The following is a 56694-nucleotide window of genomic DNA, read 5'->3' as shown; positions in this document are numbered from 1 at the left end:
GTCCAGTCCTGGGCGATGGTGCCGCCCCAGTGGCCGGCCACGTTGGTGACCAGGGCGTGGCCGTCGCCGATGCGGGCGGTGCCGCGTTCGCAGACCACCTCGGCCTGCACCTGGTAGCCGAAGCCGCAGTTGACGAAGATCTCCACGTCGGAGAGCGCGCCGCCGTCGGTCTCCAGGACGACGAACTGCGGGTCGGCCAGTCCCACGGGGGCGCCCTCCGACGGAGTGGGGCGCAGCACCGTCACGGCGGTGATCTCGTGGCCGAGGAGCCAGCGGGTGGCGTCGACCTCGTGGGCGACGGAGTCGCTGATCAGCATGGAGCTGGTGAAGAAGGACGGGCCGGCCACGTTGCGGTGGCGGTTGTGCAGCATCAGCGGGCGGCCCAGCCGGCCGGTCCCCAGCAGGGCCTTCAGCTGCACGTACTCGGCGTCGTAGCGGCGCATGAAGCCGACCTGGACCCTGCGGTGGCCGAGGGCCTGTTCGGCTTCCATGACGCGCAGCGCGGAGGCCGCGTCGGGGGTGAGCGGCTTCTCGCACAGGACGGGCAGATCGTGCTCGAACGCGGCGAGCACGGCGGCCTCGTGGGCCGGCCCGGGGGAGGCGACGAGTACGGCGTCGACGTCGGCCGCCGCCATCGCGGCGGCCGGGTCGGTGTGGGCGGTGCAGCCGTCGACGCCCGCGGCGACGGTCCGGGCCCGTCCGGCGTCGATGTCCACGACGGCGGTGACCCGCGCGCCGCTGACGACCCGGTCGATACGGCGTACGTGGTCGGCGCCCATACGGCCGGCGCCGATGACGGCGATGCGCAGTGGCCCGGACCGGTTCATGTCCTGCCTCCTCCCCCGCCGGGGCGTCAGGCGCCGCAGGAGCGGAGGAACGTGCGGGTGCGGACGGCGATCGGCAGCGGCTTGTCCGGCTCGCAGGGGTACATGTCCTGCTCGACGATGGCGAACAGGTCCACGCCCAGCTTCTGCGCGGCCGTGAGCACCGGGCCCAGTTCGGGGACGCCGGCGGGCGGTTCGCACATCACCCCGCGCTGCACGGCCGGCCCGAACGGGACCTCGTTCCTGACGACGTCGGCGAGGATCTCCGGGTCGACCTGCTTGAGGTGGAGGTAGCCGATGCGCTCGCCGTAGGTCTCGATCAGCTTGACGCTGTCGCCGCCGCAGTAGGCGTAGTGACCGGTGTCCAGGCAGAGGTTGACCAGGCCTGAGTCGGTCGAGTCGAGGAAGCGCTCGACGTGCTCCTCGGTGTCGATGTGGGTGTCGGCGTGCGGGTGGACGACGATGTCCAGGCCGTAGGTGTCCCGCACCTCCCGGCCGAGGCGTTCCATGCCCTTGGCCAGGTGGCCCCACTGCTCGGTGGTGAGCTCCGGGGCTTCGAGGATCTCGGCGGTCCTGTCGTCACGCCAGAAGGACGGGATGACGACGAGGTGCTTCGCGCCCATGTCCCGGGTGAGCGCGGCGACCCGGCTGACCTGCTCCCAGGTGGCGTCCCATTCGGACGGGCCGCGGTGCAGTCCGCAGAAGATGGTGCCGGCGGAGACCTTCAGGTCACGCTTCCTCACCTCGTCGCCGAGGCGCGCCGGGTCGGTGGGGAGGTAGCCGTAGGGGCCGAGTTCGATCCAGGAGTAGCCGGCCTCGGCGACCTCGTCGAGGAAGCGCTGCCAGGGCACCTGTTGCGGGTCGTCGGGGAACCAGACGCCCCAGGAGTCGGGGGCGGATCCGACCCGGATACGGTCGAGCGCGACTGCCATGTCAGGACTTTCCTTCCGGAGTTGCGGCTGCGGAGACCCGGAGGGCGCCCTCCTCGGGGAGTTCCTCGGTGTCGACGCCGCCGACCTGCGCCAGTTCGTGCTTGAGGGCGGCCAGTTCGGCGCCGCCGGCCATGTGGTTGGTCAGCTCCTCGAGGCCGACCTCGCTGCGGCCGGCGCTGAGTTCCATGGTGCCCAGGCGCAGCACGCTGAAGTGGTCGCCGACCATGTAGGCGTGGTGCGGGTTGTGGGTGATGAAGATGACGCCGAGGCCGCGGTCGCGGGCCGTCGCGATGTACTTCAGGACCACGCCGGACTGCTTGACGCCGAGGGCGGCGGTCGGCTCGTCCAGGATCAGCACCCGCGCGCCGAAGTAGACGGCGCGGGCGATGGCGACGCACTGGCGCTGGCCGCCGGAGAGCGTGCCGATGGGCTGTTCCAGGTCGTCCAGGACGATGCCCATGTTGCGCAGTTCCTCGTCCGCGGTCCGCTTCATCCGGTCGATGTCGAGGTGGCGGACGGGCCAGGGCCCCTTGGTCATCTCGGAGCCGAGGAAGAAGTTCCGCCACACCGGCATCAGGGGGACGACCGCGAGGTCCTGGTAGACGGTGGCGATGCCCTTGTCGAGGGCCTCGCGCGGGGTGGAGAACCGCACGGGCTCGCCGTCGACGAGGAACTCGCCCTCGGTGTGCTGGTGCAGCCCGGAGATGATCTTGATCAGGGTGGACTTGCCGGCGCCGTTGTCGCCGAGGACGCAGGTCACCTTGGAGGCGTGGACGGCGAGGTCGACGCCGTGCAGGGCACGGATGTTGCCGTAGGACTTGCCGGCGGAGCGGAGTTCGATCAGGGGGCGGTCGCCGCCGGGCTCGGTGTCCTCGCGGACGGAGCCGCGGATGCCGGTGGTCTTGTCGGTCATCGGGGTCACCTCCGGGTCGCCGTGCGCTGGACCCACAGATTGATGAGGACGGCGCCGAGGAGCATCACGCCGAGGAAGGCCTTGAACCAGTCGGGGTTCCAGCCGGCGTAGACGATGCCCTGCTGCACCATGCCGAACATGAAGGCGCCGAAGACCGGGCCGATCGCGGAGCCGTGCCCGCCGGTCAGCAGACAGCCGCCGATGACCGCCGCGGCGATGTAGATGAGCTCCTGGCCCACGCCCTCGCCGGACTGCACGGTGTTGAAGGAGAACAGGTTGTGCATGCCGACGAACCAGGCGCCGAGGCCGACCAGCATGAACAGGGAGATCTTGGTGAAGGTGACGGGGACGCCGACCGCGCGGGCGCTGTCCTTGTTGCCGCCGACGGCGAAGATCCAGTTGCCGTACCTGGTGCGCAGCAGCACCCAGGTGGCGAGGGCGGCGAAGGCGAGCCACCACACCACGGTGATCTTCACTTGGACGCCGGCGACGTCGAAGCCGGAGGCGAAGAGCGCCTTGGCCTGGTCGAAGCCGTCCATGTCGCTGATGCTGTCGGTGGCGACGTTGCCGGTGACCAGCTTGGTCACCGCCAGGTTCACGCCCTGCAGGATCAGGAAGGTACCGAGGGTGACCAGGAAGCTGGGCAGCCCGGTCCTGACCAGCATCCAGCCGTTGAGCGCGCCGATCCCCAGAGAGACCGCCAGGGCGACGATCACGCCCATCCACACGTTCAGGGTGAGCTGGTAGCTGAGCATGCTCGCGGTCAGTGCCGAGGTCACGACGGCGACACCGGCCGAGAGGTCGAACTCACCGCCGATCATCAGCAGGGCCACGGGCAGCGCCATGATCCCGATGACCGACGACTGGTACAGGATGTTCGCCAGGGAACTGCCGTCCCGCACCGGCGGCGCGGCGAACAGGAAGAACACCACGACGGCCACGGCGCCGAGGAACACGCCGACCTCGGGCCGGGCGAGCAGACGCAGTGCCGGCGGGCGCCGCACGGTGCGGCCGTCGCTCTGTTCCGGGCCGGGAGCCGGCGGTGGGGCCACCGCCGGCTCAGCCTGTCGGGCCATGCTCATCACCGAGTGCCCTTCACGGCGTACTCGGAGACCACGTCGACGTTGGACTCGTCGACGAACGCCGGGCCGGTCAGCACCGGCTGCTCACCGCCGCCGCTGTAGTTGCCGTTGTTCCTGTAGAGCCACAGGCCGTCGACGGCGAGGTAGCCCTGCAGGTAGGGCTGCTGGTCCACGGCGAACTGGATGTCGCCGGCCTCGATCGCCTTGGTCAGCTCCTTGTTGAGGTCGAAGGTGGCGACCTTCGCCTCGCTGCCCGCGTCGCCCACCGACTGCACCGCGGTCGGCGCGAAGGGCGCGCCGAGGGTGACGACGTAGTCGATGGAGGGGTCCTGCTTCAGCTTCGCGGTGATCGTCGACTTCACCGACGGCATGTCGGTGCCGTTGACGTTGAGGATCTGGGTCTCGCCCTCGAAGACCTCCTCCACCCCGTCGCACCGCTGGGTCAGGCCGACGTTGCCCTGCTCGTGGACGACGCAGACGGCGTTCTTCGCGCCGACCTCGTTCAGCTTCTTGCCGAACGCCTCGCCCGCCACGGACTCGTCCTGGCCGAAGAACTCCAGCAGGCCGAGGTCCTTCCAGTCGCTCAGTCCGGAGTTGAGGCCGACGACGGGGATACCGGCCGCGTTCGCCTTGGCCACGGCCTCCTTGAGCGCGTCCGGCTTGGCGAGGGTGACCGCGATGCCGTCGACCTTCTGGTCGATCGCGTTCTGCACCAGGGTGGCCTGGTTGCCGGCGTTCGGGTCGGCGGAGTAGACGAGATCGATGTTGTCCTTGGCCGCGGCGGCCTCGGCGCCCTTGCGCACGATGTCCCAGAAGGTGTCGCCGGGCGCCTGGTGGGTGACCAGGGCCACCTTCATGCGGGGCGTGTTCGCCTTGCCCGCGGAAGCGTCCGCCCCGCCCTCCTCGGACTCCTTGCCACCGGAACCGCTGGAGCAGCCGGCGAGGGTCAGGGCGGTTGCCGCCGCGACCGCGACGAACGGCGCGGTCCTGCGGGGGCGGGTGTGCGAAGAGCGGTCCATCTGTCCTGCACCTCACTGTGCTGCGCGGGGAAAGGGCGGAAGTCCGAGAATCCGGCGCCCGGCGCCTCGGAAGTCCGGGGGTGTGCCATGGAACACGGCGGTCATACTGGGACGCGATCCAATCCCCAGAACCGCTCACTGTCAATACTTTGTTAAGACATCATTTCACTAACTGGTCAGAATGTAAGTACAAACTATTGACATTGCCGCCTTCCGAGACCTACACCTGTGAGGCGGCAGGTCCCCGGAATCCACGCCCCGCCGTGACAGGGCGCCTCGGGACCCGCACCCCAGCAGTTCGAGGAGCGTCGCTCAATGGCCGTCCCACCACAGTATTTCGACCTGATCACCATGGGTCGCATCGGGGTCGATCTTTATCCACTGGAGACCGGCGTTGCGCTGACGCGCGAGGAGACGTTCGGGAAATTCCGGGGCGGATCGGCCGCGAATGCCGCGGTGGCGGCCGCCCCGACGGGTCGTTCCGCAGCGGTCGTCACCCGCACCGGCGAGGACCCTTTCGGCGCCTTTCCGCACGAGGCGCTCAAGGAGTCCGGCGTGGACGACCGACGGGCCACGCCGGCCCCCGCGCGTCCCGCCCCGCTCACGTTCTGCGAGACCTTCCCGCCGGACGACTTCCCGCTGTACTTCTCCCGCCGCCCCAAGGCCTCCGGCCTGGAGATCCGTGCCGAAGAACCGGATCCGGCCGCCGTCCGCGCGGCCGGGATCTTCCGGATCACCGGCGCCGGCCTGAGCGAGGAAGCCAGCCGCTCGGCCACCCTCGCCGCCCCAAAGGCCCGTGCCCGCCGCGGAGCCGCCGTCTTCGCCCCGGACCGGCACCCGGTGTTCCGGCGGGACCCGGACCGGGCCCTCCCGTACCACCGCGAGGCGCTGCGGCACGCCACGGTCGCCGTCGGCAACCTCGACGGGTACGAGATCGCCACCGGGGTGCGCGAGCCGGGTCCTGTGCCGAGGCACGGCCGGCGGCCGGGGCGGAACCGGCCGTGGTCGAGCAGGGCCCCGAGGGCGTGCTCGCCGTGCACCGCGACGGCACCCGGGCCGAGGTGTCCCCGGTGCCGGTCGGGGTGGTCAACGGCCTCGGCGCCGACGACGCCTTCGGCGGGTCGCTCTGCCACGGTCCGCTCTCCGACCGGGATCTGGAGCGGACCATGCGCCACGCCGACGCCGCGGGAGCCGTCGTCGCCTCCCGCCTCGCCTGTTCGTCCGCCATACCGACCGAGCCGGAGGTCGCGGACCTCCTCGCGCGGGCCGTCCCGCCGGACGCGGCGGGCCTGCCGAGCCAGTCCCGAACGGAGCCCTTCCTTGAACCTCACCATCCCCGACCTCACCGCGGTCCGGGCCCGCAATCCGGAGGCCGTCGCCGAGGCCGCCGCCCGCCGGGCACGGCGCCCGCTGATCGGCGACAGCGGCCGGCTGATGATCGTGGCCGCCGACCACCCCGCCCGGGGCGCACTCGGCATCGGTGACCGCCGGCTGGCCATGGCGAACCGCGCCGACCTGTTGGACCGTCTCTGCACCGCGCTGTCCCGGCCGGGCGTCGACGGAGTGCTGGCCACCGCCGACATCCTGGAGGATCTGCTGCTCCTCGGGGTGCTGGAGGACAAGGTCGTCATGGGCTCGATGAACCGGGGCGGCCTGGCCGGCGCCTCCTTCGAGATGGACGACCGCTTCACCGGCCACCGCGCGGAGGACATCGCCCGGCTGGGCTTCGACGCGGGCAAGCTGCTGGTCCGCATCGACTACGACGACCCGGGCTCGCTGGCCACCCTGGAGTCCGCCGCCCGCGCCGTGGACGCCATGGCCGAACGCCGGCTGCCGGTGTTCGTGGAGCCGTTCATCTCGCGCCGGGGCGGGGACGGCCGGATCCGCAACGACCTGTCCGCCGAGGCGGTCACCCGCTCCATCGCCATCGCCTCCGGTCTGGGCGGCACCTCCGCCTACACCTGGCTGAAGCTCCCGGTCACCGACGACGTCGACACCATGCCGGAGGTGCTGGAGGCCTCGACGCTGCCCGTCGTCCTGCTCGGCGGCGAGGTCGGCGACCAGGAGGCGGCGTACGAGCGGTGGGGCAAGGCGCTGCGGCTGCCCACCGTGATGGGGATGGTCGTCGGCCGCTCGCTGCTCTACCCGGCCGAGGGCAGTGTGGAGACGGCGGTCGACACGGCCGTCGGCCTGTTGTGAGAAGCCCGTTCGAAGACGGAGGCACGGCATGACACATCACCTTCCCGCGGGCAGCGCCCTCGCCGGCCCCTACGCCGTCGACGTGAGCCCGCAGACCGCCGGCTGGGGGTACTCCGGCCTGCGCGTCCTTCAGCTGCCGCCCGGTGGCTCGCACACCTTCGACACCGGTGACAGCGAGTGGATCGTGCTGCCGCTGAGCGGCGGCTGCACGGTCGGCGTCGACGACGACTTCGGCCACGACACCTTCGAACTCGCCGGCCGCACCAGTGTGTTCGACGGCGTCACCGACTTCGCCTACGTCCCGCGCGACGCCCGCGCGACCGTCGCCTCGGCGGACGGCGGACGGTTCGCGCTCACCGGCGCCCGCTGCACCCGCCGGCTGCCCGCCCGCTACGGAGCCGCCCCGGACGTGCCCGTGGAGCTGCGCGGCACCGGCAGCTGCTCCCGGCAGGTCAACAACTTCGGCGCGGCGGGCGTCTTCGAGTGCGACAAGCTGATCGCGGTCGAGGTGCTCACCCCGGGCGGCAACTGGTCGTCCTTCCCGCCGCACAAGCACGACGAGCACCGGCCCGGCGAGGAGTCCGTGCTGGAGGAGATCTACTACTTCGAGTTCGCCGGCCACGACGGCACCCCCGGCCTCGGCTACCAGCGGGTCTCCCCCTCCGGTCCGGGCCGCGACACGGACGTGCTGGCCGAGGTGCGCGACGGGGACGTCGTCCTCGTCCCGGACGGCTGGCACGGCCCGTCCATGGCCGTGCCCGGCCACCACATGTACTACCTCAACGTCATGGCCGGCCCCGGGGCCGAGCGCGCCTGGCTGATCTGCGACCACCCCGACCACGCCTGGGTCCGCGACACCTGGCCGGACCAGGCCGTCGACCCCCGGCTCCCCCTCTGCACCGCACCGGAGAGGTCCGTATGAGCGCCGCCACCCGCCGACTGACGACCGCCCAGGCGCTGGTGCGGTTCCTGTCCGCCCAGTACACCGAACGCGACGGCGTGCGCCGCCGGCTGATCGCGGGCACCTGGGGCATCTTCGGCCACGGCAACGTGGCCGGCGTCGGGCAGGCGCTCGTCGAGTACGCCGGGACCATGCCGTACCACCAGGGCCGCAACGAGCAGGCGATGGTGCACGCCGCCGTCGGGTACGCCCGTCAGCTGAACCGGCTGTCGGCGCAGGCGGTGACGACCTCCATCGGCCCCGGCGCCACGAACCTCGTCACCGGTGCCGCCCTCGCCACCGTCAACCGGCTGCCGGTGCTCCTGCTGCCCGGCGACTACTTCGCCTCGCACGTCGCCGACCCGCTGCTCCAGCAGCTGGAGCACCCGGTCGAGGCCGATGTGTCGGTCAACGACACCCTCCGCCCGGTGTCGCGGTACTTCGACCGCGTCGCCCGCCCCGAGGCCCTGATCCCCTCCGCGCTCAACGCGATGCGGGTCCTCGCCGATCCGGCCGAGACCGGCGCGGTGACGCTGGCCCTCCCCCAGGACGTGCAGGCGGAGGCGTACGACTGGCCGGAGGAGTTCTTCGCCGAGCGCGTCTGGTCCGTACGCCGTCCCGCCCCGGACCCGGTGGAGCTGGCGGCGGCCGTGGCGGCCGTACGGGCGGCGCGGCGGCCACTGGTCGTCGCGGGCGGTGGCGTCCACCACAGCGAGGCCGAGGAGGCGCTGAAGGCGTTCGTGGACGCCACCGGCGTCCCGGTCGCCTCCACCCAGGCCGGCAAGGGCTCCCTGCGCCACGACCACCCGGCCGACCTCGGCGGCATCGGTCACACCGGCACGTCGGTGAGCGACGGACTCGCCCGCACCGCCGACCTGGTGATCGGCGTCGGCACCCGCTACTCCGACTTCACCACCGCCTCCGGCACCCTCTTCCAGAACCCGGACGTGCGCTTCCTCAACGTCAACATCACCGGCTTCGACGCCCACAAGCTGGCGGCGCGCACCCTGGTCTGCGACGCGCGCACGGGTCTGGAGCAGCTGGCCGGGGCGCTGGCCGGGCACCGCGTGGAGCCGTCGTACGAGGCGGAGTACCGGGCCGGGAAGGAGCGCTGGGAGCGTGTCGTCGAGAGCGCCTACCGCGCGGACGACGACACGGCCGTACCGACGCAGACGCAGGTGCTCGGCGCGCTCGACGCGGTCGTCGGCGACGAGGACGTGGTGATCAACGCGGCCGGTTCGCTCCCCGGCGACCTGCACAAGCTGTGGCGTTCGCGCAGCCCCCGCCAGTACCACCTGGAGTACGGCTACTCCTGCATGGGCTACGAGATCCCGGCCGCGCTCGGCGTGCAGCAGGCCGCGCCCGGCACCCCGGTGTGGGCGCTGGTCGGCGACGGCACCTATCTGATGAACCCGACGGAGATCGTCACCGCCGTCCAGGAGAACCTCCCGGTCAAGCTGGTCCTGGTCCAGAACCACGGGTACGCCTCCATCGGCGGACTGTCGGAGTCGGTGGGCGCCGAACGCTTCGGCACCGCCTACCGCCACCGGGCCGGCGACGGCGCCTTCACCGGCCCCCCGCTGCCCGTGGACCTCGCCGCGAACGCGGCCAGCCTCGGCATGGAGGTGCTGCGCGCCAGGACCGTGCGGGAGCTGCGGAGCGCGCTGGCCGAGGCACGCGCCTGTGACCGTCCGGCGTGCGTGTACGTCGAGACCGACCCCGCTCCCACCGCTCCCCCGGCCGAGGCCTGGTGGGACGTACCGGTGGCCGAGGTGTCCGCCCGCGAGGCGGCCGTGCGGGCCCGCGCACGGTACGACTCCGAGGTCGCCGGCCGCCGCCGGCACCTGTGAACCCGCCCGCGCCGCTGCAGGAAGGCACGTCCATGGCGAAGACCGGTGCCCCCGCACGTACCGCGACCGTACCCGCGCTCAGCACCCTGGACTTCGCCCTGGACCGGGGCAGTCCGGTGCCGCTGTACCACCAGCTCGCGCAGCAGCTGCAGACGGCGACCGAGCAGGGCGTCCTCGCCCCGGCGACCTGCTGGGCAACGAGGTCGACCTGTCCGTGCGGCTCGGCCTGTCCCGCCCCACCGTCCGCCAGGCCATCCAGTCCCTCGTCGACAAGGGACTCCTGGTCCGGCGGCGCGGGGTGGGCACACAGGTGGTGCACAGCAAGGTCAGGCGCCCCCTGAAGCTGAGCAGTCTCCACGACGACCTGGAGGCGGCCGGGCAGGAACCGACCACCCAGGTGGTCCGCAACGAGACGGTCCCCGCGCCCCCGGACGTGGCGGCCGCCCTGCAACTGGCCGAGGGCGGCGAGGTGGTCCTGCTGGAACGCCTGCGCCGCACCCACGGCCGGCCGGTCGCCCTGCTGTGCAACTACCTCCCGTCGGGCCTGCTCGACCTCGACGACGCCCGCCTGGAGTCGACCGGCCTGTACCGGATGATGCGCTCGGCCGGCATCACCCTGCGCAGCGCCCGCCAGACCGTCGGCGCCCGCGCGGCCACCGCTCAGGAGGCCGGCCGGCTGGACGAGCGGGAGGGTGCCGCCCTGCTCACCATGGAGCGCACGGCCTACGACGGCACCGGCCGGCCGGTGGAGTACGGCACCCACGTCTACCGTGCGTCGCGGTACTCGTTCGACTTCCAGCTGCTGGTCAGACCGTGAGGCGGGGTCGTTCAGCGGGCCGCGTCCAGCCGGGCCCGCTGCTCCTGCGACAGTTCCGGGTCCACCGCGGCCAGGTTCTCCTCCGACTGCGCGAGTGACGAGACCCCGGCCGGCGGGAGGATCGGCGGCTCATGGCCGATCTGCCGGGCGAGCACGACCTGGCCCGGCGTCGCCCCGGTCTCCCGGGCGACCTCGCGCAGCGCGGCGGGGCCGCCCGGGTGGTCGTAGTCGCCGGGCAGGCGTTCGGGGCGGCTGCAGGCGCCCTTCAGGAGTGTCCCCTCCCGTTCGATCCCCGTCGTCGGGGCGCGGACCGGAAGCCTTCCGCTCGGAGAGCTCTCCGAGTGGAGCCTGTCCGCGGCCCGTCGGGCCGGCTGCAACCGATCCGCCCCGCGATTCGTCCTGGACGACGAGTCGCGCGGACGGGAGACCAGGTGAGGGAAGCAGCAACAACGTCCGGAGGTGTCCGGCGCCGGTGGGTGCGGACGCAGGGGCGCATACCCGCCGCTCTCGCGGCGCTGACGGCCGGGCTGCTGGTGTTCCACCGGGCGGTGGCCGGCTCGGTGGGGCGCGTGGGCAGTCTGCTGGAGACGTTCCTGCCGTGGCTGGGCCTGGTGATCGTCGTGCTGTTCGGCCTGGCCCTGCTGCGCCGTTCGGCCACCGCACTGGTGGCGCTGCTGCTGCCGACGGCGGCCTGGACACACCTCTTCGGCGGACTGCTCCTGCCTGCCGAGGAGTCCGGCCCGCACGACCTGGTCGTGGTGCAGCACAACGTCAGCGACGAGAACACCGACCCGGCGGGCACGGCCCGCGCGCTGGCCGACGCCGGGCCGGATCTGATCGCCCTGCAGGAGCTGGTGCCCCCCGCAGTGCAGGTCTACGAGAAGACGCTCGCCCCGGACTACCCGCACCACGCGGTCCGGGGCACCGTCGGGCTGTGGTCGAAGCATCCGCTCACCGACGCCCGGCTCCTGGACATCGCACCGCGGGGCATCACGGAGCCCTGGAGTCGCGGGCTGCGGACGGCGGTCCACACGCCGCACGGCGAGATCGCGGCGTACGTCGCGCACCTGCCCTCGGTCCGTGTGGGGGCGAGCGGCCTCATGTCCTCCCGGCGCGACGAGAGCGCCGGTCTGCTGGGCGAGGCGGTCGCCGCCGAGCAGCTGAGAACGGTGATCCTGCTGGGCGACCTCAACGGCACGGTCGAGGACCACGGGCTGGCCCCGCTCACCTCGCGGATGGACGTGGCCCGGCGCGGCTTCGCCCTCAGCTTCCCCGCCGCCTTCCCGCTGGTCCGGATCGACCAGGTCATGGCCCGCTCGGCGACCGTCGCCCACATCCGCACCCTGTCCGCCACCGGCAGCGACCACCTGCCGGTCACCGCGCACATCACACTGCGTTGAGGAGGTGCCCCCTCAGGACCGGGTCCTGTGCGGTGAGGCGAGGTGGCTGCGGAGATCGTGTTCGCGGCGGACGTCGAGCCGACGGTGGCGGACAGCCGTGGCAGCAGGAAGGCCGGTGCGGCCAGGGTCGCACCGGCGGCGATGGCCACAGCACCCCCCGAAGCCGGAGGGCGGGTCGCCGGGATCCTGCCGCGCCGGTTGCCCGCGCGGCCGGTGACCACGTCGCCGCGGACCGGTTCCGGCCGGGAGGCCACCGGCGTCGGCGTCCTTCGCCCGGTGTCACCCGCCTGACGGACATCCGGTCGCTTCGCCGAAGTCCTCCGTGCCCGGCCGCCATTCCCCGCCACATGGCACGGAGGAGTGACCGTCGTGGCGACGGCGCGTGCACATGTGGCTGTTCGTGTTGCTCGCCCTGGTCCGCTTCGGCATCGTCGCGCTGTCCCTGACCCGGGGAGCTTCCCGGGGAAGTAAGGTGGCCGGCCTTCTCGGGGCCCTGCTGGTAGCGGCCGGACTCGCCGTACCGGTGGCGGACTTCCCACGCGGCCGCGCGGAGCCGCCGCCCGGACCTGCCGGCCTCGCGGACGACCTCGCCGGAATCCTGCGGGACCAGTGGCTCACGGAAGCCGCGTCGCGCGGGCTGCGCAACCTCCGTGTACTGCCGCTGGAGTGGTCGGCGACCGAACGCGACGTCAGTGACCGGCTGGACGCCCTGGTGCCCTCCGGGCCGTCGCGTGACGGTGCCGCACGGTCCGCCGCCGGCCGGGTGCCGGGAACCCGGCGGGCCGGACCGGGGCAGCCGGCCAGGGCCGTCCGGCTGCGCCTGGACGGACGGTTCGACGAGGCAGCGGACCGGCTCCCGGCTGCACTCCCTGCGGCTCCCGGCTGCACTCCCTGCGGCTCCCGGGTGGGTGAGCGGTGGGCCGCTAGAGCCTGACCGGCTGGTTCGAGGACCGGGCGACCACTCGCGGTCGAGCATCGCGTGGACCACGGAGCCCCTCCAGCGGCCCGCTTCGAAGACGTGCTCGCGGAGGATGCCCTCCTCGACCATGCCGGCGGCCGCCGTGGTCCTGGCCGACGCCTCGTCGAGTGGCGGGCGCGCGCTCCGGATCCGGTGCAGGTCGGGATCCTCGAACCCGAGGCCGAGGAGCGCGCGCCATCTCCACGCCGTACCCCACGCCCCAAGCACCCGGGCGCAGCGCGAAGCCCATGAGTGATGTACCGGCCAGGCCGCCGCACCGCCCAGGCACCCCGCGGCGGTCGGGGACGGTGTGGGACCGCGGGGTGCCGGGTCAGATCTGCTTCTCGCCGCCGTCGATGTACAGGTTGGCCCCGAGGACGAAGCTGCTCTGCCCGGACGCCAGGAAGGCCACCGCATGGGCGACCTCCTCCGGGTGGCCGATCCGGCCGAGCGGCACGCCGGCGGCGAACTGCTCCTTGCCGACCGGTGCGTCCCTGGTGATCGCGTCGACTCCGGGCGTGTCGATGGAGCCCGGGGAGATCGCGTTGACGCGGATGCCGCGGTCCTTGAGTTCGTTGGCCCAGGTCCGGGCGAAGGACCGGACGGCCGCCTTGGAGGCGGCGTACGCGCCGAACGCGGCGACCCCGTCGTCGGCGCGGACCGAGGAGTTCAGGATCACCGACGCGCCGTCGTTGAGCAGGGGCAGCGCCTTCTGCACGGTGAACAGCGTGCCCCGCACGTTGACGCCGAAGATCTGGTCGACGTGCTGCTCGGTGGTCTGCTCCAGGGTCGCGAAGGACGCGCTCCCCGCGTTGGCGAAGAGCACGTCCAGGCCGCGGCCCCGGGCTCGGACCGCGTCGTACAGGCGGTCCAGGTCGGCGAGGTCGGAGATGTCACCCACCACCGCAGTCGCCCTCGCCGCGCCGACGGCCTCCACGGCCTCGTCCAGCGCGGCCTTGCGCCGCCCGGTGATGAACACGTGCGCGCCCCCGGCCGCCAGTCGTACGGCGGCGGCGAGACCGATGCCGGTGCTGCCTCCGGTGACGACGGCGGTCTTGCCCTCGAACTGTCCCACGGGTGTGACCTCCTCATTTTTTAGTATCGATCGGTACCGAAGAGGACCGTAGCACCTCCGGACCGATCGGTACAGAAGAGGTATGATCGACGGCATGGAGACGCGACGGAAGGCACCGGTCGGCCGCCCGAGGGGGTTCGACGCCGACGAGGCCCTCGAACGCGCGATGCGGGTCTTCTGGGAGCAGGGCTACGAGGGCGCCAGTCTCACCGACCTGACCAGGGCCATGGGCATCACCCGCACCAGCATGTACGCGGCCTTCGGCAACAAGGAGGACCTGTTCCGCAAGGCCCTGGAGCGCTACACGCAGGGCCCCGCCTCGTACGCGGCCCGGGCGGTGCGCGAGCCGACCGCCCGGCAGGTGGCCACCGCGTTCCTGAACGGCTCGGTGCGGGCCACCACACGCCCCGGCTGCCCCGCCGGATGTCTGGGCGTCCAGGGCTCCCTCGCCGCCGGCGAACCGGGGCGCAACGCCCGGGACGCCCTCGTGGTCTGGCGCGACGAGGGCGTCGTCCTTCTCCGCGACCGGCTCCGGCGCGCCCGCGACGACGGGGACCTGCCCGCCGGTGCCGACCCGGACGTCCTCGCCCGGTACCTCATGACGGTGGCGAACGGCATCGCCGTCCAGGCCGTCGGCGGCGTCCCACGGGAGGATCTGCAGCGGGTGGCCGACATGGCCCTGCTGGGCTGGCCGTCCTCCTGACAACCGCGGGAAGGGCCGGCCGGCGCGTCAGGCGAGGCCGCGTCAGCCGCCGTTGAGCAGGTCGAAGGCCCTGTTGACGACCTCTTCGGCGTCCTCGTGCCCGCGGGCGGCGTGGGGTGCCGCGAGGGCGGGGCGGGTGGGGGCGGTGCAGGCGGCGGCGTCCGCGGGGCGGGCAAGCGGGCCCGCAAGGTTCCCGTCGTCGAGGAGATCCGCCCCCTCGTCGCTCAGCGCGTCCTGTCCGCCGGCCCGAATCCCGATGCCCGCCTGTTCGCCGGCCCGCGCGGCGGACGCGTCTCCACCGCCGTCCTGCGCGACGCTACACACTGGGACGACGTGGTCACCAAGCTCGGCTACGAACACCTGCGCCGCCACGACCTCCGGCACACCGGACTGACCTGGTTCGCCGATGCCGGAGTCCAGGTACACGTCCTCCGCAGGATCACCGGACACGGCTCCCTGACCACCGCTCAGCGACACCCGCACCCCGACGTGCACAGGATCGCGGCCGCCGGGGCGGCGCTCTTCGCACACGTGAGCGTGCTGCACGCACCACGCTCACTGCCGAGCCCGATCGTCGTGACCCGCTGACCTCGGTCAAGGGCGCCAGTCCCCGCCTGGTCCCCAAGAATGGTCAAGGGCCGGTTTCGGATGCCTCCGAAACCGGCCCTTGACCTGCGACTTTCTCCAGTCGGGACGACAGGATTTGAACCTGCGACCCCTTGACCCCCAGTCAAGTGCGCTACCAAGCTGCGCCACGTCCCGATGCGATCGCGTGGGGTGGATCCGCGTGATCGCGTGGACAGCACTTTACCCCACGTTTTCGGGGCGACCCGAATCGGACCGGGCGCGGGACAATCGGTGTATGGGCAGCACGGAGAGCACATCCTCGGGCCGGACGGCCGCCGCGCGGGACCGGGACGGTGAGGGGCGGGCGCGCAACGCCCGGCCGCGGGACGGGCTCGGACGGCCCCTGCCGCACGGCGCACCGGGAGTGCCCCGACAGCCCGAGGGGGTCGTGCGGCGGCCGGAGGAGAGCGTCGCGGAGGCGCAGCGGCTGCTGGACGAGGGGAAGCCGTTCCACGCCCACGAGGTGTTCGAGGACGCCTGGAAGTCGGGGCCGCAGGAGGAGCGCGAGCTGTGGCGAGGGCTGGCCCAGCTCGCCGTGGGGCTCACCCACGCCGCGCGCGGGAACGCCACCGGCGGGGCGCGGCTGCTGCGACGCGGGGCCGGCGCGGCGGAGGCGTGGGCTGCGGCGGGGGGCGGGCGTCGGCCGCACGGGATCGACCTCTGCGGTGTGATCGCCTGGGCCCGGGAGCTGGCCGCCGAGGTGGAGGCGGGCGCTCCGGTGGACGCGGGGGCACGGGCGCCCCGGCTGCGGGGGGCCTCCTCCTGACGGAGGGGCAGGGTGCGGTGCACGCGCTGTCAGCGGCGTGCGGCAGACTCGGGGGCGTGCGAGAGATTCATGTCATCGGTATCGGCGCGGGCGACCCCGACCAGCTGACCCTGCAGGCGGTCAAGGCACTGCGGAGCACGGACGTGTTCTTCATCCTGGACAAGGGCGAGACGAAGGCGGATCTGACCCGGCTGCGCCGCGACATGCTCGACGCGCACATACCGGAGGGCGCCTACCGCATCGTCGAGGCGCGTGACCCGGAGCGGGACCGGACGGCCGGAGGTTCGGCCTACTCCCCCGCCGTCGGGGACTGGCGCAGTGCCCGCGCGGACCTCTACGAGCGGATGATCTCCGAGGAGCTGGGGGAGGACCGGACCGGGGCGTTCCTGGTGTGGGGGGATCCGGCGCTGTACGACAGCACGATCGGCGTCCTGGAGGAGGTCCTGGAGCGCGGCCGCGTCGTCTTCGACTACGACGTCGTGCCGGGCATCAGCAGCGTGTCGGCGCTCGTCGCCCGGCACCGGACCGGGCTCAACCGGGTCGCCCGCCCGGTGCAGATCACCACGGGGCGGCGGCTCGCCGAGGGGTTCCCTGAGGGCGTGGACGACGTGGTGGTGATGCTCGACGCCCATCAGGCCTTCCGCGCGTACGCCGACCAGGACGTCGACATCTACTGGGGCGCCTACATCGGCACGCCGGACGAGATCCTCGTCTCCGGGCCGCTGGCCGAGGCGGCCCCCCGTATCGAGCGGCTCCGCGCGGAGGCCCGGGAACGCAAGGGCTGGATCATGGACACGTATCTGCTGCGCCGCAGACCGGCCGAGGGCTGAGCGTCCGGTCCGGTGCGTCCCCGCCGCCGCGCCGCCGTCACGGGTGGCCGGCCGGCGCAGGGCCCCGGGACGCCCTCGGCGGCGGTCGCGCCGCACGGCGGAAGCGGGCGGTGCACGACGACGGCCCGGAGGTCCGGGCCGCGGGCCGCGGTGAGGCGACGGTCGGCCGCGCGGCCGGGCACGGGGCGAGCCGTCCGGCTCAAGGCCCCGGGACGCCCTCGGCGGCGGTCGCACCGCACGGCGGAAGCGGGCGGTGCACGACGACGGCCCGGAGGTCCGGGCCGCGGGCCGCGGTGAGGCGACGGTCGGCCGCGCGGCCGGGCACGGGGCGAGCCGTCCGGCTCAAGGCCGGGCCAGGGTGTCCAGCCGGCGCAGGACCGTCGGTACGTCCTCGACCGCCGTGACGCCGTCCGGCAGCGGCGGGCGCCGGACGACGACGACCGGGAGACCGAGGTCGCGGGCCGCGGTGAGTTTGGCGGCGGTCGCCGCGCCGCCGCTGTCCTTGGTCACCAGGACGTCGACGCGGTGCTCGCGCAGCAGGGCCGTCTCGTCGGCCACGGTGAAGGGGCCGCGGGCCAGCAGCACGTGCGTGTGCGGCGGCACGGGCGACTCGGGGGGCTCGACCGCCCGGACGACGAAGCGCAGGTCCGTCAGGTGGGCGAAGACCGCGAGACCGAGGCGGCCGGTGGTGAGGAGGACCCGGTGCCCGAGCCGGGGCAGCAGGTCGGCCGCCGCGTCCAGTGACGGGACCGGGTGCCAGCGGTCGCCGGGGCCCGGCTGCCAGCCGGGGCGGCGCAGTACCACCAGGGGCAGTCCGGTCTCGGACGCGGCCCGTGCCGCGTTCGCCGTGATCGCCTGCGCGAAGGGGTGCGTGGCGTCGACCACCGCGTCCACGCGCTGCTCGCGCAGCCAGTCCGCCAGCCCCTGCGCGCCGCCGAAACCTCCGACGCGCAGCTCGCCCGCGACCGCGCCCGGCCGTCTCACGCGTCCGGCGAGGGAGGTGGTCACCCGGGTTCCGGGGCGGGCGGACAGCTCGCCGGCCAGTGCGCGTGCCTCGGTGGTACCGCCGAGGACCAGGACGTGGGGGGACATGGCGCCGAGGGTACGGGGCCGGGACGCCGTGCCCGGCACCGGCCCACCGAAGATCGGCATCCGGCCGCACACACGTACGTGCACGCCCTACGATGACGCCGGGTGACTGGAGGAAGCATGGCCGTGGACTGGAGCGGGCGGGGCTATCACGCCCAGCGATGGGCGGCGCGGGGGGCGTTGGCCGCCGCCGCGCTCGCGGTGGCGACGCCCCTTGTCTACGGTGGGCTGCGCGGTCTGCTGCTGCTGGTGTGCGGGGTCGCGGGACTGGGGCTCAGCGCGGCCGCCGTGTGGTGGACGCTGACCCTGCGGGGCCCGCTGCGGTGGGTGTCCGCGCTGGTCGCCGTGTGTGTGCCGGCCGGTCTGATCGCCCTGTTCGCGGTGACGCTGTTCTGGGCGCTGCTGGTGTCCCTGTCCCTGTGGGGGCTGGCGGTGTGGAGCGGCAGGTTCGCGCTGCGGGGCACGGGCGGCGGACAGGTGCGGGAGCGGCGGCTGCCGCCGCCCCGGAAGCCGGTGCTGATCATGAATCCCCGGTCGGGCGGCGGCAAGGTGGGCCGGTTCCGGCTGCGGGAGAAGGCGGAGCGCCTGGGCGCCCGGGTGGTGCTGCTCGAACCCGGCAGGCAGCACGACGTCACCGCGCTGGCCCGGGCCGCCGTCGCGGACGGCGCGGACCTGCTGGGCGCGGCCGGTGGCGACGGCACGCAGGCGCTGGTGGCTGCCGTGGCCGCCGAGCACGACATCCCGTTCCTCGTCATCAGCGCCGGGACGCGCAATCACTTCGCCCTGGACCTCGGCCTGGACCGCGGCGACCCGGCCGCCTGTCTCGACGCACTCACGGACGGCGTCGAACTCCGCGTCGACCTGGGTTTCGCGGGTGAGCAGCCGTTCGTGAACAACGCCTCCTTCGGCGCGTACGCGGCGATCGTGCAGAGCCCCGCCTACCGCGACGACAAGATCGGCACCAGCCTGGAGATGCTGCCCGACCTGCTCACCGGTCAGCAGGGGACCCGGCTGGTCGCCCGCGCGGGGGACACGACGCTCGTCGCGCCGCAGGCCGTGCTGGTCAGCAACAACCCCTACCGCACCGGCGATCCCTTCGGGCTCGGCCGGCGGGAACGGCTCGACTCCGCCGCGCTCGGCGTCCTCGGGGTGAAGCTGGAGGGCGCCATCAGCGCCGCCGCCCTGCTGCTGAACCCCGAACCGAGCGGGCTGACCATCGTGACCGCCACCGAGGTCGTCATCGAGGCGGACCGCGCGGAGATCGAGGCCGGGGTCGACGGGGAGGCCATGATGCTGCCGACCCCCGTCCACTGCCGCATCGCGCCCGGCGCACTGCGCGTCCGGGTCCCGCGCAGGCGGCCCGGTGTCACGCAGGCCCCGCCGCGACTGGACTGGCGACGGCTGCGCAAGCTGGCTGCGACGGTCGGCCGTACCGCCGCGCCGAGCCGGCTGCACCACTTCCCCGAGACACCCCACGGGCCCCAGCGGCCGACCGGGCCCCGCTCAGGGTGCCAGTAGCTGTACCCCGCCCACCACCGTCGCCACGATCACCAGCCGTTCGAACAACCGCTGGTCGATCCTGCTCACCGCCCACTTGCCGAGGAACGCGCCGGGTACCACGAACAGCACGAGTGCCGCGTCGAGGAGCAGCGAGTCGGCGTCGATCAGGCCGAGACCGGCGCTGAAGGGCAGCTTGGAGGTGTTGACGATCAGGAAGAAGAAGGCCGAGGTGCCCAGGAAGCCGAGTTTCCGGAAGCCCGCGGAGAGCAGGTACAGCGACATCACCGGGCCGCCCGCGTTGGCGACCATGGTGGTGAAGCCGCCGAGGACCCCGTAGGAGCGGGCCTTGGCACGGCCCGCCCGGGTGGTGACCCCGCGGGGCTCCCGGTCCACGTCGGCCGTCCGCCGTCGCCACACCGTCACCCCGGCCATCAGCAGCAGGATCGCCCCGATGGAGCTCCGTACGATCCCGTCGTCGGCCCACACCAGGAACAGGGTCCCGACGACGACGCCCGCCGCGACCGCCGGGAACAGCCGCCACAGCGTGGGCCAGTGGGCGTGCCGGCGGTAGGTGAGGACGGCGAGCACGTCCCCGGCGATCAGGATGGGCAGCAGGACTCCGGTGGAGGCCTTGGCGGGCAGCACGGCGGCGAAGACGGCGAGGCTGACCGTGTTGGCCCCGCTGACGGCGGTCTTGGAGAAGCCGACGAGCAGGGCCGCGAAGGCGAGCGCGGCGAATTCCCAGCCGTTGAGGTGCCAGAGCGTCATCATGTTCATCGCAAGAACAGATGCTATGGGCAGGCAAACGACGCCTGCGAGGACCGTCTCGCCTGATGGCTCCCCGGGGCGGTGGTCAGTGCCTCTCGACCAGGACCGCGCTCCCCTGCCCCACGCCCACGCACATGGTCGCCAGGCCGCGTCCGGCTCCGGTGCGGCGCATGCGGTGGAGCAGGGTGGTGAGGATGCGGGCGCCGGAGCACCCCAGGGGGTGGCCCAGGGCGATCGCGCCGCCGCTGGGGTTGACCAGGTCGGGGTCGATGCCGAGCTGGTCGACGCAGGCCAGGGCCTGTGCCGCGAACGCCTCGTTGAACTCGGCCTCCTGGAGGTCGCCGACCGCCCAGCCGGCGCGGGCGAGCACCTTGCGCGTGGCGGGGACCGGGCCGATGCCCATGACGTCCGGGTGGACGCCGGCGGAGGCACCGGCGACGTAGCGGCCGAGCGACTCCAGACCCAGTTCGTTCAGGGCCTCCTCGCTGACCAGGATCAGGCCGGCGGCGCCGTCGTTCATCGGGGAGGCGTTGCCCGCGGTGACCGAGCCGCCCGCGCGGAACACCGGCTTCAGCCGGGCCAGCTTCTCGAGGGAGGTGTCCTCGCGGACGCACTCGTCGGTGTCGACGACCACCCCGTCCGGGCGGGTCACGGACAGGAGTTCGTCGTCGAAGTGGCCACTCTTCCGGGCCTCGGCGGCGCGCTGGTGGCTGCGCAGCGCGAACTCGTCCTGCCGTTCGCGCGCGATGCCGTACCGGGCGGCGACCTCCTCGGCCGTCTCGCCCATGGCCAGCACACCGTGGAGCTCCCTCATCGCGGGGTTGACCAGCCGCCAGCCGAGGCGGGTGTCCGCGGTCTCCATCCGGTGCGGGAGCGCCTCGTCGGGGCGGGGCAGGACGAAGGGGGCACGGCTCATCGACTCGGAGCCACCGGCGACGACGATGTCGGCCTCGCCGGCCGCGATGGTGCGGGCGGCGGTGGTGACGGCCTCCAGTCCGGAGGCGCACAGCCGGTTGACCGTGGCGCCCGGGACGGAATCGGGGAGCCCGGCGAGCAGCACGGCCATGCGGGCGACGTTGCGGTTGTCCTCGCCGGCCTGGTTGGCGGCGCCCCAGTAGACCTCGTCGACGCGGGCCGGGTCCAGCGCGGGCACGTCGGCGACCAGGCCGCGGATCACGGCGGCGGCGAGGTCGTCGGGCCGTACGGGAGAGAGGGCTCCGCGCAGTTTGCCGATGGGGGTGCGGCGGGCGGCCGCGAAGTGGACGGGGCGCACGACAGGACTCCTGACCGATGCCGATGGCTGTGCTGTGGGATCGGCGACTACTCTTAATTAGCACCGCTAGTTTTGGACTATAGACCGCGGAACGGCCCCTGGGAAGATCCCGCGGCCGCCTCCCGCCCCCACGGCCGGGGCCGTGTTTGCGCCGGAGGGCCGCGGGCACCCGCGCGTTCATGAAGTGGTCGCGGAGCGCGGCCCGCGCGGAAGGGGGACCCGGAAGTGTCCCTCCCGTCGGATCGACGCGGCCGGCGCCGCGGGCCCTCATCGCCGCCGAGCGTGTTCGCGCACGGCGGCGGGTGACCCCGCGGCGCCCCGGCTCCGCGCTCGACAGCGGTGCCGCCCCGGGCGTCCGGAGCGGCACCGGCGAGGGCGGGCACGAGGCACCGCTCCGCGGGACCACGGACGATTCGAGAAGGAGGAACAGCACCCCATGACCGTTGTGAGGAGCACCCTGCCCGACGAGGCCCGCCGGGTTTCCTGCGAGGCCCTCCAGGACACCCTGGTGGACCTGCTCGGGCTGTCACTGATCGGGAAGCAGGCGCACTGGAACGTCGTGGGCCCGCGGTTCCGCTCCGTCCACCTCCAGCTGGACGAGGTGGTGTCCGCCGCACGCACCCACGCCGACACGGTGGCGGAACGGGCCGCGGCGCTCGGTGTGCCGCCGGACGGCCGCCCCGAGACCATCGCCAAGGTCTTCTCGCTGCCGGCCCCGAAGGAGGGCTGGCTGCGCGACTCGGAGGCCGTGGAGGTGATGACGGAGGCGCTCGGCGCGGCCGTCACGCGCCTGCGCGAGCGCATCGACGCCACCGAGAAGGCGGACCTGGTCACCCAGGACCTGCTGATCTCGATCACCGCGGACCTGGAGAAGCAGCGCTGGATGTTCGAGGCGGAGAACTTCCCGGGCGAATCCTGACCGCCCGGCACCGGAGAACGCACGCATGTCCGGAGAACGCACGTATGTGAGGGGCACATCATGAGCGACGCCCTCGAGACGGACGCGCTGTGGGACGACTTCCACCGCGTGGTGAACATGACCTCGGCGGAACTGGCGGCCTGGCTGCGGGTGAGCGACGCCGACGAGACCACCGAGCCGCTGCCGGACCAGGCGGGCAGCGAGACGGGGCAGCACGTCCTCGCCATCCTCCGCAAACGCCGCACCGACCTCACCGAGGACGACCTGCGGGTGATGGCGGAGGTCGTGGACACCATCACGGCGCAGACGGACCCGGAGAACGAGCCCGCGGCCGAGGACGCACCCCGTCGGCATCGTCTGATGACCCTCGGCCACGATCCGCTCAAGCCGTAGTCGCCGTGGCCGGCCGGGACGAGCGGGTGATGCGCGCCCTGGTCGACGCGTACGGCCGGACGTACGCGGAGGAGGCCGGCATCGGACTGAAGGACGCCCCGCAGCCGCTGTACCGGCGCTGGTGCCGGCCCAGCTGCTCAGCGCCCGGATCAAGGCGTCGATCGCCGTGGCCTCCGCCCGTGCCCTGCACGAGGCGGGGCTGCGCGATCCCCACCGCATGGCCGGGGCGGCCCGGCAGGAACGGGTGGAGGCGCTCGGCCGGGGCGGCTACCGGCGCTACGGCGAGCGCACCGCGACCCGACTGAGGGACGGAGCCCACCTGTTGACCGAACGCTGGGGCGGCGACCTGCGCAGGCTCCGCAAGGAGACGGACGGCGACGTCACCGAGCTACGCCGCCTGCTGCAGGAGTTCCCCGGCGTCGGTCCGGTCGGCGCCGACATCTTCCTGTGCGAGGTCCAGCGCGTCTGGCCGGAGACGGCGCCGCGGCTGGACGCCAAGGCCCCGCAGGGCGCGCGACGACTGGAACTGCCGCAGAACCCGGGCAGGCTCCCCGGCCTCGCGGAACACACCGAACCGGCCGTCCTGGCGGCGGCGTTGGTCCGCGCGGCGATCGACAGACATGTGGCCGAGGACGTGCTCGGCCGGGCCGGATCCGCGTGCCCTCGCGTCAACAGGGCTCTTCCACTCCCCCATTCACGGGATAACGTGATCACCAAGCGGCACAATGGCCGCGGCGGCCCGGACGTGGCCGTACGGGCGAGGGAGAGGGAGAGACCGTGAGTGAGAGCCACACCCCGCCGAGCGGCTCGGCGAGGCTGAACACCGGTGTGGCGCACAACGCGCGCGTGTGGAACTACTGGATCGGCGGCAAGGACAACTACGACGTCGACCAACGGGTCGGCGACCACGTCGCCTCGATCAACCCGGTCGTCCGTGACATCGCCCGCGCGGACCGGGACTTCCTGGGCCGGGCGGTGACGTACCTGACCGCCGAGCGCGGCGTGCGGCAGTTCCTCGACATCGGCACCGGCCTGCCGACGGCCGACAACACCCATGAGATCGCGCAGCGGATCGCGCCGGACGCGCGGATCGTCTACGTCGACAACGACCCGATCGTCCTCGTCCACGCCCGCACGCTGCTGACCGGCACGCGCGAGGGCGCCACCGCCTACATCGACGCCGACGTGCACGACCCGGACGCCATACTCGAACGCGCCGCCGGGACCCTGGACGTCACGCGGCCCGTCGCGGTGATGATGCTGGGGATCCTCAACTTCGTGCTCGACACCGACAAGGCCCGGGAGATCGTCCGCCGGATCATGGCGGCGGTGCCCTCCGGAAGCTTCCTGGTCCTCACGCACCCCACCTACGACCCCGAGGTCGGCGGCGAACTGCAGGTCCCGGCCATGGAGTTCTGGAACGAGAACGCCACTCCCCCGATCACCGCCCGGAGCGCCGCTGACATCACCGCCTTCTTCGAGGGACTGGACCTGGTCGAGCCCGGTCTGGTGTCCTGCTCGCAGTGGCGCGCCACGTCCGGCACCGCCGCGGTGCCGCAGTACGGCGCGGTGGCCGTGAAGCCCTGACCGCTGAAAGTATGATCAAGTAATGTCTGACATGACCGAAACCACGCCGGGCTGGCTGTCCTCCGACGACCTGGAGATGGCACGCGCCCAGATGCCGATCCTGTACGTCGAGGCCGTGCCCGTGCGCGTCGACGACAGCGGTGAAGTCACCAGCGTCGGTCTGCTGCTGCGCATCGGGCCCGACGGGACGGTCAGCCGGACTCTGGTCTCCGGCCGGGTGCTGCACCACGAACGGGTCCGGGACGCCCTGCTGCGCCACCTGGAGAAGGACCTCGGCCCGGTGGCGCTGCCGCGCGTCCCGGCGTCGCTGCAGCCGTTCACGGTCGCGGAGTACTTCCCCACGCAGGGCATCACCCCCTTCCACGACCCCCGTCAGCACGCGGTTTCGCTGGCGTACATCGTGCCGGTGACGGGTGACTGCCGGCCCCGGCAGGACGCCCTCGACCTGGTGTGGTTCAGCCCGCAGGAGGCCCTGTCGCAGGCGGTGCAGAGCGAGATGCCGGGTGGTCACGGGGTGCTGCTGAAGCAGGCGCTGGCCCACGCGGGCTGTGTGATCTGACGTCGGCTAACCCCCTGCATGGGTGAGGTTGGCGCCGGTCGACGGGTCGAAGACATGGGCCTTGCCCATGTCGACCCGCAGCTCGACGGGGGTGCCCTCGCGCGCCCGGGTGGCGGCGTTCAGCCGGGCCACGACCTGCTGGCCTCCTCCGGCCCCGGTGTCGCGCGCGCCCGAGTCCGTGGCGAGTTCCTCCAGTTCGGCGGCGGTCACCGGCCCGCCCTCCGCACTGAAGTAGACGTACGCGTCGGAGCCCAGCGACTCCAGCACGTCCACGGTGGCGGTGACGACGGGGCCACCCGTCCCGTGCGCCAGGCTCGCGTCCTCGAAGGCCTCGGGGCGCAGTCCGACGATCACCTCGCGCGGCGCGTCCCGCCGTTCCAGCACCTGGCGCACGCGGTCGTCGAGCGGCAGGCCGCCCAGCGGGGTGCGCAGGAGGCCGCCGGACAGGGAGGCGTTGAGGAAGTTCATCGCCGGGGAGCCGATGAAGCCCGCGACGAACAGGTTGCGCGGCATGTCGTAGAGCTGGGCGGGGGTGCCGACCTGCTGGACCAGGCCCTGCCGCATCACCACGACCCGGTCGCCGAGCGTCATCGCCTCGGTCTGGTCGTGGGTGACGTACACGGTGGTGGTTCCCAGACGGCGCTGCAGCCGGGAGATCTGGGTACGCATCTGCACCCGGAGCTTGGCGTCCAGGTTGGACAGCGGCTCGTCCATGAGGAACGCCTTGGGGTCACGGACGATCGCCCGCCCCATCGCCACCCGCTGGCGCTGTCCCCCCGAGAGGTTGGCGGGCTTGCGGTCCAGGAACTCGCTCAGGTCGAGGACCCGGGCGGCCTCCTCGACCTTGCTGTCGATGGTGGCCTTGTCCACCTTCGCCAGCCGCAGCGGGAAGCCCATGTTCTCCCGCACGCTCATGTGCGGGTACAGGGCGTAGCTCTGGAACACCATGGCGACGTCGCGCTCCTTGGGGGCGAGGTCGTTCACGACCCGCCCGCCGATGCGCAGGGTGCCCTCGGTGATGTCCTCGAGCCCGGCGATCATGTTCAGGGTGGTCGACTTGCCGCAGCCTGACGGGCCGACCAGGATCACGAACTCGCCGTCGGCGATGTCGAGGTCCACGTCCCGCACGGCGAGGGATCCGTCCGGATAACGCTTGGTGACTCCCTCTAGGACGATCTCGGCCATGGGTGGCCCCTCCTTGCCTTCACGCTCATCCCTTGACCGCCCCGGAGGTCAGTCCGGCGACGATCCGCCGCTGGAAGAGCAGGACGAAGATGATGATCGGGACGGTGATCACCACGGCGGCGGCGGCGATCGACCCGGTGGGCTGCTGGAACTGCGAGCTGCCCGTGAAGAACGCGATCGCGGCGGGGACCGTGCGCGCGGACTCGGTGGAGGTCAGCGAGATCGCGAACAGGAAGTCGTTCCAGCAGAAGATGAACACGAGGATGGCCGTGGTGAACACGCCCGGTGCGGCCAGCGGTACGATGACCAGCCGGAAGGCCTGCGCGGGGGTGGCCCCGTCCACCTTGGCGGCCTTCTCCAGGTCCCAGGGGATCTCCCGGAAGAACGCCGACAGGGTGTAGATCGCCAGCGGCAGCGAGAAGGTCATGTACGGGATGATCAGCCCGAGCCAGGTGTCGAAGATCCCGATGATCCGCTCGATGTTGAACAGCGGGGACACCAGGGAGATCGGCGGGAACATGGCGATGAGGAGCGACATCCCGATCAGCAGCCGCTTGCCGGGGAACCGCAGCCGGGCCACCGCGTAGGCGGCCATGGTGCCGAGGATCACCGCGATCACGGTGGCGATCAGGGCGATGCCGATCGAGTTGACCAGCGCCCGGGTGAACTCGGAGGTCTCGAAGATGCCCCGGTAGTTCTCCCAGGTCCAGTCCCTCGGAATGTAGTTACCGTCGGTGAGGGTGCCGGGGTCCTTGAACGACAGTGCGGCGATCCACCACACCGGGAACAGGGCGTACAGCACCACCACGACGTTGACGACGCCCCATCGGACGGCGTGCGGCGTGCCCGCGGCGGCCATCAGCGCTTCACCTCCGCGCCCGGTGCGGCGGCGCCGAACAGCTTGACGAAGGTGAAGGCGATGATCCCGACGCAGAGGAAGATCAGGACCGAGATCGCCGACCCGATGCCCAGGTTCAGCGCGGTGAACAGGTTGTCGTAGCCGAGGATCGACAGGGAGGCGGTGCCCTGGGCGCCCGAGGTCAGGACGTAGATGTTGTCGAAGATCCGGAACGCGTCCAGAGTGCGGAAGAGCAGCGCGACCAGGATGGCCGGTTTCATCAGCGGCAGCATGACCTTGGTGAACCGCTGCCAGGGGGTGGCGCCGTCGACCATGGCCGCCTTGAGGGTCTCCTCCGGGACGAGGGCGAGGCCGGCCAGCAGGAGCAGCGCCATGAACGGGGTGGTCTTCCACACCTCGGCGAGGACGATCAGCCACAGTGCGGGCCACTGCTCGGTGAGCGGGGCGGCGCCGCTGGGCAGCAGCTCGGCGAGGTAGCCGAGTTCGGGGGTCCAGGCGTACTGCCAGGAGAAGGCGGCGACGACGGTGACGATGCCGTACGGGACGAGGACCGCGGTGCGCACCGTGCCGCGCAGGAAGAGGGTGCGGTGCATCACCAGGGCGAGGCCCATGCCGAGGACGAGCTCGATGGCCACGGACACGGTGGTCAGGAACACCGTGACCCAGAAGGCGTCCCACCAGAAAGGGGAGGACAGCACCGCGCCGTAGTTGCTCAGGCCCACGAACTCGGCCCGTGCGGGGAAGCGCAGGTCGTAGCGCTGGAGGGACAGGTAGACCGCGTAGCCGATGGGGTAGGCGGTCACGGCGGTCATGACGAGGACGGCCGGTGCGCACAGCAGCCAGCCCAGGCGGCGCTCCTGCCTGGCGCCGGCGGAGAGGGCCCTCCTGCCCTTCTCCTTGCCCCCGGTGGGCTCCGCCATCGTGCTCACGGGATCACACCCTCGGATCGCAGGGCCTGGTCGATCTGTTCCCCGATGGTGTCGACCGCGCTCTCGGGCTTGATCTCCGACGGCGGGGACAGGGTGTGGGAGACGGCGATCGACACGTTCTGGTAGGCGGGGGTGAGCGGCCGCACGCTCGCCGATTCCAGGGCGGACAGCACCTCCTGGGAGAAGGGGTACTCCTTCGTGAAGGCGGGCTCGTCGTACAGGGTGCGCAGGGTGGGCGGCAGTCCGCCCTCGAGCGCGGCGGTGAGCTGGTTCTCCCGGTTCCGCAGGCACAGGGCCGCCTCGAAGGCCAGGTCGGGGTGGCGGGAGTAGGAGCTGACGGCGAGGTCGATGCCGCCGATGGTGGGGCGGGCGGGGCGGTCGGCGTCGACGCGGGGGTAGGGCGCCCAGCGGAAGTTCTCGAACAACCGCGGGTTGTTCGTCCTCATCGACGGATAGACGAACGGGTAGTTGAGCTCGAAGGCCGCCACGCCCGACTCCATGGCCAGGCGGTTCTGGTCCTCCATCTGGTTGGGCAGGGAGGGGTCGGCGGCCGGGGAGTTCGCGAGTTCCCGCATGATCGAGGCGGCCCGCACGGCGGGCGGGCCGAGGGAGGGCTCGGTGGCGCTCGGGTTGAGGATGGTGCCGCCCGCGCTGTTGACCAGCGAGTTGAACCAGACGGTGAGGCCCTCGTACTGGGCGCCCTGGATCTCCACGTAGTGCGGTCTGCCCTGCCGGGCGAGGCCGCGGGACATGTCCAGCATCTCGGACCAGGTCTTCGGCGGGGTGGGCACCAGGTCCTCGCGGTACCACAGGAGCTGGGTGTTGGTGTTGTACGGGACGGCGTACAGCCTGCCCTCCCAGGTGGCCGTCTGCAGGGGGACGCGGAGCGTGCCCTCGGTGGCCCGGCGCTTCGGCTCGCCGGTCCACTCCCGGATCCAGCGGGCCTCGGCGAACTCCGCGGCCCAGGTGACGTCCAGGCCCAGGATGTCGAGGGAGTCGTCCTCGGCGGCGAGCCTGCGCACCAGCTGCTGGCGCTGGCCGTCGGCGGCCCGGGGCAGTTTGTTGTAGCTGATGCGGTAGCGGCCGCCGGACGCCCGGCTGCAGCGGTCGGCGGCTTTCTGCAGGGCGCCGGAGTCGTCGGGGAAGTTGTACCAGTTGAGGGTGGTCCGGGAGGTGTCCTCGTCGTCGCCGCAGGCGGCGAGCGTCGATGCCAGCAGGGTCAGCGCGACCAGCGCCCGCGTCCGTCGTGGCCCTCCGGTACGTCCGCGCCTCGCGTGCACGCGCTCCCCACCTCGCTTCCCGGATCGCGGCGCGGGTGTCCGTTCCCGCGGCGGTGCCTACCCGGCGAACGTTAAACAGGACATACGCCCACATCAAGGACATTCGCCCATGATTCGCTCATGGTGCTCGGCGCGCGGGCGCCGGTTCGGCCACCCGACGATCTCGGCGCGGGACGGCCTTCTCGCCGCGAGCGGCGGCAGCCCGCGTTCCCGGGCGGCGAGCGCCTCCGGGGACGCCGGGGCCCGATGGCTTCTCCGGCCTGCGCGTGGGAAAACGACGAAGAGGCCGTCTCGGGAATCCCCGACACGGCCTCCGACCTGCTGCTCGACAAGTCGGGACGACAGGATTTGAACCTGCGACCCCTTGACCCCCAGTCAAGTGCGCTACCAAGCTGCGCCACGTCCCGTTGCCCGTTTGACCTGGGGATTCCCCGGTCCGAACGCGCACGGAAACCATACCGCACTCCAGGGGGTGATCGCGCACCCGTTTACGGCCACGGCTCCTCTCCGGCGTGCGCACCCGCAGGCGGCAGGCCCAGCCCGGGGTGCGCCTCGAGGAGCCGGGGCAGGGCCGCCTGGCGCCAGGAGTCGGCGAGGATGTCGCGCAGCTCGCCCTCACCCTCCAGGGCGGCGAGGCGGACCCTGACCCAGGCGAACTGCGCCTCGTGGTCGGCGATCCAGAACTTCTCCGGTTCGGCGAGGGCCAGTTCGTCGCGCTCCTCCTTGGGGCAGCGCACGGCGACGGAGGTCTCGTCCTCGGGCAGGGTGGCGAACATCCTCCCCGCGACCCGGAACGTGGGCATGCTCCAGGCGACCTTCTCCGTGGTGTCCGGCAGGGACAGGGCGATCCGTCGTACGTCTTCGGCATCCGGCATGGCAGGCACCGTAGCGGTCGGCACTGACACTCAGCCGGCGCCGGCCGGTGCGGGGCCCGCTCCCGGACGCTTGTAGTAGATCGTCGTCGGCCGCAGCACCCCGCCGGGGTCCGCCGCGTAGTCGGGGACGGCGCCGACGGGGGTCCAGCCGGAGGAGCGGTAGAGGTGCTCGGCCGGGCTGCCGGTCTCGGTGTCCAGGTGCAGCAGGGTGACGCCCCGCGCGACGGCCGCCTCCTCCGCGACGGTCAGCAGTCGCCGGCCGAGGCCCCGGCCGCGGGCCGCGCGGTGCACCATGAGCTTCACCAGTTCCGCACGGTGGGTGCTGTTGGGCTTGTCGGGGAGGGCGAGGCTCACGGTGCCCAGCACCCCTCCGGGTTCCTCGTGCGCCACCCACACCGCGAGCCGGCCGGCGGCGACGGCCGCGGACCGTTCCCGCCACCAGGCGGCCGCCTCCCCGCGGTCGAGCGGGGCGAGGAAGCCGACGGAGGCGCCGCCGTCCACCGTGTCGGCCAGCAGCTCGGCCAGCCCCTCGAGCCGGTCCTGGAGCCGGGCGGCGTCCAGGCTCTCGATGTTCACGGCCGCACCACCGCCAGTACGTAGCGCACGTCCTCGGGGCCGGGACAGCGGAACCGGGTGGGCCCCCAGACGCGGAGCCTGAGGCAGTCGCCGTCCCCGAGACGGTGCTCGACGTCCCGGGCCGTCACGGCGAGAATCCCTTCCAGGACCCAGATGTGCTGTTCCAGGCCGGGTACCGGCGGCCGGTCGTAGGCGATGTCCGCACCGGCGCCGAGCCGGCCCTCGACGAGCTCGCCGCGCAGCCCGCCGTGCGGCGGGGACACGGACCGGCGGACGAAACCGGAGGCCCTGTCCTGCCACACCGGCTGGTCGGCGGCCCGCACCACCGGCGCGGGCTCCGCCTCGATCTCGCTGAGCAGCTGGGACATGGTCCGCCCGTAGACGGCGCACAGCCGGTTGAGCAGGGAGGCGGTGGGACTGGTCTCCGCCCGCTCGGCCCTGGACAGGGTGGACCGGCTGATCCCACTGCGCTCCGCCAGCTCTCCGAGGGACCAGCCGTGCTCGCCCCTGAGCTCGGCCAGTCGCGTGCCGAGCCGGGCGTCGACGGGGTCCGGAACCGGCCCACCCTCTCGATGTTTCACATCCGGTACGATATCCCATATCAGGGAAGAGGGTGGAGCCGGGGGCGGATCACCGGACGGGGCCGTCCGAATGGGACCGGGCGGTTCGGGCGAGGTTGTTGTACAGCCGCCTCAGATGCTTGGCCACGGGGCACTGCATGCCGTCCGCCCTGCATTGACGGCAGCTCCGGAGGTGCTGTTCGTAATCCTGACGGGCCTGCTCGAGACGGTCGCACGACGGCTGCATTCGACTTCCTGACGGGTCGTCCGGGCACCACGGATCACGGGCGCCACAAGGGGGTGGGGGGCCACCTCAAACGGTTGCCTGAGGCGCACACATAAACTTTGATCTTGTTACTTGCAGTACGGCAAGCCGGGCCGACGGGCGGCGGCCCCGCAGGGGTTGCACAGCCGGGCGCCGTGGCGCTCCCCGCACAGCGGCCGCGCCGGTGAGCACGCCGGCCGGCAGCAGCGCCGAGCCGGTCAGCCGCCGGGTCGCCAGGTCTGCGGCGATCACCGGGGGCGTCCCGCCCATCCGTCGGGCAGGGCCCTCGGCCCGGCGGCCGGGGTCACGCGGCCCGTCGGCTGCCGGGCCGCCATCGCGCCGCGAGTCCCGTACCGGCACCGGGCGGGACCGGGCGGCTGTGCCCGGGCGGCACCCCGAGCGCGGCGGTGGTGTCGCCGCCCGGCACGGACATCGTCAGCCGCCGCGCGCACCGGGAGGACCGGGAGCAGGGCCGGCAGTTCGAGCGCCGCGACGCGGGCGCCGGTCCAGTCGCGAACGTCGAGGGAGCCGGTCGTCCGACCCGCCGCCCGGGCCGCCACGCCGATGTCCGCGCGGACGCGTCGAGCGCCGCGCACGCTCCGATGCCGACGAGGACCGGCAGGCAGCCGCGCACGCCACGCCGACGGGTCGGCGGGGGCGCGACGGGCGCGCCGGCCCCGGTCTGCGCGGCGCCCGTGTCGAGGACGTGATCACGGCCAGTGCCCCGGCCGAAGCGTCGTCGCCGAGGCGTCGCCGCCGAAGCCGATGGTGTCAGGGCCGGCGAGCGGGTCGCGGACCGGCGACCGGAGCACCGTGCCCGCCGCGCCCGTCCCGAAGCCGACCAGCGCGGCCGTCAGGGCGCGCGGCAGGCGCAGACCGAGTGTCACGAGGTCGGTGCCCGGCGGCCCCTCCCCGAGGAGGACGAATCGGCTGCGCTCCCCGGCCCCGGCCTCAAGGCGGACTTCACGGTCACGTCGTCCGCGGGTCCTGCCTCGTTGCGCACGGCGGGCACCCACCCGGGCGCCGGCTTCCTCGGCACCGGCCTGCTGCCGGTGTTCGCCGAGCACGGCCGTCCCGGCCCCGCCTACGAACCGCTGCTCCAGGACATCTCGCCCTCCTGGCTCGGCCCCCTCGACAAGGAGGCGACCACCCTCGGGGAGGAGGGGGACGGCGTCGGCGCCGAGGGGCGCCCCCAGGATGCCCTACAACCACTGCGGTAAGGACGCCGTCCTCTCCTTCCTCCGCCGGCACGTCGCCGGCACCCGGCTCCCGCGGCACCCGGACGCGGGAGCCGCGGGACACCGGCGGTTCGTGATCGGCCCGCGCTCCGGCAGCGGCCTGACGTCGGCGTCGGCGCGGCACATCTGCCCGTGCGACGCCATCCGCTCGGCATGGCGGCTCGACGGCAGCGCCCTGCGACCGACCGTGGACGTCCCGCCGGGCGTCGAGGCCGAGATCCGCCTGCCCGGTGGAACACGGGCACGCACACGTGCACGACACGGGGGGAGTGACCGGGAGGCGGTGGTGGCGCCGGTCCCGAGCCCGGCCGCGAGCCGGGCGGCGAGGCATCAAGGCGTCGAGGGCACGTCGTCGTCGAAGGCCGCTCGGACCCGCCGGGGCCGGCCCCGGCTCTTCCGTGCCGGCGGGGGCCGAAGCCGTGCCGCACTCCGGGAGGGCCGGCACGGGTGGGGATCACACGGTCGACCGGGGCGCGGAGCGGCGTGCCATGAGGTGCTCGATCAGGGTGAGCAGGACGTCCCTGCCGTCGGTCCGTTCACGTGCGTCGCACATCACCAGGGGAACCTGCGGGTCCAGGTCCAGGGCCGTGCGGACTTCCTGGGGCGTGCGGTCCCGGACGTTGTGGAAGCAGTTGACCGCGACGACGAACGGGACACCGCGGCTTTCGAAGAAGTCGATGGAGGCGAAGCTGACCTCCAGACGGCGGGTGTCGACCAGTACCACTGCTCCCAGGGCCCCGAGCACCAGGTCGTTCCACATGAACCAGAAGCGTTCCTGGCCGGGGGTCCCGAACAGGTAGACCACGAGTTCGTCGCTGACGGTGATGCGCCCGAAGTCCAGGGCGACGGTGGTGGTGGTCTTGGCTTCGATGCCGACCAGGTCGTCCACGCCGGCACTGGCCCGGGTCAGATACTCCTCGGTGTGCAGGGGGGCGACCTCGCTGACCGCACCGACCAGGGTGGTCTTGCCCACGCCGAAGCCACCGGCGATCAGGATCTTCACGGCCTGGGCCGTCTGTGCCGGATCAGAGCCCGCGGAGCCCATCTCTCACCGCCTCAAGGATCGTCATGTCGGGGTGGGTGCCGTTGTGCGCGAAGGCCAGGGGCGGCCGGGCCCGTACCCGGCCGGCGTCGATCAGGTCGCCGATGAGGATCTTGGTCACCGACACCGGCAGGTCCAGCTCGGCGGCGATCTCGGCCACCGCGACCGGCCTGCGCGCGCACAGGCGCAGGACGGTGCGGTGTTCCGGCTGCAGTACGGGCCGGCCGGCCGCGGTGTCCGTACCGGGCGTGGTCCGTACCGTGATCAGAGTGATCAGGGTCAGGTCGTCGCGGCCGGCGGTGGTGCGGCCGCCGGTGATGGTGTAGGGGCGGACCAGCGGTTCGTCCGCATCGTCCTCCAGGTCCTCCGCCCAGTGCCTCATGCGCCGGCCCCGGGGCCGGCGGGCGGGGACGGGTCGGACGGCGGGGTACGTTCGTCGGTGCCCAGCTTCTGGCCCACCTGCTGGACCAGGGTGTGCATGGCGACCGCCATCACTTCGGCGTCGACCTCCTGGGAGGCGACCACGGCCAGGTGGGTACCCCGCCCGGCCGCGGTGACGAACAGCCACAGGTCCGCCATCTCGACGATGACCTGGTGGACCGGACCCCCCTGGAAGAGCTGTCCGACGCCACGGGCCAGGCTCTGCTGACCGGTGGCGATCGCGGCCAGGCGCTCGGCGTCGGAGCGCTCGACGGTCTTCGAGCGGCTGATCACCATACCGTCGTCGGACAGCACGACGGCGTGCCGGGCGCCGGCGACCTGGTCGACCAGTCCGTCGAGGAGCCAGTCCAGGTCTGCGTCGGTGGCGGTGGTTCGCTGAGTCATCCTCGGTCTTCCCTCGTGGGCGGTTCGGACTGGTCGGTGCCGGGCGCGGACGGCCGCGCGCCGGCGCGGTTCTTGCGGGACTGCCGCTGGAAGGCGCCGATGGTGGCGCCGGAGCGGGTCGGGGCGCTGGACGGGGTCTGGGGGTCCGGGGCGTCCTGCGGAGCCGGCGCACGCAGTTCGGCCACCAGGTTGGCCTGACGCGTCCGGCGGGGCAGGGGCACGGGTCCGGTCCGCGGGGCCGGCGGCCCCGTAGGGGCCGGCGCCGGTGCGGCGACGTCGGCCATCGCCTGTCCCCGCGACCGTACCGGCAGGTCGTCCGAGCCGTCCGCGGGACGGGGACCGGCGTGCCGGCGGGGCGGGGGAAGGGGGGTGCCGGCGTCCTCCGGCGTCGGGCCGCCGGCCGCGTCCGGCACCGATCGGGGCCGCTCGGCCACCAGGTCCTGCGGGACGAGGACGATGACGCGGGTGCCGCCGAACGCCGAGGGCCTCAGCTCCACCTGCAGGCCCAGGCCCGCCGACAGTCGGGCCACCACGTACAGGCCCAGGCGCACGTCGTCGGCGCGAGTCATCACGTCCATCTGCGGGGGCGCCTGCATCAGGGCGTTGACGGCCTCGTACTGCTCGGCCGCCATGCCCAGTCCGCGGTCCTCCATCTCCACCACGACACCCCGGCTGACCGGCGCCGCCTTGACCTCGACCGGAGCCGGCGGCTTGGAGAACGCGGTCGCGTTCTCCATCAGTTCGGCCAGGATGTGGATCAACGGCCCCACCGCCCGCTCGGAGATCCACGGCCGGCCCTCGACGTCGATCTCGATGCGCCGGTAGTCCTGGACCTCGCCCTGTGCGGCGCGCAGGACGTCCAGCAGCGGCACCGGTTTGCGCCAGCGGCGCCGGGGCTGGCCGCCCGCGAGGATCACCAGGTTCTCCTCGTAGCGGCGCAGTCGGGCGGTGAGGTGGTCCAGGTCGAACAGGTCTTCCAGCAGTCGCGGGTCCTCGTGCCGGCGCTCCAGCTCGTCCAGCTTCTTCAGCTGCAGGCCGATCAGGAGCTGGGTGCGGCGCGCGATGCGCTGCAGCAGCCGCTCGAAGCCGCGGTGCTGCTCCGCCTGGCGCACCGCGGTGTGCACTGCGGTGCGGCCGGCCAGGTTCAGCGCCCGGCTCAGCTCACCGAACTCGTCCGCGGCCGGGGACAGTTCCGGGACTTCGGCGTCCACGTCCACGTTCTCGCCCTGCACGAGCCGGGCGACCACCTGCGGCAGCCGCTGCCCCAGGTCCTGCGCCTGGCCGTGCACGGCGAGGACGCGCCGACGCAGGAGCGTGGTCAGCCGCCAGGTCATCAGCACGACCATGACGACGGCGAACAGGCCGAGGGCCGCGATGGAGTACAGGTACAGCTTCAGCTGCTGTACGCCGGCGGCGCCGGCGGCGTTGGAGACCTGGCTGTGCACGCCGATGAGTTCCTCGAGACGGGCGATCGAAGCGTCCGCGGAGGCCCGCCACTCCCTGGCGCGGGCCGGGGACAGCTCGACGCCTCCACCGCCGGAGGCCTGCAGCCGCTCCTCCAGCTCGGCCCGCGCCCGCCATTCCTCGCTCCTGGTCATCGCCGTGTAGAGCCGGGTCTCCTCGGCGTTGAGGTTCGGTGCCACACGCGACTCGAGCAGGTACTCGTGGGTGCCGACGGCGTCGGTGACCAGGTCGCGATCCTCGTCGGACAGCCTGCCCGAAGGCCAGCTCCGAGCCAGCACCGCGTCCTCGCGATTGATCATGTCCACGGCCCCGTTCAGGTCGAACAGGACCTGCGACAGTCCGGTCACCTCACCGTCGGCGCCGCGGGAGATCGCCGCGAAGACCTCGGTGCCGGCCTCGACGGCCTCGGTGTAGTAGGTGAACGCCCGCTCCTCGTCGGCGGTCCCGGCGTCCACCGCCCGGCGCTCCTGCGCGAGCCTGCCGGTCACCCGCACGGTCCGGGAGATCGCGGCGGCCAGACCCTGCTGGCCGTCGCTGGTGTCCGCGGAGGCCAGCGGCTCGAAGGCGCGCAGGGCCCGGTCGGTGGCCGCGCGCTGCCCTACCAGGGCGGTCCGGGGCGCCTCGGGCGCGGCCAGCGCCTCCTGGGTCAGCCGCCGTTCCCGCTGCAGGGCGTTGAACAGGGCCGCGTTGCGCGGGCCCACAGTCGTCTTCAGGTCGTGCTGGGCGGCCTGCACCCGGTACTCGCTGCCCAATTCGTACGTGGCCAGGCCCCACAGCCCGACCAGTGCCGCGCTCGGCACGAGCAGCAGCACCAGCAGCATCGTGCGCAGCGGCAGGCGCCGCTCGTCGGCCGTCCGCGTCCGCTCGTCCGTCGCGCCCCTGTGCCGACGGCCGGCCCACGCGCCGTTCCTTCCGCGCAGCCCGTCCCTGTTCGATCCGCTCACCCGCCGGACACCCTCCTCGTCACCGGTCGGCCGCACCTGTGACGAGAACGCGCCAGACAGTAGCGGTTGATGGCTTGATATTAGCCATACAGCGCGCGAAGACCGAAAACGCATTCGACGGCGCGGGCGAGCGCGGCCCGCGGAAACGGACCTGTCGCCACGTAACGGAAGGTTTGATTCCGGTTTTGCCGTCACCACGACCGTGACCGGCCGGCCCCGCAGGTGCCGCCGGACCGCTCGCACCGGCCGCGTGCGGCTGCGCCGAAGCTCTGGACTTGCCCGGAAGACGCTTCGGGCCACCAGCGGGCGGGGCAACCTGCGGACAACCGGTGCGCAGGCCCGGCGGAAGGGGGACGTCATGGGGATCGCGTTCGTGTGGGTGGGCGGGTGCGTACTGGTACTCGTCACAGGGATCACCTGGATGGTGCGCCGGGCCCGGGACGATCTGGGCATGCGGGCTACCGCGCACGGCCCGGGCGCCGGGCCCTGCCGTGGAACGCGGCCGGCCGGGACCGGCACCACGCACGGCGGAGCGTCGGCGCATGACGCCGGCAGCACGCTCCGCCAACCGTCCTGGTGGGAGGCGGGTGCGGGCGGAAGCTCGCCGAGCGGCTGCTCCAGCGGTTCCGCGTCCTGCGGGAGCGGCTCCTCGTCCTGCGGCAGTTCCTGCTGACCCGGGAGGCACGTGCGACGTAGACCACTGGGGCCCAGGCCGCCACGTACGTGAAATCCGCGACCCAGCAGCGGTTCGGTGCAGCGACGACGACGTCACGGTCCACCCGGTCCGGTGCCCGCTCGGCCCGCCGGTCCGGGATCGTGGTGATGACCCCCTTGCCGCGGACGGCGCCGGCGGTGCCCGGCTCGCGCGTCAGCCGTTCGACGGTGCAGCAGGCCACCGCATGTTCCTGCCGGTTCAGCTCCCGCCAGATCTTCCTCGCCCCGTAGACACGGTGGCTGGGGGTGCGAACCTGGCGGATCGGCTCCTTGGGTTCCGCGTCCCGCACGACACGGGCAGACGGAGCGGCCAGACGTTTCTTGTGGGCGTAACAGGTGGAAGGGACGATCTTGCGGTCGTGCCCGGTGAGGGTTCTGCAGATCGGCTCGACGCCGCCGAATCGGCCTTGGTGCTCGTCGATGAAGGCTACGCGCGTGTGTGTGGCCGGTCGAGCTCGGCCGCGAAGGAACGCACCGCCGTCTTCAGGATCCCGTCCACCCGCTTCAGCCCGGCGTTCCCCTTCTTCAACGCCCTGAGCTGGACGGACTCCTCCGTCGTCGTCCCCGGACGCGTCCCCGCGTCGATCTCGTGCTGCTTCACCCTGTTCCGCAGCGTCTCGCGGGAGCCGATGCCGAGCTTGTCCGTGACCGCCCGCAGAGCGGCCTTCTCGTTCGGGTGGTCGCCACGCACCCCGGCGACCATGCGCACCGCACGACGGCGCAACTCAGGCGGGCAACGGGAAGGTCGTGCCATGACTCGATCCCTTCATGAAATCGAGTCTCCATTCGAACCGGGGCGGTTCAGTACATCCTGCAGCCCGCCGGATGATCCGCCTGCCCACCGCGCAGGTGAGACCTGAACGAGTGACGAGATCAGGAGAGGCCGGATTCCTGGCTGGAGTCGGCAGGCCCGGGGGGATGGGCGCGCAGTGAGCCGGGGTGGGCCTTGGCGGTCGGGTCGCGCCTGGTCTTGATCAGACTCGCCACCGTGACGACAGCGAGGATGAGAGCGATCGCGGCGAGGCTGATCGGAGTGGGAATCTCGGGGACTCCCCCGTGGATGTCGACATGGGCCCAGTGCAGGATGAGCTTGACGCCGATGAGCGCGAGGATCAGCGCCAGCCCGGCGGACAGATATACCAGCCGGTCCAACAGTCCTTTGACGAGGAAGAACAGAGCGCGCAGGCCGAGTAGGGCGAAGGCGTTGGCGGTGAAGACGATGTAGGGCTCCTGGGTGACGCCGAACACCGCGGGGATCGAGTCGAGCGCGAAGAGCAGATCGATGCTGCCGATGGCGAGCAGGACGATGAACAGCGGGGTGACCACCCGCCGCCCCTCGACGCGAGTGGTGAGCCCGCCGCCGACGTAGTCATCGCTGATCGGCAGGGCCCGTCGGGCAGCCTTGACCATGACGTTGTCCTCGACGTCGGGGTCCTCGTCACGGTGTCGGAACAACTGCACGGCCGTATAGATCAGCAGCAGCCCGAACAGCAGGAACATGAACGAGAACAGCGCCAGCAGAGTGGCACCGAGCGCGATGAAGACCGCGCGCATGGCCAGAGCGAGCACGATGCCGAAGGTGAGCACCTTGTGCTGGTGTTCCACCGGCACGGCGAAGGTGGTCATGATGATGACGAAGACGAAGAGATTGTCCACTGACAGGCTCTTCTCGACGATGTAGCCGGCGAAGTACTCGGTGCCGAACTCTCCGCCGTATCGCGCGGCGAACCAGAGGCCGAAGCCGACCGCGACGAGGACGTAGAACACCGACCAGGCGGTGGCCTCGCCGTAGCCGACCCGGTGTGGGCGCGCGGCGGCCAGGATCAGGTCGACAGCGAGCAGGACGAGGATCAGGCCGATGGTGACGGCCCAGGTCAGGGCGCTGATGTCCAGCACCGGTCCTCCATTCAGTTGTCGGGGCGCCCTGGGATTCCGGGTCGGTCCTCGCCCGGCGGAGACGACGGCCCCTGTCGCCCTCCAGCGTCCACGAGCGCCATGGCGTCCGCGATGGCGGCGCACTCTCCTTTTCGTCGACTCTCACAGGGATCGCCCCGAGGCGCAGCCCGCTCCGTCGCGGACGCGGCAGCCCCTGCCGTGCTCCGCATCGAGCAGCCGACCCGGCACCCTGCCGGGTGTTCCTGGGGAACGGTCGTCGACCTCCGCCTACCAATGAACGTCCGAGACCTGCGCCGACGCCCCGGACAAGCAACGCAAGGAAACAGCATCAACCGAAGATAAGGGGGAATCCGGATGAAAGCTACCAACTCGGGCGTGGCGGTACGACGGAAGGAGGTCAGGATGGCTCTGTTGCTGTTCCTCGTCCTCGTAGCAGTGGTCCTGGGCCTCATCGGTGCCGTGGTCGAGGGGTTGCTGTACCTGCTCGCGCTCGGCGCGGTCGTCTTCGCCTGCGCACTCGCCTATGCCGCGCTGCGGTTCCGCCGGGGAGGCCGCCGGTACCGCTGAACGCCGAGGCCGACCTGGCCGAGGATGCTGCGCAGGGTGGTCTGTGCGGTCTGCGAGGTGCCCTTGACGTGGTCCTCGATGGCGACCACCGAGCGGTTGGGGTCGACGACGTTGAAACAGGTGGCGGCGTCGCCCCGGACGGTGACGCTGTCCTTGGTGATGACGTCCTGCGGCGGAGTGTCCATCGTGACCGTCCGCGGGGAGGCACGGGCCATGCGGTCGACGAAGGGAATGATCACGAAGAGGCCGGGCCCCTTGGCTCCGACGATGCGTCCGAGGCGGGAGACCACCCCGCGCCCGTACTCGGGAACGATTTTGACGGCCATGAACAGGAGCAGCAGCACGACGGCCGCCGCGACGATGACGCCGGTCAGTGCACCGTTCATGTCTCCTCCTCCGTGGGCCCCCGGCCCTCGTCGGGGCTGGGTACGTCTTCGACGACGAGCTCGATTCCCCCGCGGCCCACCACGCGCACGCGTCTCTTCTCCTCGCGGCACGCAGACCTCCGTTCGACGCCGTAGTCGAGTACCCCCTGTGCGGCACGTGGGGCGTACGGCGCAGGCGAAACGCGGCCATGACGGGCGCGGTCCCTTGCCGGGCTCCGGCAGCAGGAGGGGCGTCGCCAAGCCGTACGGTCCGGTACGGCCAGTCGCGGCAGAGCGCCGTCGTCCGCAGGGACGAACCGGCCCCAGCGGCGCTGCCTCCGGGCGGGCGCCCGGAGGCAGCGTGCTGAACGAGGGACCCGGTTTGTCGCCGAACGGGCGGGGATACCCGGCCCACGGGTGCGCGACGCGGCGTCCCGGGTGACGCCGGCGAGCCGGATGGCCCGGTTCGATGGGCGAGGGAGGGCCCTCCGGCCAAGCCGTACCGGTCGCGTCCGGCACATCGCCGGGGCCCCCGACCACCGGTGCGGTGTCCATCGCACCGAAAGAGCCCCCGGTGGGGCGTGGCACCAAGACGCCGGCCCCGAAGGAGACTGCCCGGTCAGATGTCCGTGAGTGGAAGGCAGCGCATGAACCCGGTCGATCTGCCCCCGCCTGTAGTCCGCCGGACCACCGCGCAGGTGGACGCCGAGGCTCTGCAACAGGACCTGCGTGCGCGTGTCGACGGCGAGGTCCGCTTCGACACGGGCACGTGTGCGGCGTATTCGACGGACGCCTCGAACTACCGGCAGGTGCCCATCGGGGTGATCATCCCGCGAACGGTGGAGGCGGCCGAGGAAGCGGTGGCGGTGTGCCGCAAGCATGACGCGCCCCTGTTGTCCCGCGGGGGCGGCACCAGCCTGGCCGGAGAGTGCTGCAACACCGCCGTCGTTCTCGACTGGAGCAAATACTGCGACAGGCTGGTGTCGGTCGATGCCGACAACCGGCGGTGCGTCGTCGAGCCGGGGATCGTGCTGGACGACCTCAACCGACAGCTCGCCGAGTACGGCCTGCAGTACGGGCCGAGGCCCGCCACCCACCCGAACTGCACCATCGGCGGGATGATCGGCAACAACTCGTGCGGATCGACGGCCCAGGCGTACGGCAAGGTCGTCGACAACCTGCACCGCCTTCAGGTGCTGACGTACGACGGGACCCGCATGTGGGTCGGCCGGACCGAGGCCGCCGAACTGGACCGGCTGGCATCCGGCGAAGGGCGGCAGGCCGAGCTGTACCGAGGGCTCGCGGCCCTGCGGGACCGGTACGCCGGCCTCGTCCGGGAACGCTTCCCCGACATCCCCCGCCGGGTGTCCGGCTACAACCTCGACTCGCTGCTGCCCGAACACGGCTTCGACGTGGCCGGGCTGCTGACCGGATCGGAGTCCACGCTCGTCACCGTCCTGCGCGCCGAACTGGAACTGGTACCCGTGCCCGCGCACAGGTCACTGGTGGTACTCGGCTACCGGGACATCTGCGAGGCCGCCGACCACGTACCGGCCGTGCTGGAACACAAGCCGCTGGCTCTGGAGGGCGTGGACCGCCGTCTGGTCCACTACCAGCGCAAGAAGGACCTGAACCCGGATGCCCTTACGAAGCTTCCCGAGGGACGGGCCTATCTGATGGTCCAGTTCCACGGTGACACCCGGGAGCAGGTGCGGGAGAAGACCACGGCGCTGATCGATGCGGCGTCAGGCGCGGCCGACCACACCTGGTACGACGATGAGCAGCAGATGCGCGAGCTGTGGCTGGTGCGCGAGTCCGGCCTGGGCGCGACGGCCCGCGTCCCAGGGGAGCCCGACGCATGGGAGGGGTGGGAGGACTCGGCCGTTCCGGTGGAACGCCTCGGTGATTACCTGCGCGACCTGAAGCGGATGTACGAAGAGTTCGGCTACGGGCAGCCCTCGGTGTACGGCCACTTCGGTCACGGATGTGTCCACACCCGCATTCCGTTCGACCTGGAATCCGCGGAGGGCGTGGCCCGGATGCGGGCCTTCGTGGAGAAGGCCGCCGACCTGGTCGTCGCCTACGGCGGGTCGCTGTCCGGCGAGCACGGCGACGGGCAGGCGCGGGGCGATCTGCTGGCAAAGATGTTCGGGCCCGAGCTGGTCGAGGGCTTCGAGCGGCTCAAGGGACTGCTCGACCCGGGCGACCGGATGAATCCGGGTAAGGTCGTGCGGCCCTACCGCTTGGACGAGAACCTGCGTCTGGGCGCGGGGTACCGTGCCTGGGAGCCGGACACCGCCTTCTCCTACCCGCACGACGACGGCAAGTTCAGTCGCGCCGCCGCCCGCTGCGTCGGCGTCGGCAAGTGCCGGTCCCTCGAGGGCGGCGTGATGTGCCCCAGTTACCGTGTCACCCGGGAGGAGGAGCACTCCACGCGCGGCCGGGCACGCCTGCTGTTCGAGATGGTCCGCAACGACTCCCCCGTCCCGTCCGACTGGCGCTCCCATGAGGTGCGCGACGCCCTCGATCTCTGCCTGGCCTGCAAGGGCTGCAAGACGGACTGCCCCGTCAACGTCGACATGGCCACCTACAAGGCCGAGTTCCTGCACCACCACTACGCGGGCCGGCTGCGCCCCCGCGCGCACTACTCGATGGGCTGGCTGCCCGCCGCGGCCCGTGTCGTCGCGCTCGCGCCCCGTACCGTCAACGCACTGATCTCCCTGCCCTGGGTGGCCCGCGCGGCAAAGACGCTCGGCGGCATCGCCCCCGAACGGGACCTGCCCCTCTTCGCCGAACAGCGCTTCACCGACTGGTGGCGCGAGCGGGGTGGACCGCGCGGTGACGGACGCCGGGGTGAGGTCGTGGTCTGGCCCGACACCTTCACCGACCACTTCCACCCCGCGATCGGCAAGGCAGCCGTGGAGGTCCTGGAGGCCGCGGGCTTCCGCGTCAAGGTGCCGCAGGCGGCGGTGTGCTGCGCGCTGACCTGGATCTCGACAGGCCAGCTCGGCATCGCCAAACGTGTCCTCGTCCACTCCATCGACGCACTGCGTGAGGACCTGCGCCGGGGCACACCCGTGGTGGGGCTGGAACCCAGCTGCACCGCCGTCTTCCGAGCCGACGCCCCTGAACTCCTCCCGAACGACCCGGACATCGAACGTCTGCGGGAGCAGACCCGAACCCTGGCCGAGCTGCTCGTGGAACGCGCCGAGGACTGGGACCCGCCCGCCGTCGACGCCCGCGCGCTGGTCCAGCGCCACTGCCACCAGTACGCCGTGATGGGCTTCGACGCCGACCGCGAGCTGCTGAAACGCGCGGGCGTCACCGCCGACGTGCTGGACGAGGGCTGCTGCGGGCTGGCCGGCAACTTCGGGTTCGAGAAGGGCCACTACGACGTCTCCATGGCGTGCGCGGAAGCGGGGCTGCTTCCGGCCGTACGGGAGGCGGACGCGACGACAGTCATCCTGGCGGACGGCTTCAGCTGCCGCACGCAGGTCGAACAGGCCGGCGCCGGGCGCCGCGCTCGGCACCTGGCCGAGGTCCTGGCCGCCGCGCTCCGGGGAGAAACCCCCGGACCCGAACGCCCGTCTCGCCCTGGTCCACGTGCTCTGCTGCGACCGGCCGCGATGGGAGGTGCGGCGGTCGGGGCACTGACTATGGCTCTGCTGCTCCGCAAGCGGCTCCAGGGACGCAGTCAGGGTCCAACAGCCGGACGCTGAGGTCCCACAGCGCGTTGCCGACGGCGGAAATGGCTCCGGCAGCGATTCCGGGGCGGCCGGCACCGCGCACCACGCGACGTCATTGACGGCGGGGGCGTCAAAGGCATCACGTCTCACGGCCACCGGAGCGAGATCTTGCATGATCCCATGGGTGGTGGACACCGGTCCACACGTCCATCCGGTGCCGGTTCACCCCCGGCGGTGACCTCTCCCGAGACGGGAGTGGTTGAGTCCCAGGTCAAAGTGGCCTCCCCGCTCGGGAGATCGGTAGGAACGTGATAGGCGGACGCGACGGGGCGCTCGGCGACGGGGCCGTCGCCGAGCGCCCCGGTGCCATCAGGGCCGCCTGACCGTCGGAGTCCCGCTCGACGCAGTACCGGCAGTACAGCAGCACCAGGGCCCCGACACCGGCAACAATCCACAGCCTCGGCAGGGAGGGTGTCCAGCCGCAGGTCGGCTGCCAGGCCGAGTGACGGAGCCCAGGACAGGGGCTGCCGGTAATCCCCGCCGTCCAGGAACCGTGCCGCGCGTGTACCGGCCCAGACCGCCGCGGCCAGCGGCACCAGGGCCGCCACGACCCACACGGCACGGCCGGGCCGGCGCTGCCACCGGGGGATCGCCGCCGCGCCCCCCGCATGCACGGCCAGCAGCAACAGCACCGCACCGACTCCTCAAGCGGGACCGGCCCGCCCGACACACGACCCTCCCGCTCGCTCCGAGCCCGGGCCGCCGCCGATCGACGGCCATGTGTTCCCGGTATCGCGCCCATCAATCCCAGGCGTGGGCCAGACGGGCGCACAGCCGGTCCGCCGGCAGCCGCGCGGCGGCACTCGCGGGGAACGGATCCGTTTGCCGGTCCCTCGGTTACGGAGCGATCGTGGCGGTCCTGGCATCTCGCCACGGCCGGTGAGACGGCCTGGTCAGGCGAACCAGGCCCCCGTGGAGAGCTCCGGGTGCGCCCCGCGTGCGGTACGGGCCAGGGCGACCGCGCTGGAGACGAGGCCGACATGGCTGATGGCCTGCGGAAAGTTACCGAGGAACGCCCCGTCCGACGGGTCGATCTGCTCCGGCAGCAGTCCCAGATGGTTGGCGCGCGAGCACAGGCTCTCGAACAGCTCGCCTGCCTGCTCGATGCGTCCCTGTCCTATGAGGTTGTCCACCAACCAGAAACTGCACAGCAGGAACGCTCCCTCCGGCTGATGGTCCACCCCGTCCGGTGAGCGCTCCGGCAGATAGCGGTAGAGCAGTCCGTCGCCCGCGTCCAGCTGGTCGGTGATCGCCCGGCAGGTCGCCACCATCTTGGGGTGGACCGCCGGGACCACCCGGCGCAGGGGCAGGGCGAGCAGGGAGGCGTCCAGCGCACTGCCCGCCCCCAGGTCCTCCGTCAGAGCGCGGACACGGTCGTCCCAGGCATGGCGGAGGATCCGCCCGGTCAAATGATGGGCCTGGCGGGCCCACCTGTCGGCGTCACCCGGCAGCTTCAGCCGACGCGCGAGCCTGGCGGCGCGGTCGAGGGCCACCTGGCACATGGCGGCGGAGTAGGTGAAGGGCCTGCCGGAGGTCCTGACTTCCCAGATGCCGTGGTCAGGGGTACGCCAGGCGTGCGCCGCTCGCTGGGCGAGACCGGCCAGCCACTGCCACAGCTGATCGTCGAAGGTTCCTCCGGTGGCGGCCCACTGGAAGGCGCAGTCCAGGATCTCCCCGTAGACGTCGTGCTGCGTCTGCTCGACGGCCGCGTTGCCCCAGCGCACGGGGACGGAGCCGCGGTAGCCCTCAAGACTCTCGTCCACGGTTTCCGGCGGAGGCAGATTGCCGTCCACGTCGTACAGGACCCGCGGCTGGTGGCTGTGACGGGCCGCCGTAAGGGCCCAGTCCAGAAAGCCGCCGGCTTCAGACGGCAGCCCGATGCGACGCAGGGCGAAGACGGTGAAGGCGGCGTCGCGGATCCACGAGTAGCGGTAGTCCCAGTTCCGGTTCCCCCCTATGTGCTCGGGAAGCGACGACGTGGGGGCCGCGATGATCGCCCCGTTCTCGACGTAGTCCAGCAGTTTCAGCGTCAGGGCGGATCGGCGCACGAGGCCGGAGTGCGGAACGTCCGCGACCACGAAGGAGGCCCAGCGTCGCCAGGCGCGGAGTGTGGCCTCGAGACCGGCATCGACTGAGGGATACGGGTCGGCAGAGGTGTCCCAGCGCAACCGCACGGCCAGTTCCTGCCCGGCGCGGAGCGCCAACGCGTACTCCGGCAGTGTCACGGAGGGCGAGGCACTCAGACGCAGACTGATGCCCTGCCGCCCGCAGTCGAGCAGCCACTCCTCACCACGACGCCGGACACGGGCGCCGCCGCGCGGTTCCAGACCGAGCTGGAGAGTGACCTCACCGTCGGTGACACGAGCCCGGCGCACCAGCTCTCCCGCCGCTGCAGGAGCGTCTTCCTCCAGCCGCGCGCCCGGCCGCAGCAGAAAGGCATCCGTGATCTCCACGATGCCGGTATCCGTGCGCAGCTCGGTGACCAAGACGGCCGTGTCGTCCACATAGCGCTGGCGGCTCTGGCGTACTCCCTGCGGCGCGAGCCGGAAGCGGCCCCCGTGCCGACGGTCGAGCAGCGAGCAGAACACGGGATCCGCATCGAAGCGCGGGACACACATGAAACTGATCTCCCCGTCGCGACCGACCAGGGCGCAACCGCGGCCATCACCGATCAGACCGTGATCCTCGATCGGAACGTAACCCGTTCGGCGGGTCAGTGGCTGCCAGGACGTCATGGGCGGGCAAGTACCCAAAATCCGCAGATCGATCAGCACCGCACTGCTCGCGGGAGTCGAGCGAGAGGCCGCGATATGTCAAAGGCCGCGGAACACCGACATGGCCAGGAGCTTCCTGACTGCGCTGGGACAACCGGCCACCAGGTACCACACCGAATCGTCGGCCGGGGGCGTGAGGCGAGCTGCGCGATCACGTGGCCGAACGACACACCGTTAGACGCGGCTGAACCTCGGCGTGCCCCACGGGCCGTCGTCCTGGTCCTGGATCTTGCTGAACAGCACTCGCAGCCGTGTCGCATGGAGATCGACTGCGACGGGAATGGGGCATGGTGCGGCTGGTTCGTCGACTGGGTACGCGCCCACCCCACAGAGGTCGTCGTCCTGATCGTGCAGGACGGGATCAGCCCGCAGGACACCCGCACCGCCTTCGGACAAGCGGGCCTGACAGACGTGCTCCACGAGCCGCATGAGGACCCGGACCCCACGTGGCCGAAGCCGAAGGACATGATCGGCAGTGGCAAGCGCCTCGTCGTCTCCGCGGAGAAGGCGCGGACGGGCCGGCACCGTGGTACCGCAACTTCCACCGGTACGGCACGGAGACCCCGTTCACCTTCCGCAGCCCCGAGGAAATCACCTGCGCGCCGAACCGCGGCGGCACCGGCAAACGACTCCTCCTGCTCAACCACTTCGTCACCGCCGACGGCGGACGGCGCCCGGACGCCGGCACCGTCAACTCCCACCAGCACATACTGCACCGGGCCCACGCCTGTGAACGGCAACGCGGCAGGCCGGTCGACTTCGTCGCCGTGGACTACGCAACGATCGCAGACGCACGCACAGCCGTGGCCGCCCTCACCACCGAACGCCTCCGGGAGAACGGCGCAGCAGCGATCAGGCAACTGCAGCGCGGCATGCATCGGTCACTGCCGCACCCGCTGTATAGGAACGGTCGACTCGGGTACCGAAGGCACCATGGACGACATCGATCTGCGCAGTCCCGCCTTCGTGAACCACGGACGTCTCCCCCGCCGCTGCGCGAAAAACGAAGGCAATGTCTCACCTCCTCTTTCCTGGTCCGACATCCCGGATGAGGCATCAGAACTGGCTCTTCTGTGCGAGAGCCTCGACGCGGCGCCCGGCAGTTGCCCGCTCTGGCTGGTGACCGGTATCGACCCACGCCGTACCGGACTGGACGCCGGGACCGGCGATCCGGGCAGCTACGAACACCGGAACGGGCACGGCGAGGATGGCTGGGGCGGACCCATCGCCTCGGACGATGAACCACGCCGCTACGCCTTCCGCCTCTACGCGCTCCCGGCCCCCGTGTCGTTGGGTCATGACGTGACGTCAGACGCCGCTCGGGAAGTGCTGGGCCGGCAGAGCATCAGCCAAGGGATCCTCGTGGGCCTGTACTGATCCGAAAAGGCCACGGGCGGACTGTGGCACGGCACCCGCACCCTCACGACGGAAAGTCGTCCCGCCCCACGGGCGGCCGGGCAGGAGCCGGGGTGAGCGTTTCAACGACTGCGCCGATCACCCGCGAGGCACCAAGCGCACGATGGTGAACCGTGGCGCAGTCAACATCCGGGCCGGCTCTACGAGTCCTCATCCGATCCGCCAGTGGGCGGCCCCCCGGCCCCCGCGTAGCGTGTACGCAGCTCGTGGACGGCGCCGAAGGCGGCGGCGGTGACCGGCACCGCGAGGAGCACTCCGACGATCCCGGCCACCGACGCCCCCGAGGTGAGCGCCACCAGGATCACCGCGGGGTGCATTCGCACGGTCCGGCTCTGGACCATCGGCTGGAGGATGTTCCCCTCGAGTACTTGGACCGCGAGCACCACCCCGAACACCCACAGCGCGATGACGAACCCTCGGTCGGCGAGCGCGACCAGCACGGCCGCGGTCCCGGAGACGAAGGCACCGAGGTAGGGGACGTAGGCGCCGATGAAGACGATCGCGCCGAGCCCGAAGGCCCCCGGCACACGCAGGATCAGCAGGCCGGCGGTGATGAAGACCGCGTCGATGAGCGCCACCACGGTGGTGCCCCGCATGAACCCCTCGACGCCCTCGAAAGCCCGCCGGGCCATCGCCTCCATCGTGTCCGCGCTGCCGCGCGGGACGAGTGAGCGCAGGGTGCCGACGGCCCGGTCGGAATCACGCAGGAACAAGAACACCAGCAACAGCGCCAGCACCGCCATGCCGAGGGCCTGGCCGACGACGCCGACCCCGGTGACCACACCGGAGGCGGCCGTCCCGCCGAACCTGCCCAGCAGGTCCAGGGCATCGGCGGCGAGATCCTCCAGCGAGGTGCCGGACGCACCGAACCGGTCGGCCAGCTCTCGCACAGTCCTCCGCAGCGAGGCGACGATCTGGTCCCAGGTGTCGACCAGCGCCACCGTGACCAGGTACACAGCCCCGCCGACCACAGCGAGCACGGCGACGCACGTGAGCCCGGCAGCGACAAACCGGTTCACCTTCGCCCTCAGGAGCCATCGGTGCACCGGGAGGAGCAGCGCGGTGCCGAGCAGAGCCAGCAGTACGGGAACGACAGCCGGCCGGAGCGCCACACAAACCTGGATCCCGATGTAGACGACCCCCGCCACCAACAAGATCACGACGCACCAGGCAGCAAGCCGACGGATCGGCTCCGGGAGTAGTTGCACGCGTCCACCGTACGCACCGGCTGCACAGTCCTGAGTGAACGCCGGGTCCGTGACAGTGCTCAGTCGGCGTACAGAACCTCACGGCGCTGGGGTGAGCAGAGGTCGCGCGCCCGGTGCTCACGGACGATAGGGAAAGCGCGGGGGAATGTAGCCGGTCCCCCAGAAGGGGGCGTAGCCGTAGTGGCTGTAGACCCGGTCGGAGTATTCGCGCTGGTCCACGAGTTCCGGATCGTACTCGGGCGCGTCGACGACGTCGTCCCGGGTGCGGTCTATGCGGACCTCGTCCTCGGTCACGGCGGCCACGGCGTCGACCGGGAGGTAGCTCTTCTTCTCGCCGATGCCGAGGAAGCCGCCGTACTCCATGAGCAGGAAGCGGACCTTGCGCTCCTCCTCGTCGATGATCAGGTCGCTCACCTTGCCGAGTTCGTTGCCGGAGCGATCGGCCACTTTCCGGCCCCGCACATCCTCGTCGGCGGAAGGGATCGTCTGCTGCGAATCGGAGAGCCTGGTCAGCACGGGAATGTCGCCGGATTTCATGGAGCCTCCCTCAGACTTCACCTGATGCCTGTACGGCCGGGACGGTCATGCTCGGGCATGCCGCTTTGCCCCAGTTCCCTCCCACCACCGCCCCATGCCTGGAGCCCGAAACCTGAATGCCCGGGGGAGCACGTGTCGAGGCCGATGACGGCCTGGAAACGGCTGAGGGGGGTCGGTCCAACTCGCCAAGGAGATACCCGAACCAGGACGAGGCCACCGCCTGGTCGAAGCCGAAGACGTCGTGCTGCTGCTGGTCGACCCGGGCCGCACCGCATCGCGCCCGGCATTCGCTCCGGCGGGGACCGAGCATCCGTCATTTCCCGGGTGACGGCACCGAGCCGTCATGTACCACGCCCGGCCGGGCCGACAACCACAGAGGGAGGAACTATGGCATTCTGGCTAATCCACTCATACCTCCGGTCAGGCACTGGTCGCGGCGAGGGGGGCGGGTGACACAGCGGCGAGAAGGCGGAGAGACGCGAGGGAGCGCCCGGTGAGCCCAGGTGAACTGCGGACCAGACCATGACCGGACTGACCGAAGGCCCCGCACAGGTCCACCGGCCTCAGGCCCCACCGCTCGGGCGGGCGCTGGTGCGCTGGACGCGGACTACCGATCACAAAGTCATCGGCAACCTCTACATGGTCACCGCGTTCGGCTTCTTTCTGCTGGGCGGAGTGCTGGCACTGTTGATGCGGGCTGAACTCGCACGTCCAGGGCTCCAGTTGGTGAACGCGCATCAGTACAATCAATGGTTCACCATTCACGGAACCGTCATGATGCTGCTCTTCGCGACACCGATGTTCGCCGGTTTCGCAAATGCCGTGATGCCGTTGCAGATCGGCGCGCCGGATGTGGCTTTCCCACGGATGAACGCCCTGTCGTACTGGATGTTCCTGTTCGGCGGCCTGATGGTGGTCAGCGGATTCCTGGTGCCGGGTGGGGCCGCGGCCTTCGGCTGGTTCGCCTACGCGCCGCTGAGCAATGCGGTGTTCAGCCCCGGCGTGGGCGGGGATCTTTGGGCGATGGGCCTCGTGGTGACCGGCGTCAGTACCACCTTGGGAGCGGTCAACTTCATCACCACCATCACCTGTCTACGCGCGCCGGGAATGACAATGTTCCGGATGCCGATCTTCACCTGGAACATCCTGTTCACCTCGATCCTCGTTCTCCTTTCCTTCCCGGTGCTGACGGCAGCGCTGCTGGCCCTGGAATCGGACCGGAAGTTCGGTTCGCACATCTATGACGCGGCGAACGGTGGAGCGATCCTGTGGCAACACCTGTTCTGGTTCTTCGGACACCCCGAGGTGTACATCGTCGCGCTGCCGTTCTTCGGCATCATCACCGAGGTTCTCCCCGTCTTCTCCAGAAAACCGATCTTCGGGTATCTCGGCCTCGTCGGCGCCACGATCGCCATCACGATGCTGTCTGCCGTCGTGTGGGCACATCACATGTTCGCCACGGGCGCGGTGCTGCTGCCGTTCTTCGCTGGGGCATCGTTCCTGATCGCCGTGCCGACCGGGGTGAAGTTCTTCAACTGGATCGGCATCATGCGCCACGGTTCCCTGTCCTTCGAGACACCCATGCTGTTCGCGATCGGCTTCCTGGTGTCCTTCCTGCTGGGAGGCCTGAGCGGGGTGATCATCGCGTCACCTCCTCTGGACTTCCACCTCACCGACAGCTATTTCATCGTCGCTCACCTGCATTACGTCCTCTTCGGTACCGTCGTCTTCGCGATGTTCGCCGGGTTCTACTTCTGGTGGCCGAAGTTCACCGGGAAAGTGCTTGACGAGCGACTCGGGAAGATCCACTTCTGGACGCTGTTCGTGGGTTTCCAGACGACGTTCCTGGTGCAACATTGGCTCGGTGAGATGGGGATGCCCCGACGCTACGCGGACTATCTGGCGGCCGACGGGTTCACCCTCCTCAACACCGTCGCGTCCATCGGTGCCTTCCTGCTCGGCCTTTCGACACTTCCCTTCCTCTACAACATCTGGAAGACGGCGCGATACGGGAAGAGGGTCGAGTCCGACGACCCCTGGGGATTCGGGCGCTCACTGGAGTGGGCGACCTCCTGCCCACCGCCGCGCCACAACTTCGTCGCCCTGCCGCGCATCCGCTCCGAATCGCCCGCCTTCGACCTGCACCACCCCGAGATCAAGCGGGAAGAGAAGAGGCGCCACGGATGAAAACGGAAGCCGTACTCTTCGCCGGTGTGGCGGCATTCTTCGCGGTCGCAGCCGGGAGCTACGGCTGGCTCGCGGCCGACCCCGCCGGAACCGCCGTCCTGATCGTGGCCTTTGCCATGGCGTCACTGGTGTCCTTCTTCCTCGCCGTCCAGTACCGGCGGCGTGGACGCCGACCGCAGGACCTCCGGGACGCCGAAGTGGCTCCGAGCACCGGCCCGGTGGAGTTCTTCCCGCCTGACAGCCCCTGGCCGCTCACCGTCGCGACCGGCTTCATCATCGTGGCACTGGGCGTTGTGTTCGGGCTGTGGCTGGTGCTGATCGGCATCGGAGTGCTGGGCCTGGGTGTCCTCGGCATGGTCCTCGAACACGCGGGCCGTCAGGACTCGGGGGAATCGTCCGCGGAGCGGTCGGCCTGAGGGGATCTCCGGGCGGCCGGCTCGATCGGGAACTCCTCTCCGACGTCCTCCGGGGGCAGTTGGGGTTGTGCGGAGGCCGCGTACCACGTGTGGAGCACTGCCCGCAGCCGTGTGATCTTGCCGGCGGAGACGCCGGGTTCCGGGGGCGGTGGCATCGGCATGCTCCCCCACTGCAGGACGTACCGGTCCTCGGCCTCGACGGGCCGGTGGGGCTCCGTGTAGCCGCCCGTGATCGTCTGCCGTACGTCGCCGGTCTCCACGCCCTCGGTGAGCCGTTCGTGTTCAGCCTCCCGCAGCGCCACGCAGACCCGCTTGGTCACCAGGAAGGCGAGCACCGGCAGCACGATCACCGCGATGCGCAGCACCCAGGTCAGCGCGTTCAGGGAGACGTGGAAGGTGAGTGCCACGATGTCGTTGCCGCCGGCCAGGAGCAGCAGCCCGTAGAAGACGATCCCCGCAACACCGAAACCGGTACGCACAGGCCGGTCCCGGGGCCGGTCGCACAGATGGTGCTCACGCCGGTCACCGGTCACCCACGCCTCGACGAAGGGATACGCGTACAGGACCGCGAAGAGCACAGTGGGCAGGACGACGGTCGGCAGCAGCACGTTCCACATCAGGGTGTGACCGGCGATCACTGTCTCCCACGGCGGGATCAGCCGCAGCGCGCCCTCCAGGAACCCGACGTACCAGTCGGGCTGCGAGCCGGTCGACACCAGGTCGGGGCGGTAGGGCCCCCACGCCCACACCGGGTTGATCTGGGCGACACCACCGAGCACCGCCAGGACGCCGAGCACCATAAGGAACAGACCGGTGGACGAGGCGGCGAAGTGAGGGAACATCGGTTTGCCGACGACGTTGCGGTTGGTCTTGCCGGGACCCGCCCACTGAGTGTGCTTCAGGTAGAACACCAGAATCAGGTGAACCGTCACCAGGGCGAGGAGCAGCCCCGGCAGCAGCAGGATATGCAGGGCGTAGAGCCGGCCGATGATCTCCTCACCGGGGAACTCGCCGCCGAAGGCGAACATCGCGGTATAGGTCCCGACGATCGGGATCGACAGCATGATGCCCTGGGCGATCCGCAGGCCCGCCCCGGAGAGCAGATCGTCGGGCAGCGAGTATCCGGCGAACCCCTCCGCGACGGCGAGCGCGAACAATGTGACACCGACCACCCAGTTCCCCTCACGGGGCTTGCGGAACGCACCGGTGAAGAAGATCCGCAGCATGTGCACCCCGATGGCCGCCACAAACACCAGAGCTGCCCAGTGGTGCATCTGGCGGATCAACAGTCCGCCCCGTACGTCGAAGCTGATGTCCACAGTGGAAGCGAACGCCTCCGACATCGGGATGCCGTCCAGTGGGGTGTACGAACCGTTGTAGACGACTTCCGCCATGGACGGCTTGAAGAACAGCGTGAGGTGGATGCCGGTCAGAATCAGGATGACAAGGCTGTAGAGGGCCAGCTCCCCCAAATAGAAGGACCAGTGGCCGGGGAAAGCCTTGCGCAGCAGCCCACCGGCCCCATCAACCGGCAGTCGTCCGTCCAGCGCAACTGCGGTCCTGGCCACCGCTCCTGTCATACCCTGTTTTACCGCGCGCGCCTTCAGGCGAGTTCGCCGGAAGAAGATCACAGGCCGCTCCCGCCGTCTCTTCGATGACGACCCACCATAGGGAAATATGCCGAAAGTATGACCGGCACGCGCCGGGTCGGCATCCGAATGAGTTACACCCGGAGTGGTCTGAAAGCCACCGACGCAACGGGCGTTCTGGCTCTCCCGTTCGATACTGCGGCCACCGGCCAACCACCGCGGCCACAGCGCGCAGGTGGTTTCCCGCTCCTTCCTCGGTGTTACACGTGCAGGGCGGCAACCACCACAACAGAGCCGATCAAATCCTGGAGGCATCCATGCCTACTGCGGTCAAGGACATGCTCGACACCTACCCCGCCGACCTGGGCGGCGTGGACCACGAGAAACTCGCCCGCTGTATCGAGGAGTGCATCGCCTGCGCGCAGGCGTGCACCGCGTGCGCGGACGCCTGCCTGTCGGAGGACATGGTCAGCGAGCTGACCAAGTGCATCCGCACCGACGCCGACTGCGCGGACATCTGCAACGCCACCGCCGCGGTGCTCTCCCGCCACACCGGCTACGACGCCAACATCACCCGCGCGATCCTCCAGGCGTGCGCCACCGTCTGCAAGGCATGCGCGGGAGGCGCCTGCCACGCCCGGATCTCGATGTCGATGAGAACGGGAGGCACCCGTCGGCATCCGGCAACGGCGCGGCAGCGGCTGCCACCTACGCCCATGGCCAGCGCTTTTGCCCTGAGCCCCGGTCCGGCGGCAGGCGCTTTCCCCTCGGTCAGCACCGAGGTGCTGACCGAAGTCATGAACATCCGGCGCGGGCACTGCCTCCCGAACTGCTGTCGAAACGCTGCTCTGCGACATGAGCAGAGCCACGAGTTGTCCTTCATCACGGATGCGGTCAGTTCGTGCGGTGGGGCTCGGCTGCCTGTTGGTTCCATTCCAGCCCGTGGCCGGGCTCGCCCGAGGCACCCGGGGCCACGGTGCCTCCCCGCGGATCGAGCGAGCCGTGGAACAGCACGTTCTCGATGCGGACGTGGTCGTGGAACCACTCCAGGTGGCGGATGTTGGGCACGGCCGCCGCGGCGTGTGCGTGCATGTGCGGGGCACAGTGTGCGGAGATGTGCAGGCCGTGCGCCTCCGCGACGGCTGCCGCCCGAAGCCACACAGTGATGCCACCGCACCGGGTCGCATCAGCCTGGAGACAGTCCACGGCACCGGCTGTGATCATCCTGGCGAAGTAGGGGAGGTCGTAGCCGTACTCGCCGGCGGCGACGTCAGCCCTCACGGCGGCGCGGACCTCGCACAGTCCGGCGAGGTCGTCCGACGAAACGGGCTCCTCAAACCAGGTGACACCGAACTCCGTCATGGCGGCCCCGACGCGGACGGCCTGCTTGCGGGTGTAGCCGCCGTTGGCGTCGACGTACAACTCCTTGTCGTCGCCCATGACCCGGCGGGCCCGTCGCACACGGTCCAGATCGCGCGGCTCACGGCTCCCCCAGGACTCGCCGATCTTGATCTTGACCCGGTCGATGCCCTGTTCGCCCCAGTCGCCGAGCTGTTGTACGAGCTGCTCGTCGTCGTAGGTGGTGAGGCCGCCGCTGCCGTACACCGCGACCTCGCGCCGGGCCGCGCCGAGCAGCCGCGCCAGCGGGAGGCCGAGCAACCGGGCCTTGAGGTCCCACAGCGCGTTGTCGACGGCCGAGATGCCTCCCGCCGCGATGCCGGGGCGTCCGGTGTTGCGTACGGCGCGGCTCATGACGTCGTTGGCGCCGGGTACGTCGAAGGCATCGTGTCCCGTGAGCAGCGGGGCGAGTTCCCCCGTGATGACGTGGGTGGTGGCGGGGGAACCGTAGGTCCAGCCGATGCCGCTGCGTCCGCCCGCGGTGACCTCGGCCAGCACGAGCGTGGTGGCGTCCCAGGTCAAGGTGGCGTCCCCGCCCGGCGGATCGGTGGGGACACGGTAGGCGGAGGCGGACAGGTGTTCCACGGCGGGCCCGTCGTGGAGCACGTGGGAAGGCGCTCTCCTCACGGATTCCCGCCGACGCTGTCGCCGGGTCCGGCGCCGGGGCGGTCGTGCCGGTGCCGGGTGCCGGGCAGCATCTCCTGCACCTTGGCCTTGAGACCCTGTTTGACCATGGAGCCGCGGTCGCTGTCGCCACGCAGGATCGCGGCGGCTGCGGCCTCGATCTGGTCGAGTTCGGCGTGCGGCGGGATCGGG

At 71.5% G+C, this 56694-nt stretch carries 48 protein-coding genes, 2 tRNA genes and 10 pseudogenes (1 of these 60 only partly in view); 26 read left to right on the top strand and 34 right to left on the bottom strand.

The features are described 5' to 3' along the window. The 5 genes in view from KYY02_RS28430 to KYY02_RS28410 are tightly spaced (at most 26 nt apart) and all read right to left on the bottom strand, a layout consistent with a single transcriptional unit that may run on beyond the window. Positions 1-827: the 5' portion of a Gfo/Idh/MocA family protein gene (locus tag KYY02_RS28430; protein WP_371242833.1), read on the bottom strand. 193 nt of this gene lie to the left of the window's left edge; the window shows 827 of its 1020 coding nt (coding positions 1-827); it begins with the start codon at positions 825-827; its stop codon lies off the left edge, out of view. Between the two features lie 26 nt (positions 828-853). Then, positions 854-1756, bottom strand: a complete 903-nt coding sequence (locus KYY02_RS28425; protein ID WP_371242830.1) for a sugar phosphate isomerase/epimerase family protein — start codon at positions 1754-1756, stop codon at positions 854-856. A gap of 1 nt (position 1757) precedes the next feature. Next, on the bottom strand, positions 1758-2669 hold the full coding sequence (locus KYY02_RS28420) for an ATP-binding cassette domain-containing protein (protein ID WP_371242828.1): 912 nt from the start codon (positions 2667-2669) through the stop codon (positions 1758-1760). A 5-nt stretch (positions 2670-2674) separates the two neighbouring features. Further along, complete coding sequence (locus tag KYY02_RS28415) at positions 2675-3751, bottom strand: ABC transporter permease (RefSeq protein ID WP_371242826.1); 1077 nt, start codon at positions 3749-3751, stop codon at positions 2675-2677. Next, complete coding sequence (locus tag KYY02_RS28410) at positions 3751-4770, bottom strand: sugar ABC transporter substrate-binding protein (RefSeq protein ID WP_371242824.1); 1020 nt, start codon at positions 4768-4770, stop codon at positions 3751-3753. Before KYY02_RS28410 ends, KYY02_RS28415 begins: the two co-directional genes overlap by 1 nt. Before the next feature lie 315 nt (positions 4771-5085). Here KYY02_RS28410 and KYY02_RS28405 point away from each other — a divergent pair. From KYY02_RS28405 to KYY02_RS28385, 5 genes and pseudogenes are all read left to right on the top strand, one after another. Next, positions 5086-6056 (top strand): annotated as a pseudogene (locus tag KYY02_RS28405) (PfkB family carbohydrate kinase); the annotation flags it as partial. 34 nt (positions 6057-6090) lie between these two features. Next, positions 6091-6969, top strand: a complete 879-nt coding sequence (locus KYY02_RS28400; RefSeq protein ID WP_371242822.1) for a Cgl0159 family (beta/alpha)8-fold protein — start codon at positions 6091-6093, stop codon at positions 6967-6969. Positions 6970-6997: 28 nt separating this feature from the next. Further along, on the top strand, positions 6998-7891 hold the full coding sequence (iolB, locus tag KYY02_RS28395) for a 5-deoxy-glucuronate isomerase (RefSeq protein ID WP_371242820.1): 894 nt from the start codon (positions 6998-7000) through the stop codon (positions 7889-7891). Beyond that, on the top strand, positions 7888-9759 hold the full coding sequence (iolD, locus tag KYY02_RS28390) for a 3D-(3,5/4)-trihydroxycyclohexane-1,2-dione acylhydrolase (decyclizing) (RefSeq protein ID WP_371242818.1): 1872 nt from the start codon (positions 7888-7890) through the stop codon (positions 9757-9759). The genes iolB and iolD overlap by 4 nt, the downstream gene beginning before the upstream one ends. A gap of 32 nt (positions 9760-9791) precedes the next feature. Further along, positions 9792-10576: pseudogene (locus KYY02_RS28385) on the top strand (GntR family transcriptional regulator). A gap of 11 nt (positions 10577-10587) precedes the next feature. Here the strand turns inward: KYY02_RS28385 and KYY02_RS28380 are convergent. Continuing rightward, positions 10588-10848: pseudogene (locus tag KYY02_RS28380) on the bottom strand (aldo/keto reductase); the annotation flags it as partial. 204 nt (positions 10849-11052) lie between these two features. Between KYY02_RS28380 and KYY02_RS28375 the strand changes: the two are divergent. Further along, the gene (locus KYY02_RS28375; RefSeq protein WP_371242816.1) at positions 11053-11976 is read left to right on the top strand and encodes an endonuclease/exonuclease/phosphatase family protein; all 924 of its coding nucleotides are present in this window, start codon (positions 11053-11055) and stop codon (positions 11974-11976) included. A gap of 382 nt (positions 11977-12358) precedes the next feature. Next, complete coding sequence (locus KYY02_RS28370) at positions 12359-12910, top strand: hypothetical protein (RefSeq protein ID WP_371242814.1); 552 nt, start codon at positions 12359-12361, stop codon at positions 12908-12910. Positions 12911-13265: 355 nt separating this feature from the next. On the opposite strand, the gene KYY02_RS28365 is transcribed toward KYY02_RS28370, so the two are convergent. After that, positions 13266-14009, bottom strand: coding sequence for an SDR family NAD(P)-dependent oxidoreductase (locus KYY02_RS28365; RefSeq protein ID WP_371242812.1), 744 nt, complete (start codon positions 14007-14009; stop codon positions 13266-13268). Positions 14010-14103: 94 nt separating this feature from the next. On the opposite strand from KYY02_RS28365, the gene KYY02_RS28360 reads away from it, so the two are divergent. Further along, the gene (locus KYY02_RS28360) at positions 14104-14712 is read left to right on the top strand and encodes a TetR/AcrR family transcriptional regulator (RefSeq protein WP_371242810.1); all 609 of its coding nucleotides are present in this window, start codon (positions 14104-14106) and stop codon (positions 14710-14712) included. Positions 14713-14883: 171 nt separating this feature from the next. Further along, positions 14884-15300 (top strand): annotated as a pseudogene (locus KYY02_RS28355) (tyrosine-type recombinase/integrase); the annotation flags it as partial. A gap of 100 nt (positions 15301-15400) precedes the next feature. Here the strand turns inward: KYY02_RS28355 and KYY02_RS28350 are convergent. Further along, positions 15401-15474, bottom strand: a tRNA-Pro gene (locus KYY02_RS28350). A 100-nt stretch (positions 15475-15574) separates the two neighbouring features. Here KYY02_RS28350 and KYY02_RS28345 point away from each other — a divergent pair. Together KYY02_RS28345 and cobF are read left to right on the top strand one after the other, a co-directional pair. After that, on the top strand, positions 15575-16105 hold the full coding sequence (locus tag KYY02_RS28345; protein ID WP_371242808.1) for a DUF309 domain-containing protein: 531 nt from the start codon (positions 15575-15577) through the stop codon (positions 16103-16105). A gap of 56 nt (positions 16106-16161) precedes the next feature. Then, complete coding sequence (gene cobF, locus KYY02_RS28340) at positions 16162-16935, top strand: precorrin-6A synthase (deacetylating) (protein ID WP_371242805.1); 774 nt, start codon at positions 16162-16164, stop codon at positions 16933-16935. A gap of 342 nt (positions 16936-17277) precedes the next feature. On the opposite strand, the gene KYY02_RS28335 is transcribed toward cobF, so the two are convergent. Then, positions 17278-18027, bottom strand: a complete 750-nt coding sequence (locus tag KYY02_RS28335) for a cobalt-precorrin-6A reductase (RefSeq protein WP_371242803.1) — start codon at positions 18025-18027, stop codon at positions 17278-17280. Between the two features lie 117 nt (positions 18028-18144). Here KYY02_RS28335 and KYY02_RS28330 point away from each other — a divergent pair, with 117 nt between their 5' ends. Further along, positions 18145-19542 (top strand): diacylglycerol/lipid kinase family protein, encoded by a 1398-nt coding sequence (locus tag KYY02_RS28330; RefSeq protein ID WP_371242839.1) that lies wholly within the window; start codon positions 18145-18147, stop codon positions 19540-19542. Here the strand turns inward: KYY02_RS28330 and KYY02_RS28325 are convergent. Both KYY02_RS28325 and KYY02_RS28320 read right to left on the bottom strand, forming a co-directional pair. Further along, positions 19528-20301, bottom strand: coding sequence for a sulfite exporter TauE/SafE family protein (locus tag KYY02_RS28325; protein WP_371242801.1), 774 nt, complete (start codon positions 20299-20301; stop codon positions 19528-19530). The two genes, KYY02_RS28330 and KYY02_RS28325, sit on opposite strands and share 15 nt — an antisense overlap. A 76-nt stretch (positions 20302-20377) precedes the next feature. After that, on the bottom strand, positions 20378-21565 hold the full coding sequence (locus KYY02_RS28320; RefSeq protein ID WP_371242799.1) for a thiolase family protein: 1188 nt from the start codon (positions 21563-21565) through the stop codon (positions 20378-20380). Between the two features lie 436 nt (positions 21566-22001). Between KYY02_RS28320 and KYY02_RS28315 the strand changes: the two genes are divergently transcribed. The 5 genes and pseudogenes from KYY02_RS28315 (at position 22002) to KYY02_RS28295 (ending at position 25023) form a co-directional block, all read left to right on the top strand. Further along, positions 22002-22484 carry a Dps family protein gene (locus KYY02_RS28315; RefSeq protein ID WP_371242797.1) on the top strand — a complete coding sequence of 161 codons (483 nt, stop codon included), beginning with the start codon at positions 22002-22004 and terminating at the stop codon, positions 22482-22484. Positions 22485-22544: 60 nt separating this feature from the next. Then, positions 22545-22877, top strand: a complete 333-nt coding sequence (locus tag KYY02_RS28310; protein ID WP_371242795.1) for a DUF3140 domain-containing protein — start codon at positions 22545-22547, stop codon at positions 22875-22877. A gap of 29 nt (positions 22878-22906) precedes the next feature. Then, positions 22907-23529 (top strand): annotated as a pseudogene (locus KYY02_RS28305) (endonuclease); the annotation flags it as partial. A 125-nt stretch (positions 23530-23654) separates the two neighbouring features. Continuing rightward, on the top strand, positions 23655-24464 hold the full coding sequence (locus tag KYY02_RS28300) for an SAM-dependent methyltransferase (RefSeq protein WP_371242792.1): 810 nt from the start codon (positions 23655-23657) through the stop codon (positions 24462-24464). Between the two features lie 31 nt (positions 24465-24495). Next, a complete protein-coding gene (locus KYY02_RS28295; RefSeq protein WP_371242837.1) occupies positions 24496-25023 on the top strand; it encodes an NUDIX hydrolase family protein in 528 nt (175 codons plus the stop codon). A 6-nt stretch (positions 25024-25029) separates the two neighbouring features. On the opposite strand, the gene KYY02_RS28290 is transcribed toward KYY02_RS28295, so the two are convergent. The 9 genes from KYY02_RS28290 to KYY02_RS28250 form a co-directional block, all read right to left on the bottom strand. Continuing rightward, positions 25030-26208 (bottom strand): ABC transporter ATP-binding protein, encoded by a 1179-nt coding sequence (locus KYY02_RS28290; RefSeq protein ID WP_371242789.1) that lies wholly within the window; start codon positions 26206-26208, stop codon positions 25030-25032. 25 nt (positions 26209-26233) lie between these two features. Next, positions 26234-27067, bottom strand: coding sequence for a carbohydrate ABC transporter permease (locus tag KYY02_RS28285; RefSeq protein ID WP_371242787.1), 834 nt, complete (start codon positions 27065-27067; stop codon positions 26234-26236). After that, a complete protein-coding gene (locus KYY02_RS28280) occupies positions 27067-27996 on the bottom strand; it encodes a carbohydrate ABC transporter permease (RefSeq protein ID WP_442538171.1) in 930 nt (309 codons plus the stop codon). Before KYY02_RS28280 ends, KYY02_RS28285 begins: the two co-directional genes overlap by 1 nt. After that, complete coding sequence (locus KYY02_RS28275; protein WP_371242785.1) at positions 27993-29276, bottom strand: ABC transporter substrate-binding protein; 1284 nt, start codon at positions 29274-29276, stop codon at positions 27993-27995. The genes KYY02_RS28280 and KYY02_RS28275 overlap by 4 nt, the downstream gene beginning before the upstream one ends. Before the next feature lie 333 nt (positions 29277-29609). Further along, a tRNA-Pro gene (locus tag KYY02_RS28270) sits at positions 29610-29683 on the bottom strand. 81 nt (positions 29684-29764) lie between these two features. Then, on the bottom strand, positions 29765-30151 hold the full coding sequence (locus KYY02_RS28265) for an MmcQ/YjbR family DNA-binding protein (protein ID WP_371242783.1): 387 nt from the start codon (positions 30149-30151) through the stop codon (positions 29765-29767). A gap of 30 nt (positions 30152-30181) precedes the next feature. Then, positions 30182-30727 (bottom strand): GNAT family N-acetyltransferase, encoded by a 546-nt coding sequence (locus KYY02_RS28260; RefSeq protein ID WP_371242780.1) that lies wholly within the window; start codon positions 30725-30727, stop codon positions 30182-30184. Further along, positions 30724-31308 (bottom strand): helix-turn-helix domain-containing protein, encoded by a 585-nt coding sequence (locus KYY02_RS28255; protein WP_371242778.1) that lies wholly within the window; start codon positions 31306-31308, stop codon positions 30724-30726. The genes KYY02_RS28260 and KYY02_RS28255 overlap by 4 nt, the downstream gene beginning before the upstream one ends. A gap of 954 nt (positions 31309-32262) precedes the next feature. Then, positions 32263-32568: an iron chelate uptake ABC transporter family permease subunit gene (locus KYY02_RS28250; protein WP_371242776.1), complete on the bottom strand. Its 306-nt coding sequence runs from the start codon at positions 32566-32568 to the stop codon at positions 32263-32265. On the opposite strand from KYY02_RS28250, the gene KYY02_RS28245 reads away from it, so the two are divergent. Together KYY02_RS28245 and KYY02_RS28240 are read left to right on the top strand one after the other, a co-directional pair. After that, positions 32548-32772 (top strand): alpha-L-rhamnosidase-related protein, encoded by a 225-nt coding sequence (locus KYY02_RS28245; RefSeq protein ID WP_371242774.1) that lies wholly within the window; start codon positions 32548-32550, stop codon positions 32770-32772. The two genes, KYY02_RS28250 and KYY02_RS28245, sit on opposite strands and share 21 nt — an antisense overlap. Beyond that, a pseudogene (locus tag KYY02_RS28240) lies at positions 32750-33043 on the top strand (alpha-L-rhamnosidase C-terminal domain-containing protein); the annotation flags it as partial. The gene KYY02_RS28245 and the pseudogene KYY02_RS28240, both read left to right, overlap by 23 nt. A 201-nt stretch (positions 33044-33244) precedes the next feature. Here KYY02_RS28240 and KYY02_RS28235 read toward each other — a convergent pair. The 7 genes and pseudogenes from KYY02_RS28235 to KYY02_RS28205 all read right to left on the bottom strand — a co-directional run bounded on the left by KYY02_RS28235 (position 33245) and on the right by KYY02_RS28205 (position 39675). Continuing rightward, positions 33245-33835 carry a GTP-binding protein gene (locus KYY02_RS28235; RefSeq protein ID WP_371242772.1) on the bottom strand — a complete coding sequence of 197 codons (591 nt, stop codon included), beginning with the start codon at positions 33833-33835 and terminating at the stop codon, positions 33245-33247. Continuing rightward, positions 33816-34214 carry a DUF742 domain-containing protein gene (locus tag KYY02_RS28230; RefSeq protein WP_371242770.1) on the bottom strand — a complete coding sequence of 133 codons (399 nt, stop codon included), beginning with the start codon at positions 34212-34214 and terminating at the stop codon, positions 33816-33818. The genes KYY02_RS28235 and KYY02_RS28230 overlap by 20 nt, the downstream gene beginning before the upstream one ends. Beyond that, positions 34211-34657, bottom strand: a complete 447-nt coding sequence (locus tag KYY02_RS28225; protein WP_371242768.1) for a roadblock/LC7 domain-containing protein — start codon at positions 34655-34657, stop codon at positions 34211-34213. The genes KYY02_RS28230 and KYY02_RS28225 overlap by 4 nt, the downstream gene beginning before the upstream one ends. Then, complete coding sequence (locus KYY02_RS28220; RefSeq protein WP_371242766.1) at positions 34654-37065, bottom strand: sensor histidine kinase; 2412 nt, start codon at positions 37063-37065, stop codon at positions 34654-34656. The genes KYY02_RS28225 and KYY02_RS28220 overlap by 4 nt, the downstream gene beginning before the upstream one ends. An 842-nt stretch (positions 37066-37907) precedes the next feature. Continuing rightward, a pseudogene (locus KYY02_RS28215) lies at positions 37908-38069 on the bottom strand (IS3 family transposase); the annotation flags it as partial. A gap of 137 nt (positions 38070-38206) precedes the next feature. After that, positions 38207-38533 (bottom strand): hypothetical protein, encoded by a 327-nt coding sequence (locus KYY02_RS28210; RefSeq protein WP_371242764.1) that lies wholly within the window; start codon positions 38531-38533, stop codon positions 38207-38209. Positions 38534-38652: 119 nt separating this feature from the next. Next, on the bottom strand, positions 38653-39675 hold the full coding sequence (locus tag KYY02_RS28205) for a TerC family protein (RefSeq protein WP_371242762.1): 1023 nt from the start codon (positions 39673-39675) through the stop codon (positions 38653-38655). Positions 39676-40077: 402 nt separating this feature from the next. Here KYY02_RS28205 and KYY02_RS28200 point away from each other — a divergent pair, with 402 nt between their 5' ends. Then, positions 40078-40242, top strand: a complete 165-nt coding sequence (locus KYY02_RS28200; protein ID WP_371242761.1) for a hypothetical protein — start codon at positions 40078-40080, stop codon at positions 40240-40242. Here the strand turns inward: KYY02_RS28200 and KYY02_RS28195 are convergent. Continuing rightward, the gene (locus tag KYY02_RS28195; RefSeq protein ID WP_371242760.1) at positions 40197-40628 is read right to left on the bottom strand and encodes an SPFH domain-containing protein; all 432 of its coding nucleotides are present in this window, start codon (positions 40626-40628) and stop codon (positions 40197-40199) included. The two genes, KYY02_RS28200 and KYY02_RS28195, sit on opposite strands and share 46 nt — an antisense overlap. A gap of 626 nt (positions 40629-41254) precedes the next feature. Between KYY02_RS28195 and KYY02_RS28190 the strand changes: the two genes are divergently transcribed. Then, complete coding sequence (locus tag KYY02_RS28190) at positions 41255-44326, top strand: FAD-binding and (Fe-S)-binding domain-containing protein (protein ID WP_371242759.1); 3072 nt, start codon at positions 41255-41257, stop codon at positions 44324-44326. A 920-nt stretch (positions 44327-45246) separates the two neighbouring features. Here the strand turns inward: KYY02_RS28190 and KYY02_RS28185 are convergent. Then, the gene (locus tag KYY02_RS28185; protein WP_371242757.1) at positions 45247-47088 is read right to left on the bottom strand and encodes a glycoside hydrolase family 15 protein; all 1842 of its coding nucleotides are present in this window, start codon (positions 47086-47088) and stop codon (positions 45247-45249) included. Between the two features lie 345 nt (positions 47089-47433). Here KYY02_RS28185 and KYY02_RS28180 point away from each other — a divergent pair. Beyond that, positions 47434-47954, top strand: a pseudogene (locus tag KYY02_RS28180) (phosphoinositide-specific phospholipase C-related protein); the annotation flags it as partial. A 106-nt stretch (positions 47955-48060) separates the two neighbouring features. Beyond that, positions 48061-48504: a YbhB/YbcL family Raf kinase inhibitor-like protein gene (locus KYY02_RS28175; protein ID WP_371242755.1), complete on the top strand. Its 444-nt coding sequence runs from the start codon at positions 48061-48063 to the stop codon at positions 48502-48504. Positions 48505-48683: 179 nt separating this feature from the next. Here the strand turns inward: KYY02_RS28175 and KYY02_RS28170 are convergent, their stop codons facing one another. Next, the gene (locus KYY02_RS28170; RefSeq protein WP_371242753.1) at positions 48684-49751 is read right to left on the bottom strand and encodes an AI-2E family transporter; all 1068 of its coding nucleotides are present in this window, start codon (positions 49749-49751) and stop codon (positions 48684-48686) included. Positions 49752-49868: 117 nt separating this feature from the next. Next, positions 49869-50288, bottom strand: a complete 420-nt coding sequence (locus KYY02_RS28165) for a PRC-barrel domain-containing protein (protein ID WP_371242750.1) — start codon at positions 50286-50288, stop codon at positions 49869-49871. 522 nt (positions 50289-50810) lie between these two features. Here KYY02_RS28165 and ctaD point away from each other — a divergent pair. Together ctaD and ctaF are read left to right on the top strand one after the other, a co-directional pair. Beyond that, positions 50811-52475 carry an aa3-type cytochrome oxidase subunit I gene (ctaD, locus tag KYY02_RS28160; RefSeq protein ID WP_371242748.1) on the top strand — a complete coding sequence of 555 codons (1665 nt, stop codon included), beginning with the start codon at positions 50811-50813 and terminating at the stop codon, positions 52473-52475. Positions 52476-52501: 26 nt separating this feature from the next. Beyond that, complete coding sequence (gene ctaF, locus KYY02_RS28155; RefSeq protein ID WP_371242746.1) at positions 52502-52891, top strand: aa3-type cytochrome oxidase subunit IV; 390 nt, start codon at positions 52502-52504, stop codon at positions 52889-52891. Here the strand turns inward: ctaF and qcrB are convergent. After that, entirely contained in the window at positions 52852-54471 is a 1620-nt protein-coding gene (gene qcrB / locus KYY02_RS28150; RefSeq protein ID WP_371242744.1) for a cytochrome bc1 complex cytochrome b subunit, read from the bottom strand. The two genes, ctaF and qcrB, sit on opposite strands and share 40 nt — an antisense overlap. Positions 54472-54797: 326 nt before the next feature. On the opposite strand from qcrB, the pseudogene KYY02_RS28145 reads away from it, so the two are divergent. Next, positions 54798-55100: pseudogene (locus tag KYY02_RS28145) on the top strand (four-helix bundle copper-binding protein); the annotation flags it as partial. Between the two features lie 274 nt (positions 55101-55374). On the opposite strand, the gene KYY02_RS28140 reads toward KYY02_RS28145, so the two are convergent. Further along, positions 55375-56484 (bottom strand): enolase C-terminal domain-like protein, encoded by a 1110-nt coding sequence (locus KYY02_RS28140; protein ID WP_371242742.1) that lies wholly within the window; start codon positions 56482-56484, stop codon positions 55375-55377. Positions 56485-56501: 17 nt separating this feature from the next. Further along, positions 56502-56694: pseudogene (locus tag KYY02_RS28135) on the bottom strand (thiamine pyrophosphate-requiring protein); the annotation flags it as partial.

The organism is Streptomyces pimonensis (assembly GCF_041380215.1).
Taxonomy (GTDB): domain Bacteria; phylum Actinomycetota; class Actinomycetes; order Streptomycetales; family Streptomycetaceae; genus Streptomyces; species Streptomyces pimonensis.
The sequence above is the reverse complement of the archived record's forward strand: the minus strand, read 5'-3'. Positions and strand labels throughout refer to the sequence as shown.

Coding starts and splice junctions, on each gene's coding strand:
- KYY02_RS28425 (WP_371242830.1), bottom strand. CDS start 1,756: ATGGCAGTCGCGCTCGACCGTATCCGGGTCGGATCCGCCCCCGACTCC.
- KYY02_RS28420 (WP_371242828.1), bottom strand. CDS start 2,669: ATGACCGACAAGACCACCGGCATCCGCGGCTCCGTCCGCGAGGACACC.
- KYY02_RS28415 (WP_371242826.1), bottom strand. CDS start 3,751: ATGAGCATGGCCCGACAGGCTGAGCCGGCGGTGGCCCCACCGCCGGCT.
- KYY02_RS28410 (WP_371242824.1), bottom strand. CDS start 4,770: ATGGACCGCTCTTCGCACACCCGCCCCCGCAGGACCGCGCCGTTCGTC.
- iolB (WP_371242820.1), top strand. CDS start 6,998: ATGACACATCACCTTCCCGCGGGCAGCGCCCTCGCCGGCCCCTACGCC.
- iolD (WP_371242818.1), top strand. CDS start 7,888: ATGAGCGCCGCCACCCGCCGACTGACGACCGCCCAGGCGCTGGTGCGG.
- KYY02_RS28360 (WP_371242810.1), top strand. CDS start 14,104: ATGGAGACGCGACGGAAGGCACCGGTCGGCCGCCCGAGGGGGTTCGAC.
- KYY02_RS28345 (WP_371242808.1), top strand. CDS start 15,575: ATGGGCAGCACGGAGAGCACATCCTCGGGCCGGACGGCCGCCGCGCGG.
- KYY02_RS28335 (WP_371242803.1), bottom strand. CDS start 18,027: ATGTCCCCCCACGTCCTGGTCCTCGGCGGTACCACCGAGGCACGCGCA.
- KYY02_RS28330 (WP_371242839.1), top strand. CDS start 18,145: ATGGCCGTGGACTGGAGCGGGCGGGGCTATCACGCCCAGCGATGGGCG.
- KYY02_RS28325 (WP_371242801.1), bottom strand. CDS start 20,301: ATGAACATGATGACGCTCTGGCACCTCAACGGCTGGGAATTCGCCGCG.
- KYY02_RS28315 (WP_371242797.1), top strand. CDS start 22,002: ATGACCGTTGTGAGGAGCACCCTGCCCGACGAGGCCCGCCGGGTTTCC.
- KYY02_RS28310 (WP_371242795.1), top strand. CDS start 22,545: ATGAGCGACGCCCTCGAGACGGACGCGCTGTGGGACGACTTCCACCGC.
- KYY02_RS28295 (WP_371242837.1), top strand. CDS start 24,496: ATGACCGAAACCACGCCGGGCTGGCTGTCCTCCGACGACCTGGAGATG.
- KYY02_RS28290 (WP_371242789.1), bottom strand. CDS start 26,208: ATGGCCGAGATCGTCCTAGAGGGAGTCACCAAGCGTTATCCGGACGGA.
- KYY02_RS28285 (WP_371242787.1), bottom strand. CDS start 27,067: ATGGCCGCCGCGGGCACGCCGCACGCCGTCCGATGGGGCGTCGTCAAC.
- KYY02_RS28265 (WP_371242783.1), bottom strand. CDS start 30,151: ATGCCGGATGCCGAAGACGTACGACGGATCGCCCTGTCCCTGCCGGAC.
- KYY02_RS28235 (WP_371242772.1), bottom strand. CDS start 33,835: ATGGGCTCCGCGGGCTCTGATCCGGCACAGACGGCCCAGGCCGTGAAG.
- KYY02_RS28230 (WP_371242770.1), bottom strand. CDS start 34,214: ATGAGGCACTGGGCGGAGGACCTGGAGGACGATGCGGACGAACCGCTG.
- KYY02_RS28225 (WP_371242768.1), bottom strand. CDS start 34,657: ATGACTCAGCGAACCACCGCCACCGACGCAGACCTGGACTGGCTCCTC.
- KYY02_RS28210 (WP_371242764.1), bottom strand. CDS start 38,533: ATGGCACGACCTTCCCGTTGCCCGCCTGAGTTGCGCCGTCGTGCGGTG.
- KYY02_RS28200 (WP_371242761.1), top strand. CDS start 40,078: ATGGCTCTGTTGCTGTTCCTCGTCCTCGTAGCAGTGGTCCTGGGCCTC.
- KYY02_RS28195 (WP_371242760.1), bottom strand. CDS start 40,628: ATGAACGGTGCACTGACCGGCGTCATCGTCGCGGCGGCCGTCGTGCTG.
- KYY02_RS28190 (WP_371242759.1), top strand. CDS start 41,255: ATGAACCCGGTCGATCTGCCCCCGCCTGTAGTCCGCCGGACCACCGCG.
- KYY02_RS28185 (WP_371242757.1), bottom strand. CDS start 47,088: ATGACGTCCTGGCAGCCACTGACCCGCCGAACGGGTTACGTTCCGATC.
- KYY02_RS28175 (WP_371242755.1), top strand. CDS start 48,061: ATGGACGACATCGATCTGCGCAGTCCCGCCTTCGTGAACCACGGACGT.
- KYY02_RS28165 (WP_371242750.1), bottom strand. CDS start 50,288: ATGAAATCCGGCGACATTCCCGTGCTGACCAGGCTCTCCGATTCGCAG.
- ctaD (WP_371242748.1), top strand. CDS start 50,811: ATGACCGGACTGACCGAAGGCCCCGCACAGGTCCACCGGCCTCAGGCC.
- qcrB (WP_371242744.1), bottom strand. CDS start 54,471: ATGACAGGAGCGGTGGCCAGGACCGCAGTTGCGCTGGACGGACGACTG.